The sequence below is a fragment of the Desulfobacula phenolica genome (assembly GCF_900105645.1).
GTDB classification, from domain to species: domain Bacteria; phylum Desulfobacterota; class Desulfobacteria; order Desulfobacterales; family Desulfobacteraceae; genus Desulfobacula; species Desulfobacula toluolica.
In genome coordinates this window covers 115344-173014 of record NZ_FNLL01000011.1, presented here as the reverse complement: position 1 = coordinate 173014, position 57671 = coordinate 115344, and the positions used below count along the sequence as shown (strand labels likewise).

Annotated in this window: 55 protein-coding genes (2 of these 55 cut by a window edge); 41 read left to right on the top strand and 14 right to left on the bottom strand. The window is 42.0% G+C overall.

The features are described 5' to 3' along the window. Window positions 1-12: the start of a hypothetical protein gene (locus BLT94_RS17445; RefSeq protein ID WP_092236879.1), read on the bottom strand. Its footprint begins 189 nt before the window's first position; only the first 12 of its 201 coding nucleotides appear in the window; its start codon is at window positions 10-12; its stop codon lies beyond the left edge, outside the window. Window positions 13-303: 291 nt separating this feature from the next. Here BLT94_RS17445 and BLT94_RS17435 point away from each other — a divergent pair, with 291 nt between their 5' ends. The 14 genes from BLT94_RS17435 to BLT94_RS17370 all read left to right on the top strand — a co-directional run bounded on the left by BLT94_RS17435 (window position 304) and on the right by BLT94_RS17370 (window position 14175). After that, the gene (locus BLT94_RS17435; protein WP_014955752.1) at window positions 304-1062 is read left to right on the top strand and encodes an endonuclease/exonuclease/phosphatase family protein; all 759 of its coding nucleotides are present in this window, start codon (window positions 304-306) and stop codon (window positions 1060-1062) included. Between the two features lie 129 nt (window positions 1063-1191). Next, entirely contained in the window at window positions 1192-1647 is a 456-nt protein-coding gene (locus tag BLT94_RS17430; RefSeq protein ID WP_014955753.1) for a universal stress protein, read from the top strand. Window positions 1648-1928: 281 nt separating this feature from the next. Further along, window positions 1929-2273: a hypothetical protein gene (locus BLT94_RS17425; protein WP_232508027.1), complete on the top strand. Its 345-nt coding sequence runs from the start codon at window positions 1929-1931 to the stop codon at window positions 2271-2273. Between the two features lie 121 nt (window positions 2274-2394). Next, a complete protein-coding gene (locus tag BLT94_RS17420; protein ID WP_092236874.1) occupies window positions 2395-3852 on the top strand; it encodes a catalase in 1458 nt (485 codons plus the stop codon). A 594-nt stretch (window positions 3853-4446) separates the two neighbouring features. Then, window positions 4447-4734, top strand: a complete 288-nt coding sequence (locus tag BLT94_RS17415) for a 4Fe-4S binding protein (protein WP_014955756.1) — start codon at window positions 4447-4449, stop codon at window positions 4732-4734. Then, on the top strand, window positions 4731-5957 hold the full coding sequence (locus BLT94_RS17410) for a pyruvate synthase subunit PorA (RefSeq protein ID WP_232508028.1): 1227 nt from the start codon (window positions 4731-4733) through the stop codon (window positions 5955-5957). The genes BLT94_RS17415 and BLT94_RS17410 overlap by 4 nt, the downstream gene beginning before the upstream one ends. A 1-nt stretch (window position 5958) precedes the next feature. Then, window positions 5959-6918 carry a thiamine pyrophosphate-dependent enzyme gene (locus BLT94_RS17405; protein WP_014955758.1) on the top strand — a complete coding sequence of 320 codons (960 nt, stop codon included), beginning with the start codon at window positions 5959-5961 and terminating at the stop codon, window positions 6916-6918. A gap of 15 nt (window positions 6919-6933) precedes the next feature. Next, the gene (locus BLT94_RS17400; RefSeq protein ID WP_092236871.1) at window positions 6934-7482 is read left to right on the top strand and encodes a 2-oxoacid:acceptor oxidoreductase family protein; all 549 of its coding nucleotides are present in this window, start codon (window positions 6934-6936) and stop codon (window positions 7480-7482) included. Window positions 7483-7544: 62 nt separating this feature from the next. Then, window positions 7545-8201 (top strand): 4Fe-4S dicluster domain-containing protein, encoded by a 657-nt coding sequence (locus tag BLT94_RS17395; protein ID WP_014955760.1) that lies wholly within the window; start codon window positions 7545-7547, stop codon window positions 8199-8201. A 15-nt stretch (window positions 8202-8216) separates the two neighbouring features. Continuing rightward, window positions 8217-10823: a molybdopterin-dependent oxidoreductase gene (locus BLT94_RS17390; protein ID WP_092236869.1), complete on the top strand. Its 2607-nt coding sequence runs from the start codon at window positions 8217-8219 to the stop codon at window positions 10821-10823. A 14-nt stretch (window positions 10824-10837) separates the two neighbouring features. After that, the gene (locus tag BLT94_RS17385; protein ID WP_092236866.1) at window positions 10838-11740 is read left to right on the top strand and encodes a DMSO reductase; all 903 of its coding nucleotides are present in this window, start codon (window positions 10838-10840) and stop codon (window positions 11738-11740) included. 394 nt (window positions 11741-12134) lie between these two features. After that, entirely contained in the window at window positions 12135-12320 is a 186-nt protein-coding gene (locus tag BLT94_RS17380) for a DUF2080 family transposase-associated protein (protein WP_014955763.1), read from the top strand. Window positions 12321-12334: 14 nt separating this feature from the next. Further along, window positions 12335-12775 carry a GNAT family N-acetyltransferase gene (locus BLT94_RS17375; RefSeq protein ID WP_139169059.1) on the top strand — a complete coding sequence of 147 codons (441 nt, stop codon included), beginning with the start codon at window positions 12335-12337 and terminating at the stop codon, window positions 12773-12775. 173 nt (window positions 12776-12948) lie between these two features. Then, window positions 12949-14175, top strand: coding sequence for an isocitrate dehydrogenase (NADP(+)) (locus tag BLT94_RS17370; protein ID WP_092236863.1), 1227 nt, complete (start codon window positions 12949-12951; stop codon window positions 14173-14175). Between the two features lie 157 nt (window positions 14176-14332). Here the strand turns inward: BLT94_RS17370 and BLT94_RS17365 are convergent, their stop codons facing one another. The 6 genes from BLT94_RS17365 to BLT94_RS17340 form a co-directional block, all read right to left on the bottom strand. Next, entirely contained in the window at window positions 14333-15040 is a 708-nt protein-coding gene (locus BLT94_RS17365) for an ABC transporter ATP-binding protein (RefSeq protein WP_092236860.1), read from the bottom strand. Then, window positions 15033-15821, bottom strand: coding sequence for an ABC transporter ATP-binding protein (locus BLT94_RS17360; protein ID WP_092236857.1), 789 nt, complete (start codon window positions 15819-15821; stop codon window positions 15033-15035). The genes BLT94_RS17365 and BLT94_RS17360 overlap by 8 nt, the downstream gene beginning before the upstream one ends. A 26-nt stretch (window positions 15822-15847) precedes the next feature. Beyond that, a complete protein-coding gene (locus tag BLT94_RS17355; protein WP_092236854.1) occupies window positions 15848-17044 on the bottom strand; it encodes an ABC transporter permease subunit in 1197 nt (398 codons plus the stop codon). A gap of 3 nt (window positions 17045-17047) precedes the next feature. Continuing rightward, a complete protein-coding gene (locus tag BLT94_RS17350; RefSeq protein WP_014955769.1) occupies window positions 17048-17962 on the bottom strand; it encodes a branched-chain amino acid ABC transporter permease in 915 nt (304 codons plus the stop codon). A gap of 40 nt (window positions 17963-18002) precedes the next feature. Then, a complete protein-coding gene (locus BLT94_RS17345) occupies window positions 18003-19193 on the bottom strand; it encodes a branched-chain amino acid ABC transporter substrate-binding protein (RefSeq protein WP_092236852.1) in 1191 nt (396 codons plus the stop codon). A 151-nt stretch (window positions 19194-19344) separates the two neighbouring features. Beyond that, window positions 19345-20487, bottom strand: a complete 1143-nt coding sequence (locus BLT94_RS17340) for a MalY/PatB family protein (RefSeq protein WP_092236849.1) — start codon at window positions 20485-20487, stop codon at window positions 19345-19347. A gap of 254 nt (window positions 20488-20741) precedes the next feature. Here BLT94_RS17340 and BLT94_RS17335 point away from each other — a divergent pair, with 254 nt between their 5' ends. From BLT94_RS17335 to BLT94_RS17295, 10 genes are all read left to right on the top strand, one after another. Further along, a complete protein-coding gene (locus BLT94_RS17335) occupies window positions 20742-22520 on the top strand; it encodes an aminopeptidase P family protein (RefSeq protein ID WP_092236846.1) in 1779 nt (592 codons plus the stop codon). A 344-nt stretch (window positions 22521-22864) separates the two neighbouring features. After that, the gene (locus BLT94_RS22070; RefSeq protein WP_014955773.1) at window positions 22865-23029 is read left to right on the top strand and encodes a rubredoxin-like domain-containing protein; all 165 of its coding nucleotides are present in this window, start codon (window positions 22865-22867) and stop codon (window positions 23027-23029) included. A 35-nt stretch (window positions 23030-23064) separates the two neighbouring features. Beyond that, complete coding sequence (locus BLT94_RS17330; RefSeq protein ID WP_014955774.1) at window positions 23065-23247, top strand: hypothetical protein; 183 nt, start codon at window positions 23065-23067, stop codon at window positions 23245-23247. A gap of 358 nt (window positions 23248-23605) precedes the next feature. After that, window positions 23606-23785 carry a rubredoxin gene (locus BLT94_RS17325; protein WP_014955775.1) on the top strand — a complete coding sequence of 60 codons (180 nt, stop codon included), beginning with the start codon at window positions 23606-23608 and terminating at the stop codon, window positions 23783-23785. Window positions 23786-23847: 62 nt separating this feature from the next. Then, window positions 23848-24678, top strand: coding sequence for a rhodanese-like domain-containing protein (locus BLT94_RS17320; protein ID WP_092236844.1), 831 nt, complete (start codon window positions 23848-23850; stop codon window positions 24676-24678). 63 nt (window positions 24679-24741) lie between these two features. Further along, window positions 24742-25863, top strand: coding sequence for an NAD(P)/FAD-dependent oxidoreductase (locus BLT94_RS17315; RefSeq protein ID WP_092236841.1), 1122 nt, complete (start codon window positions 24742-24744; stop codon window positions 25861-25863). A 45-nt stretch (window positions 25864-25908) separates the two neighbouring features. Next, on the top strand, window positions 25909-28053 hold the full coding sequence (locus tag BLT94_RS17310; RefSeq protein ID WP_092236838.1) for an FAD-dependent oxidoreductase: 2145 nt from the start codon (window positions 25909-25911) through the stop codon (window positions 28051-28053). 61 nt (window positions 28054-28114) lie between these two features. Continuing rightward, window positions 28115-28306, top strand: coding sequence for a ferredoxin (locus BLT94_RS17305; RefSeq protein ID WP_092236834.1), 192 nt, complete (start codon window positions 28115-28117; stop codon window positions 28304-28306). A gap of 14 nt (window positions 28307-28320) precedes the next feature. After that, entirely contained in the window at window positions 28321-28896 is a 576-nt protein-coding gene (rbr, locus tag BLT94_RS17300) for a rubrerythrin (RefSeq protein ID WP_014955780.1), read from the top strand. Between the two features lie 279 nt (window positions 28897-29175). Beyond that, entirely contained in the window at window positions 29176-29529 is a 354-nt protein-coding gene (locus tag BLT94_RS17295) for a DVU0772 family protein (RefSeq protein WP_014955781.1), read from the top strand. 94 nt (window positions 29530-29623) lie between these two features. Here BLT94_RS17295 and proC read toward each other — a convergent pair whose 3' ends face one another. Further along, complete coding sequence (gene proC, locus BLT94_RS17290; RefSeq protein ID WP_014955782.1) at window positions 29624-30481, bottom strand: pyrroline-5-carboxylate reductase; 858 nt, start codon at window positions 30479-30481, stop codon at window positions 29624-29626. Window positions 30482-30818: 337 nt separating this feature from the next. On the opposite strand from proC, the gene BLT94_RS17285 reads away from it, so the two are divergent. The 4 genes from BLT94_RS17285 to BLT94_RS17270 all read left to right on the top strand — a co-directional run bounded on the left by BLT94_RS17285 (window position 30819) and on the right by BLT94_RS17270 (window position 35662). Further along, a complete protein-coding gene (locus BLT94_RS17285; protein ID WP_014955783.1) occupies window positions 30819-32120 on the top strand; it encodes a KamA family radical SAM protein in 1302 nt (433 codons plus the stop codon). A gap of 181 nt (window positions 32121-32301) precedes the next feature. Next, window positions 32302-32790 (top strand): MarR family winged helix-turn-helix transcriptional regulator, encoded by a 489-nt coding sequence (locus BLT94_RS17280; protein ID WP_232508030.1) that lies wholly within the window; start codon window positions 32302-32304, stop codon window positions 32788-32790. A gap of 7 nt (window positions 32791-32797) precedes the next feature. Continuing rightward, on the top strand, window positions 32798-33295 hold the full coding sequence (locus BLT94_RS17275) for a YaiI/YqxD family protein (RefSeq protein ID WP_245743165.1): 498 nt from the start codon (window positions 32798-32800) through the stop codon (window positions 33293-33295). Between the two features lie 201 nt (window positions 33296-33496). Further along, window positions 33497-35662 carry a methyl-accepting chemotaxis protein gene (locus BLT94_RS17270; RefSeq protein WP_245743164.1) on the top strand — a complete coding sequence of 722 codons (2166 nt, stop codon included), beginning with the start codon at window positions 33497-33499 and terminating at the stop codon, window positions 35660-35662. Between the two features lie 96 nt (window positions 35663-35758). Here BLT94_RS17270 and BLT94_RS17265 read toward each other — a convergent pair whose 3' ends face one another. Together BLT94_RS17265 and BLT94_RS17260 are read right to left on the bottom strand one after the other, a co-directional pair. Next, entirely contained in the window at window positions 35759-36496 is a 738-nt protein-coding gene (locus tag BLT94_RS17265) for a basic amino acid ABC transporter substrate-binding protein (protein WP_092236830.1), read from the bottom strand. 216 nt (window positions 36497-36712) lie between these two features. Further along, complete coding sequence (locus BLT94_RS17260; protein ID WP_092236828.1) at window positions 36713-37291, bottom strand: class I SAM-dependent methyltransferase; 579 nt, start codon at window positions 37289-37291, stop codon at window positions 36713-36715. 862 nt (window positions 37292-38153) lie between these two features. Between BLT94_RS17260 and BLT94_RS17250 the strand changes: the two genes are divergently transcribed. Next, window positions 38154-39449 (top strand): ammonium transporter, encoded by a 1296-nt coding sequence (locus BLT94_RS17250; RefSeq protein WP_014955786.1) that lies wholly within the window; start codon window positions 38154-38156, stop codon window positions 39447-39449. Window positions 39450-39619: 170 nt separating this feature from the next. On the opposite strand, the gene BLT94_RS17245 is transcribed toward BLT94_RS17250, so the two are convergent. Continuing rightward, window positions 39620-40054, bottom strand: a complete 435-nt coding sequence (locus BLT94_RS17245; RefSeq protein ID WP_092236825.1) for a sensor histidine kinase — start codon at window positions 40052-40054, stop codon at window positions 39620-39622. 279 nt (window positions 40055-40333) lie between these two features. On the opposite strand from BLT94_RS17245, the gene BLT94_RS22555 reads away from it, so the two are divergent. The 6 genes from BLT94_RS22555 to BLT94_RS17220 all read left to right on the top strand — a co-directional run bounded on the left by BLT94_RS22555 (window position 40334) and on the right by BLT94_RS17220 (window position 45008). Further along, window positions 40334-40456, top strand: a complete 123-nt coding sequence (locus BLT94_RS22555; protein ID WP_281243406.1) for a hypothetical protein — start codon at window positions 40334-40336, stop codon at window positions 40454-40456. Window positions 40457-40934: 478 nt separating this feature from the next. Beyond that, complete coding sequence (locus BLT94_RS17240) at window positions 40935-41660, top strand: TIGR02757 family protein (RefSeq protein ID WP_014955787.1); 726 nt, start codon at window positions 40935-40937, stop codon at window positions 41658-41660. Between the two features lie 191 nt (window positions 41661-41851). Then, window positions 41852-42415 (top strand): Fe-S cluster assembly protein NifU, encoded by a 564-nt coding sequence (nifU, locus tag BLT94_RS17235; protein WP_014955788.1) that lies wholly within the window; start codon window positions 41852-41854, stop codon window positions 42413-42415. 10 nt (window positions 42416-42425) lie between these two features. Continuing rightward, window positions 42426-43598: a cysteine desulfurase NifS gene (gene nifS, locus BLT94_RS17230; RefSeq protein ID WP_014955789.1), complete on the top strand. Its 1173-nt coding sequence runs from the start codon at window positions 42426-42428 to the stop codon at window positions 43596-43598. After that, window positions 43595-44149 carry a 4Fe-4S dicluster domain-containing protein gene (locus BLT94_RS17225; protein WP_092236824.1) on the top strand — a complete coding sequence of 185 codons (555 nt, stop codon included), beginning with the start codon at window positions 43595-43597 and terminating at the stop codon, window positions 44147-44149. The genes nifS and BLT94_RS17225 overlap by 4 nt, the downstream gene beginning before the upstream one ends. A 16-nt stretch (window positions 44150-44165) precedes the next feature. Continuing rightward, window positions 44166-45008 (top strand): CoB--CoM heterodisulfide reductase iron-sulfur subunit B family protein, encoded by an 843-nt coding sequence (locus BLT94_RS17220; RefSeq protein WP_139169058.1) that lies wholly within the window; start codon window positions 44166-44168, stop codon window positions 45006-45008. A gap of 9 nt (window positions 45009-45017) precedes the next feature. Here BLT94_RS17220 and cysK read toward each other — a convergent pair whose 3' ends face one another. Genes cysK through BLT94_RS17205 form a run of 3 tightly spaced genes read right to left on the bottom strand, consistent with a single transcriptional unit; the run spans window position 45018 to window position 47315 of the window. Then, complete coding sequence (cysK, locus tag BLT94_RS17215) at window positions 45018-45944, bottom strand: cysteine synthase A (RefSeq protein ID WP_092236822.1); 927 nt, start codon at window positions 45942-45944, stop codon at window positions 45018-45020. Further along, on the bottom strand, window positions 45928-46914 hold the full coding sequence (locus BLT94_RS17210; protein ID WP_014955792.1) for a serine O-acetyltransferase: 987 nt from the start codon (window positions 46912-46914) through the stop codon (window positions 45928-45930). The genes cysK and BLT94_RS17210 overlap by 17 nt, the downstream gene beginning before the upstream one ends. 5 nt (window positions 46915-46919) lie before the next feature. Next, complete coding sequence (locus BLT94_RS17205) at window positions 46920-47315, bottom strand: helix-turn-helix domain-containing protein (RefSeq protein WP_014955793.1); 396 nt, start codon at window positions 47313-47315, stop codon at window positions 46920-46922. Window positions 47316-47534: 219 nt separating this feature from the next. Here BLT94_RS17205 and clpB point away from each other — a divergent pair, with 219 nt between their 5' ends. The 6 genes from clpB to BLT94_RS17175 all read left to right on the top strand — a co-directional run. Further along, the gene (gene clpB / locus BLT94_RS17200) at window positions 47535-50123 is read left to right on the top strand and encodes an ATP-dependent chaperone ClpB (protein WP_092236821.1); all 2589 of its coding nucleotides are present in this window, start codon (window positions 47535-47537) and stop codon (window positions 50121-50123) included. Between the two features lie 118 nt (window positions 50124-50241). After that, window positions 50242-52797 (top strand): ATP-dependent helicase HrpB, encoded by a 2556-nt coding sequence (gene hrpB, locus BLT94_RS17195; RefSeq protein WP_092236820.1) that lies wholly within the window; start codon window positions 50242-50244, stop codon window positions 52795-52797. A gap of 148 nt (window positions 52798-52945) precedes the next feature. Then, on the top strand, window positions 52946-53479 hold the full coding sequence (locus BLT94_RS17190) for an NUDIX hydrolase (RefSeq protein ID WP_175530396.1): 534 nt from the start codon (window positions 52946-52948) through the stop codon (window positions 53477-53479). A gap of 513 nt (window positions 53480-53992) precedes the next feature. Next, complete coding sequence (locus BLT94_RS17185; RefSeq protein WP_245743163.1) at window positions 53993-55891, top strand: TonB-dependent receptor plug domain-containing protein; 1899 nt, start codon at window positions 53993-53995, stop codon at window positions 55889-55891. 9 nt (window positions 55892-55900) lie between these two features. Continuing rightward, window positions 55901-56482: a YfiR family protein gene (locus BLT94_RS17180; RefSeq protein WP_092236815.1), complete on the top strand. Its 582-nt coding sequence runs from the start codon at window positions 55901-55903 to the stop codon at window positions 56480-56482. After that, window positions 56479-57671, top strand: partial view of a response regulator gene (locus tag BLT94_RS17175; protein ID WP_092236812.1) — the start only. It continues 1723 nt past the right edge of the window; the window shows 1193 of its 2916 coding nt (coding positions 1-1193); its start codon is at window positions 56479-56481; its stop codon lies beyond the right edge, outside the window. The genes BLT94_RS17180 and BLT94_RS17175 overlap by 4 nt, the downstream gene beginning before the upstream one ends.

The window sequence follows — 57671 nt, the reverse complement described above, 5'->3', positions numbered from 1 at the left end:
TGTTGCTTTCATGACGTCCTCCTTATTTTATATGTTTAAACATATGACAGCCTTTTTAAATTTGCTTGGTGCAAACCATGCAGTTCATACTTTCAAAGATAAGAATGACTTTGAAAAATGCAACAACAAAAAATAAAGGAGTTTTGTTTGATCTTCCAAGTAAACCAAAATTCTGGTATGAATAATAGTGGGCCTTGAAGATTGAATTTAAAAATAAAGAAGCCATACCATGATTCAAAAAAGGCATCACCTGTTTTGTGATAAAATGGAGCAGGGCTGCCGGGTAAGGGTGCAAGGAGAAGAATGGCGGCAGAAAAATCCGATTTTACAGCTATGACAATGAATCTCAGGTTCGGCCTTGCCGATGATGGCGACAATTCATGGCCAAACCGGAAACAATTGTGTGCAGAACTGCTCAACCGGTATCCTTCAACTTTTTTGGGCATCCAGGAGTCCAATCACTTTCAAACCCGGTTTTTAATCCAAAATTTAAGGGATCATCATTTTATAGGCTGGCACAATCCTTCCAAAGAGAGATGGCAAAGCAATCTTATTTTTTATCACAAATCCTGGGAATGCCTTAGAAACAAACATTATTTTTTAACGGATACACCTGGCATTGAGTCCAAAATGCCGGGCAGCAAATGGCCACGGCAATGTGTCATCGGGTTGTTTCGCAAGGCATCTTACAAGGTGATTGTTGCAAATACCCATTTTGATTTTGAAGAATCCGTTCAAAAGAAAAGCGTTGCACTGGTGATCCGGTTTTTATCTGAATTTCCAGGGGACTGCCCGGTTATCGTAACCGGGGATTTTAATTCAAATCCGGATGGAAAAGCACATGCATTGTTCCGGGCCAAGGGTTTTTGTGAAGTGTTTGATAACCAGCACTCAACAACATTTCACAATTTCACCGGCGAAAAAACCCTGGATCATATAGATTGGATTTTGTATAGAGGCCATTTAAAGGTTATTCAAAAAAAAATAATCACCGATTCCATTTCAGGCCGTTATCCGTCAGACCATTACCCGGTCATGGCATTTTTTTCAATGACGAACTGATCAGAATTATTAGAAGAATTAAACATATAATAACCCGTATAGTAATTCTTTTGTTTACAATAATAATATCGGATTTATTTTAAGGTTTCAAAGACATCACCCCAATGAATTTTATAAAAAGGAGTTGTCATGAAAATAGAAAAAATACTTTGGCCGACTGATTTTTCAGCCAATGCTGAAAAAGCTCTTCCCTATGTTCAATCTTTAACCCGTCAATATGGCGCTGAAATATATGTGCTTTATGTTATTCGGGATATTGCTCATCATGAATCATGGTATGGGGAATTTGGAAAGACCCATATAAATGAACTCATGGAATGGGCTCATAAGTCTGCAATAAAAAGGCTGGATCAAATCTGCGACAAATACATGGACGGATGTCCTCTCTATGTCAAGCATGTTGCTGTGGGTGATCCTGCAGAGGAAATTTTAAAATTTATCGACACTGAGCAAGTGGATATGGTTGTCATGGCAAGTCACGGCGAAAAAGGAAAATTTCGTTTTGGATCCGTAACTGAAAAAGTTTTGAAAAATTCTCCTGTACCAGTAACTGCTATCCCTATTGTTCCTGATATTCCGGCCTGATAATGACCTGTGTGTTGTTTTTGTTTGCTTGAGTAAATTTTATGAAACCTGTATGTATTATGCCTTAATTCAATAACTTCTTGACGCTGAAACCTGAAAGGCATATGGTTTGTAAAATTTTACTTGTATATTAAGGATGCCGTATAATGGTTTTGCCGATACCAGGGCATATGGAGTCTCATTTTTTGATGATGCATATGCCTGTTTTGCTGAAAAGATTTTCACTATCGTATGAGAGAGACTGTTCATGTGTTGAGTATTTTTTGCACAGCAAAGAGAAAATGAAGCAAATTTCAAGAACCCTGATTTTTTCCCATGAGACATTTTCAAACAGTTTATATGTATCGAAATTTTATCCTGAAATATACAAAGAACTTCACTGTAAATATTTGTCGGCAGCCTGCTTTTATATGATGGCACACCATGCCGTAAAATTGTTTGATTTGTGTGATAATTGCTGTGTCAACCTGGAAACGGATGTCACGGTTTACGACAAATTTTATTCACGTCTGAATGAATTTGATTTTAAGATTAATTACAACAGGCCGTCTGAGCGGGTGTGTCTAAAGGGGCGGTATCGTGATCTTTTCTTTAATACGGACATGATTACAGACCACCTTAATTGACCGCTTGTTTGTATTTTGATTTACCCCTGCCGGCATTACTGCTGCCGGTAACCGTAAGGGTTTTTTATAAAATATCAAATGAAATATCTTTTGGTGTCTAATTTTTTAAAGGAGGTTTATCATGTCTGAAAAGAAAAAATTAACCAATAATGCAGGAGCTCCTGTTGCAGATAATCAGAACGTAATGACGGCAGGGCCTCGGGGGCCTCAATTGTTGCAGGATGTCTGGTTCCTGGAAAAACTGGCACACTTTGACCGTGAAGTGATCCCGGAAAGACGGATGCATGCCAAAGGTTCAGGTGCCTATGGAACCTTTACGGTTACCCACGATATTACAGCATACACCAAGGCAAAAATATTTTCTGAAATCGGTAAAAAGACTGAATTGTTTATGCGGTTTTCCACCGTGGCCGGCGAGCGGGGTGCTGCCGATGCTGAGCGGGATATCCGTGGATTTGCCGTTAAATTTTATACTGAGCAGGGCAACTGGGATCTTGTGGGAAACAATACCCCGGTTTTTTTTCTGCGTGATCCCTTAAAATTTCCCGATCTCAACCATGCCGTCAAAAGAGATCCCAGAACCAATATGAGAAGCGCATTAAACAATTGGGATTTTTGGACATCATTACCGGAAGCCCTTCATCAGGTGACCATTGTGATGAGTGACAGGGGGATTCCTGCTTCCTACCGCCACATGCATGGATTCGGCAGCCACACCTTCAGTTTGATCAGCGCTGATAACAAACGTTATTGGGTAAAATTCCATTTTCGTACCCAACAGGGAATTAAAAATCTGACCGACCAGGAAGCTGAAGCTGCCATTGGCAAATGCCGTGAAACCCACCAAAGAGATCTGTATGAGAGCATTGAAAAAGGGGATTTCCCCAAATGGACACTGTTTATCCAGGTGATGCCGGAGCAAGATGCAGCAACTTGTCCTTACAATCCGTTTGATTTAACAAAGGTCTGGTATCATAAGGATTACCCTCTTATTGAAGTGGGTGAGATGGAATTGAATAAGAATCCGGAAAATTATTTTGCCGAAGTTGAACAATCTGCTTTTAATCCGGCAAACATCGTTCCCGGAATCGGGTTTTCTCCTGACAAGATGCTCCAGGGGCGTCTTTTCTCCTATGCCGATGCCCAGCGGTATCGACTGGGTGTAAATCATCATCTGATTCCTGTTAATAAGGCCCGGTGTCCATTTCACAGTTATCATAGGGACGGTCAAATGAGGGTTGACGAAAATCACGGCTCCACTCTTGGTTATGAACCCAATAGTTTTGGACAATGGCAGGATCAGCCGGACTTCAGGGAGCCGCCGCTAAGCCTTGAAGGAGCAGCCGATCATTGGGATCACCGGGCTGATGAGGATTACTATAGCCAACCCGGCCGATTGTTTAAAATGATGAGTGACGAACAAAAAAAAGTTTTGTTTGAAAATACAGCTCGTTCCATTGCAGATGCTCCCAAACAGATTCAAATTCGCCATATTGAAAATTGTATGAAAGCAGATCCGGATTATGGTAAAGGCGTTGCAGATGCCATTGGTATCGGTCCGGATGAGATTTTAGGATAAATTTAAAATTCTGGATAGATTCCGGAATAAATGAGATTCCGGCATAAACGCCGGTTGTTCAATTCATAAACAATCGGGAAAACAAACGCCCCCTGTTTTCCCGATTGATCTTTTTTTTTGTTTTTTTGCAGCTTCATGATATCTTTATTACGCAATGATTCTTTTTGTTGATCCGGAATTGTATATGTCTCCTTTGGTTGTCTGGATGATGTTCCAAGAATAATTTAAAAGTTCCTGAAGTCCGGGGCGAATTAAACTTTTGCGAAATTTTGGTTTTAACCGGAATTAGTCGAGGGTGTTTGAGTGCCTTATGAAAAAAAAAATTGGTTGAGGATTATCCTAATAAAATAATAATAAGCAGAGCAAATGGTCATAAATAGTTGATAGATCAACCATTCGTATAATTTTAAAGTCTTGTTGGATTTCATAACTATCACTTCTTATTGTTCAATTTCAATTTTTTTTTAGTTGAAAAATTATTTTTTGCTTGACAATGCAATCGAACTGTCGCTATGTATTAATCATGAAATAGAAAGAATGACAGGGTTATATTTCATAACGGGTTATCTTATTTTCTAAAGAGGAGAGGGTTGTATGTCACCAAACAAATTTTTTAAGCATGAAGGGCCGTGGTCGGATGCAAATGATCCCCTGATGTGTTCTGATACCGGGGATTGGCGAAGCAAACGCCCGGTCGTTGATAAGGACAAATGCATCTTTTGTGGCTTTTGTGCGATTTATTGTCCGATTCAGGTAATGGAGATGGTTGAAAATTCGTATTTTTCGCCTGACCTGGCATTTTGTAAAGGCTGTGGGATCTGTGCCAAAGAGTGTCCCAAAGATGCAATTTCCATGGAGCCGGAGGGGGATTTTAAAAAATGATTACAAAAGTAATGGAAAAATCACAGATTAAGGTTATAACAGGAAATGCCGCAGCCGCAATTGCTGCGAAACTTGCCCGTCCGGACGTGGTGGCAGCATACCCGATTACACCCCAGACAGAAATTATCGAGCAGATTTCCAAATTTCATGCAAACGAAGAAATGGATTGTGAACTGATTACCGTTGAGGGCGAAAACTCCGCCATGAACGCTGTTATGGCCGCCTCCCTTGCCGGCGGGCGGGTATTTACGGCTACGTCTTCATGGGGGCTTGCATTCATGTATGATGCTGTTCTGGCAACAGCCGGAGCAAGGGCTCCCGTGGTCATGGTCAATGTAAACCGTGAAACACCCGGTATTATTGCCGTATCTTCAGGCCAGCAGGACATGATCTCCACAAGGGATTGCGGATGGATTTTCCTGATTGCCGAGGATTGTCAGGAAGTTCTTGACATGGTTCTCCAGGCCTATCGCCTGGCTGAAGATTATGACATCCAGGTGCCGGTTATGGTTCATTATGACGGGTTTTACCTGTCGTATCTGTCTGAAGGCGTGGATGTGCCTTTTCAGGAAGATGTGGATAAATTTTTAGCTGTTTTAAAAGATCAGCCGGAAAGAACAAAACTTACTCCCGGAGAAAAACTGGGCTGCGGTTCTCATGGAATCCTTGGCGGATATCTTGAGCTTCGGCACAAACATGTGTCTGCAATGGAGAGGTCCAAAGAGAAATTCAAGCAGATTGATAAGGAGTTTGAAGATATTTTCGGTCGCAGCTACGGTGGCCTTATTGAAGAATATCGAATGGATGATGCAGATGTGGTTCTGGTGGGTTCAGGTTCAATGTGCGGCACAATTAAAACCGTTATTGATACGAAAAGAGATGCAGGTGTCAAAGTCGGTCTTTTGAAGATGAGAATGTACAGGCCCTTCCCAAGCGAAGCAATGGTTAAAGCGCTCAAAGGCAAAAAAGCCATTGGCGTTGTGGACAGAAGCCTTTGTTTCGGATTCAAGGGCGGTCCCATATATACTGAACTCAAAGCTTTTGAAACAAAGCTTAACGGTTCAAAAATGATCAGTTTTATTGATGGTATTGCCAACACGGATATCACAACCGCCAATGTCGGGCAAATGATTGATACAACTTGTGATCTTGCTGCGGGCAAGGATGTTCGTGAAGTCACATGGGTTTCATATCCTGAAGCCCAGGAAGATGGAGGGCTTTAAGATGACGGAAAAAAAGAAAGGCAAACTGACAAAGGTTCTGGATCACCTCAAGCATGAGGACCCTTTTTCAAAAGGAGTGGCATTCTGCCCTGGCTGCGGTCTTGAGTTATTGATACGACTGATCCCAAGAATTTTGGGCAATGATATCGTCATTACCGGTACGCCATCGTGTTCAGCGCCAGTTCTGCTTGGGCAGAACAACCAGTCATGGCATAAACTGTCTTATTTCGGAACCTTGATGACAGGTGCTGCCGCCAATGCCACAGGTCTTGCCAGATATTACAGAAAAGCGGGCATTGATAACACGGTTGTCTGTTTCAACGGTGATGGAACAGCCGCAGATATCGGGTTTGGAAACCTGTCCGGTGCTGCGGAAAGAAACGAACCTTTTATTTATATTTGTTATGACAATGAAGGTTACATGAATACCGGTATCCAGAAAAGCGGCACCACCCCCTTTGGTGCGACCACAACAACAACGCCGTTTGGATCGGCTTCCAAAGGGAAGAATCTTAGAAGAATGAGTCTTGCCCTGAAAATGGCCATGCACAAAATTCCCTATGCCGCCACCGCCACCTTAAGCGACCTGGACGATCTTGCGAAAAAATTATTAAAAGCCAAAGAAGCCAAAAAAAGAGGTTTTGCATTCCTTCATATTCTTGCTCCCTGCACAACCGGCTGGGGTTTCGCACCTGAAAATACCATTGAAGTGTGCCGAAGGGCTGTAAAAACAAATTATTTTCCCCTTTGGGAAGCAGAAAATGGCAAAATCAGGATGACCAAAACCGTTAAAAAACCCAAACCTATATCCAACTATACCCAGTTGAGTAAAAAATTCGCTCATTTGAATGAAGCAGATCTTCAGATCCTTCAGGATGATGTGGATTACGAATACTGTATGTTGGGCGGGTTGAGCCAGCTGGAAGCAGAATGTCAGCTTCCGGTATCTGCGGAAGATTAGAGGAGGAAATACAAAATGAGTGAAGTCAGATTTCATGGTAGAGGGGGGCAGGGTGTTGTAACCACATCAAAAATCCTTGCAAATGCTTTTGCCAGGACCGGACAATTCGGTGCCAGTTTTCCAATGTTTGGGTTTGAAAGACGGGGAGCCCCTGTCACAGCTTTTGGAAGATTTTCAGACAAACCTGTACGGGAAAAAACACAGATTTATAATCCTGATATTATCGTGGTGCTTGATCCCAGCCAGAGAAATTCCGAAGCTGTTTTTCAAGGTTTGCTGCCAGGCGGAATGATGCTGTTGAATGATCCGGATAACACGGTAACTTTTTCCAATGACAATCTTAAAAAACTGGCAATTATTGATGCCAATAAAATTGCCTTGGAAGAGATCGGTCTTGCCATACCCAATACGGTAATCGTAGGTGCATTTGCCAGGATGTCGGGTCTGCTGGATATTGAACCGTGTTGTGACGCCCTGGAAGATTATTTTTCAGGTAAAAAGCTTGCGGCCAATATCGTGTGTGCCAAAAGAGGGTTTAACGAAGTGGAATTATTTGACCTTTAAATGATCAATAGTTGTGAAGGGTCAATCATAGGGATAACTTTAATATCTATAAAGGAGCCGTTATGCCAAGATGGGGAATGGTAATTGACGTAAAAAGATGTATCGCCTGCTGGGGTTGTACAATCGCATGTAAAGAGGAACATTTTCTTCCTCCGGGAGTATTCTTTAACAGGGTACTTATTGGAGAAACCGGGAAATTCCCGTCATCCAGCAAGTTGATCTATCCGATTCTCTGCAATCATTGTACTGATGCGGCATGTGTGGAAGCGTGTCCTACCGGAGCGACCTACATAAGAGAGGACGGGATTGTTGCGGTTGATGATGAAAAATGCGTCGGCTGCAGAGCGTGTCTTGTCAGCTGCCCGTATCAGCAGAGAACATATTATGATCAAAAAGTAAAAGACAAGGAATATTTTCCCGGACAGGGTAAAACCGAGATGGAACTGATCGGGGAAAAATTATATCCTTTTAAAGTGGGAACCGTTATTAAGTGCAATTTCTGCTCAGAACGTATTGACGAAGGGCTTAAAAAAGGCCTGACACCTGGCAAAGACGAAGATGCTTCGCCTGCCTGCGTTAATATCTGTCCGGTCGGAGCAAGAATTTTCGGTGATCTGGATGATCCCAACAGTGAGATCAGCCGTTTGATCATGGAGAAAAAAGGTAAACAGCTCCGGAAAGAATTTGGAACAGAACCGGCAGTTTATTACATTGATTAGGAAACAGGAGGAATTATGACCTATAAAACAGATGAAATTTGGGAAGACAAATGGGTAAATACCACCTGTGGCGTATGCTACTCCGGTTGTGCAGCAAGAGTTCGGGTGGTGAACGGTGTCCCTGTAAAAGTTGAAGGAATAAAAGACAGCACCATGGGCGGTGAAGGCTCTGGCCTTTGCGGTAAGGGTACGGCAGGGTTGATGTATTATCATGATCCCAACAGGATCAAAAAGCCTATGTTGAGAACCAATCCTGAAAAAGGGCTTGGTGTGGATCCGAAATGGAAAGAAATTGAATGGGATGAAGCACTTGATATTATTTCCACCAAGATGAAAAAAATCATGGAAGATGATCCCAACAAGATTCTTTTTACCAACCAGACAATGAGAGCTTCTGACGGCCCCCATAATCATGCGTATTTTTATGCCCAGGCATTTGGCGTGAAAAACAATGGTAACTTTATTATTGGCGGCGGAAGTCTTCATTGTGGAAATGCCTGCCATATGCTGGGTGGTTTGATTCATGGTGCATGGTCCATTGCTCCTGATTGGAGATATACAAAATATGTTTTAAAATGGGGTTCCAGTAAAGGCACCGGCTCCGGACATTCAGCCATGACCATGGCCCGGTTGAGAGCCGATGCAGTCAGACGCGGTATCAAGGAAACGGTTTTTGATCCAATGGGTAACTTTGCCGGCGGCAAGGCAACCGAATGGGTTGCAATTCTTCCGGGTACGGATGCTGCAGTTGGTCTGGCAATTGCCAACTATATTGTTAACACACGCGGTGAAATGGACATACTTTATCTTAAAGCCAAAACCAATTTCCCGTATCTGATTAAAGCCGACGGCGCATACATACGTCATGAAGACAGTAACAAACCAATGATATATGATGAGAAAGACGGTACGATCAAGGAGTATGACGACAAGACTCTTGCCTTTGAAAATTGCGCCCTTGATGGTGAATATGAATACAATGGTGAAAAAGTCAGACCCTGTTTTGTTCCTTTTAAAGAACATTTGAAACAATTTACACCGCAATGGGCCTCTGACATATCAACTGTTCCAGTTGCCAAGATTCTGGAAGTGGCCAAGGCCTGGGTGGATAATGCCCAGATCGGCTCCACCATTACCCTTGAAGGAAAAACTTTTCCGTACAGACCTGTTTCTTCCGTTACTTTCCGTGGCTCACAGGGTCATACAAACGGCATACATCAGGTGGCTGCCATTGACTTGATGGCCCAGCTTGTGGGTGCGGAAGACGTGCCCGGCGGTACACTTGGATGGCCTGCTATAAGACGTGCCTATCCGGGCGGCAATTACGAGCAGACCTGCAGCGTTGGTACGGACGGGGTTATTGTTCCTTCCGTATTCTATTCTCATGACCCCTGGCCGGTACATTCAGCCAGTCTGCCCGCCACCAACATGGGATGTGTCGATGTATGGACACACTGCACTCTTTCTCATATCCCCTATGTTGATGAAATGGAATACATTCATGAAAAATTCGGCATGAAATCCAAACCTGAAATGATTTTCGGGATTTCAGCCAACTTTATTATCAGTAATTCCGACTGGGATGTTGCTGTTAGAAATTTTAAAGACTGCTTTGTTGTTCAAAACGATTTGTGGATCAATGAAACAGACCAGGCCATTGGTGATCTTATTTTGCCGGATGTATCCTATCTTGAAAAAGATTGCTGGTCTTCTGAAATTGATGCGTTCTTCTTCTCCGGCAGTCCATCTCATGAAGACTGGTATGTACACCTTCAGCAGCCGGTTGCCGAACCTGTTGGCGAATCTCGTTTCTTCATGGATGTATATATTGATGTGGCCAAACGTGTGGGAGTCCTGGATAAGTTCAACCAGAAAATGAACGAGTACTACGGCGTTGAAGATCCTGAACTTCAGATCAAACCAGGTGAAGTTTTAACCTGGAAGCAGATCGGAGAAAGATTCCTGAAATGGGTCTATGGCAAAGACAAGGAAAAAATTGAAAAAAAGGGATATGCCACCTGGCCTAAAAAAATTGAAGATGTCTACTGGAGATGGGATATTGATTCCAGGTGCCCGGTTTATATGGAATACCTGATTCATGACAGAAAAGCCATGGAAGATATCTTTGAAAAAACCGGTTTTGATCTGGAAATGGAAATGGATCAGTATACGCCGCTTCCATCCTGGTTCTGGCCGGAATCCCATAAGGATCTGGATGATGAATATGACCTTCTGGCATTTTCTTACAGGGATATTTTGCACACCAACAATACAACCTTCCAGAATCCGTATGTGGATGAAGTATCAAAAATGTGTCCGTATACATTTACAATCACATTGAATACGACAATGGCAAAGAAAAGAGGGTTAAAAGACGGAGATATCATCTGGATTGAAACCAAAGCCGGGGTCAAGGAAAACGGTATTGTTAAAACCATGGAAGCACAGAGCCCTAAGGTTATCGGTATTGCCGGGCAGGGTGGTCTGTGGGCTGACGGACGACCCATTGCCAAAGGTAAAGGTGCCAACTTCTGCAAGTTGTTGCCGTCAAAACTGAAATATTTTGATCCTGTTGCAGGTAACATGGAAACCGCTGTTGCCGTTAAGATTTATAAAGACTAAAGGAGGAATATAACATGAGTAAGCAAATTCACGAACTTGAACAAATAATGTTTCCTCCTGACGGCAGCGGACTCAAGCCTTATGAGTGGATGGTAAACCCTACCCGCCAGCAGCAATGGATTGATGATAAAGGTATTTTTCTCTGGCTGGCTTTCTTTTTCTCAGAGATCGGAGCAGGCCTTTATTTTGTCTCTCTGTTTTATGAGAATACTGCAGGATTGATCATAGGCTGGCTGATTACCCTGATTCTTGGCGGCATTATTCATGTCCTCTACCTGGGAAATCCCTTTAGGGCCTGGCGAATGCTCATGAAACCCAATACGTCCGAGTTGTCCCGTGGAATTTGGGTTATAGGAGTCTTTGCAGTATTAGGGTTTCTACAGATGCTGACCGGCAGTTTTAATATTGTTTTTAACTTTATTATGGGAATTGTGTGCCTTTTAATTATTTCCCATGGATTTGCCACCATGAATGTCATCAGGGCTTTGCCGGCCTGGAGTTCAAATATGGTGCTGCCTTTATCCATCATATCCGGGGTATGGATTGGTCAGCAACTCTTGCAGTTCATGTTTGCCATTTCCGGATCTGCTGCGCTTGCATCTGGAATGGAAGTCTGGGCTGAGGTGTTTTTCTTTGCTTATTTCTTGTGCATACTGCTGTATGTCTGGGGAACCTATCACAGCAATGAAATCGGTAAGGCATCCGTTAAAATGCAGGTGAGCGGCGAAATGCTAAAGATCTCTCTTGTTGGTGTGGTTGGGCTTGGCATTGTTCTTCCGCTTATTTTCACCCTGATCATGTGGGGTGGGGATACCAATGGAGTTTTGATTTTCTTGAGGTTGGCCTGTGTTTTTGCAGGCGACCTTGCCATGCGGTATGTTATAATGAAAAGTGCAGTTTATAAGCCTTTGATTTAGGACTCAGGATTTAATAGCCTGAATTCTGCTTAAGACTTGTTATTATAATACACATAATAAACTTAAAGTCTTGTCTGTTCGGGTGATAAGCCAATCCTCAGTTCTAAATATAATGGTTCAAAAAGGGGTGGGAAAGAACATGATTTTTTCCTGCCCTTTTTTTTTGTTTTTAAGGACGAATAGTAGAAAATGTCACTTTGATGTTGAAAAATTCGTAAAATATTTATAATATGGCTATATAACAGTTGAAATTAAGCTATTCATGATTAAACTCAGGAATAATTCGTGTGGGAACGATATAAAACCGTATAAATATAAGGTGCTTTACACAAAAAAAATTGACTCTGAATCAAAAAACCGGTATCAAACCTTTTTTTGCAAAATAGGAAGTTATATGGCTGATAAAGAAAAAAAAGACAAAGCTGAAGAAAGTCAATTCCCATCACAGACCAAGGTGAAATTTGAGGTTTATGGAGAGGAAATGATTGAGAAAGAAGTGAAATCCAGCGGTAACAGCGGTAGAATTTATCTTCCGCCGAACTGGGTAGGGCATACTGTGAAGATCATAAAAGTAGAATAATAATGGAGGATCTTGTGGAAAACACAGTCAAAATAAGACAAATAACCTTTAATGATTCAGAGGCAATTCAATATATACGCAAGGCTATCTCTGATGATGATACACAAGTAAATTATAAAAAAACTATTGAGAGACAGATATCGGAAGGAGCCAGTAAATTTAGTCTGGTAGCTGAAATTAACGGGAATGTGGTGGGATATATTCTAAGTACCGCCCTTTACGCTGGGTTTGGGATTAAAAAGAGTGCCTGGATTATGGATGTTGGCGTTCATCCTGATTATATGGGGCAGGGCATTGGGTTAAAACTTGCAGGAAAAATTTGTGATATATGCAAAGATAAGGGGATTAAAGCTATATACTCCTCTGTCCTCTGGGATTCTACAGATGTGCTTTCTTTTTTTAAAAAGCTTGGATTTGAGAGAAGTAATTTTATCAACCTCAAAAAGAAAATGTAAAAAAAAGAATTATTTGAAGACCAGATCAGGCCATGAAAGTTTTTATATGAAAGTCTTAAAAAATTCATACAGAGGTTTTCAATTTTTGTTGTGGCAGTTCAATCTGTCATGGGCGTTATTCCGGATGTGAAACTTTGCGTTTCATGGAAAATATATTTAATAAGGATATGACAATGGAAAAAATAATTGTAGAAAATCCAGTCGTTGATTTGGACGGGGATGAAATGACACGGATCATCTGGAAAGAAATCAAGGATAAGCTTATTTTCCCCTATCTGGAATTGGAAACCGTTTATTATGATCTGGGTATTGTGAACCGGGATGATACCCTTGATCAGGTGACGGTTGATGCTGCCAATGCCGTAAAAAAGGTTGGAGTGGGGATTAAATGCGCGACCATTACACCTGATGAAGCCCGTGTTGAAGAATTTGGCCTCAAAGAGATGTACCGTTCTCCCAATGGCACTATCCGGAATATCCTGGGCGGAACGGTTTTCAGGGAACCCATTGTGGTAAAAAACATTCCAAGACTTGTTACCACCTGGAAATATCCTATTTGTATCGGCCGCCATGCTTTTGGAGATCAATACAGGGCCACGGATTTTGTTGTGAAAAAAAAAGGCAAACTTGAGCTGACATTCACTCCTGCGGACGGTTCAGACCCAGAAGTGTTTGAGGTTTATGACTTTGACGGCGGCGGGGTTGCCATGGGCATGTACAATACTGATGAATCTATTTTTGGTTTTGCCCATTCATGTTTTAATCAGGCCATCAATAAAAAATGGCCCCTGTATCTTTCCACAAAAAATACCATTCTAAAAAAATACGATGGCAGGTTTAAAGATATTTTTGAGCAGGTTTACCAGGAACACTATAAACAAAAAATGGATGAACTGTCCATTGGCTATGAACACAGGTTGATTGATGATATGGTGGCTGCCGCTTTGAAATGGGAAGGAGCCTTTGTATGGGCATGTAAAAATTATGACGGGGATGTTCAGTCAGATACCCTGGCTCAGGGATTTGGCTCTCTGGGGCTTATGACCTCCTGCCTGGTTACCCCGGACGGAAATACAATGGAAGCCGAGGCTGCCCATGGTACGGTTACACGCCATTTCAGGGAACACCAGAAAGGAAACCCAACGTCGACCAATCCCATTGCTTCGATTTTTGCATGGACAAGAGGTCTTGCTTTCCGGGGAAAACTGGATAAAAATCAGGCATTGATTGATTTTTGCAACACCCTTGAGCAGGTCTGTATAGATACTGTTGAAAGCGGTAAGATGACCAAGGATCTGGCACTGACTATTCATGGTAAAAATCTTGATAAAAGCCACTATCTCAACACCCGGGAATTTCTGGACGCAATCGCCGATAATTTATCAAAAAAACAGGAATAACAGGTTTTATAAATTAATAATTCAGACCAGCCTGACAAACGCTTTAATGCTTGGGAGTGCGGGTCGAAAGCGGAATACTTTTTGCCGTTGCATATAAAATGGCTGCTTGAACCTCTTGGTTTGGGGATTCAGCAGCCTTAAACATATGTTTACACATCTATATGCCCAGATATGCCTTTTTAACATCTTCGTTGGCAAGAAGATTTGTTCCCGTATCGGTTAATGTAATCACACCGTTTTCCATTACATACCCCCGGTTGGCTGTTTTCAGAGCAAGGTTTGCATTTTGTTCAACAATAAAAATAGTGGTATTCTGTTCTTCATTTATTTTTTTAATAATACTAAAAATCTGTTTGACGATCAGGGGGGCCAGACCAAGGGAAGGTTCATCCAACAGGAGTACTGTGGGCCGTGACATCAATGCCCTTGATATGGCAAGCATTTGCTGTTCGCCTCCGCTTAAGGTTCCGCCTGCCTGGTTTTTTCTTTCAGCCAGGATGGGAAACAGCGTGTAAACATAGTCCAGATCTTTTGTGATGTTGTTTGTGTCATTGCGTAAAAAAGCACCCATGTCAAGATTTTCAGCAACCGTGAGGTAAGGAAAAATTCTTCGGCCTTCGGGAACCTGACAGATTCCCATTTTGACAATTTCTTCGGGCGGCATTGCTGTGATATCAAGGCCTTTAAACTCTATGCTGCCGCGTTTGGCCGGAACAATGCCGCTGGTTGTCATCAAGGCGGTGGATTTTCCCGCTCCATTGGCTCCTATAAGGGATATTATTTCCCCTTCTTTTACCTCAAGATCAATCCCTTTGAGGGCATGAATATTTCCATAATATGTATGGATATTGCTGAGTTTAAGCATCGTAGGATTCATCTCCAAGATAGGCTTTGATTACTTCCGGGTTCGACTTTATCTCTTCAGGGGTGCCTTCGGCAATTTTTTTGCCGTAATCCACCACATGAATATTGTCAGACAGGCTCATGACAAGTTTCATGTCATGTTCAATAAGGAGGATTGAGATGTTCTCCTCATCCCGGAGCTTTATGATAAGATCATCCAGGCTTTTTGTCTCCTGGGGATTCATGCCGGCTGCAGGTTCATCAAGGAGCAGAAGAAAGGGGTTTGTAGCCATTGCCCTGGCAATTTCAAGGCGACGCTGGGCACCATAGGGAAGATTTGTGGCCAGTTCATTCACATACATTTCAATGCCTATTTTTTCAAGTATGGAATAGGCTTTTTCAACAATGAATTTTTCTTCCGCTTTTGTAGCTTTGCCCCGGAATATTGCACCCAGTACACCTGTTTTTGTAATGGGGTGGCATCCGATCATGACATTTTCAAGAACCGTCATGGACTCAAAGAGACGAATATTCTGAAAGGTTCTGGCCAGCCCTTTTTGGGTAACAATATTGGGTTTAAGCCCGTTTATCCTCTCTTGCTTTCCTTTGGGAAAGATAAGAATATCCCCCTTTGTGGGTTTGTAAATACCTGTAATACAGTTAAAAAATGTTGTTTTACCTGCACCATTGGGACCGATAAGAGCTGCAATCTGCCCTGCGTGAATACAAATATCAAGGCTGTCAAGGGCCCGTAAGCCGCCAAAGGCCATGGTCATGTTTTTTACTTCAAGAATAGGTTTCATTTAAACACTTTAATGGGTGAAAAGAGTTATGTTTTTTGAAATTTGTATGTTTTGCGCACATTTTTTATGATTCCTTCGGGCCTGAAAACCATCATGAGAACAAGAACCGCACCAAATATGATCATTCTGAATTCTGCAAATGCCCTTAAATATTCAGGTAGCAAAATGAGAAGAAGCGCTCCTGAAATCACACCGGTGATGGAACCCATGCCGCCAAGCACAACCGTACACAGTATAATTACCGACTCCCATATGGTAAAACTGGCAGGATTGATAAAAGTTGTTTTTGCGGCAAAAATTACACCTCCCATCCCGGCCCACATGGCCCCTAGTCCAAACGCTCTTAGTTTTGTTTTTGCCTTGTCGATTCCCATTGCCTGGCAAGCTATTTCATCGTCTTTAAGGGCAATCCAGGCTCTTCCGATTCGTGAATTTTCAAGTCGGTTGATCACAAATATGGTAAAGATGACCAGCCCCACAATGATGTAGTATAAATAAATGATTGATCCTGAAAGGGAAAGGTCAACGCCGAAAAGAGGGGGCTTTGGAATATTTGAAATGCCGCTGGGGCCAAAGGAGAAATCATTCCAGTTTTCAAGAACAAGGCGAATGATTTCTCCAAATCCCAGGGTTACAATGGCAAGGTAGTCCCCCCTGAGTCTTAATACAGGGTAACCCAGTATTACGCCAAAGATCAGAGCAAGAATTCCGCCTAAGGGCAGGGCAATCCAGAATATAAGGCCGTAGTGATAGTTGAGCAGGGCATAGGAGTATGCTCCCACAGCAAAAAAAGCGACATATCCAAGGTCTAAAAGTCCTGCAAGACCGATAACAATGTTAAGGCCTAGTCCAAGCATCACATAGATCAAGGCTGAAATCATGATATTGGTCTGGTACATGGAGAACAGATGGGGGAAGGCAAGGATGAAACATCCCAGCAGTATCATCAAGGGAATAAAGATCTTTTTTTTCTGGGAAATTTTTTGAACAAAAGAGAGTTTATCAATAGCATCTTTTTTTGCTTTCATGGATTTTTGTTTGATCATATATCGCCAGAGCATGCTGAAAAAAAAAGAGCCCGCCCCAACAAAGGCCATATTTATCCAGCGCCACTGAACAATATTTTCAACCGTATTGACCCGGATCACCATGATTGGAAATGTCAGAAACATGAACCACAGTGCTGCCAGAATTGATTTTTTTATTTCACTTTTTATTGTCATAATCTATACTTTCTGTGTCTCGGATTTGCCCAGGATTCCCGAAGGTCTCAGTATCAGGATGCCGACAAGAAACAAAAACGCAAACACATCCTCGTAATCACTTGAGATATAGCCTGTAAAAAAGCTTTCCGTCCATCCTAAAACCAATGAGCCAAGAACAGCTCCCGGTATGGAGCCGATGCCTCCGAGAACTGCTGCAACAAATGCCTTGATGCCTGCAATAAATCCCATGTAAAAATTGATCTGTCCGATGTGGGACGCAATTAAAAGACCTCCGATTGCGGCAGTGGCAGAACCCACAACAAATGTGAAGGTGATCACTTTGTTTACATTTATTCCAAGAAGCGATGCCATTGTTTTGTCCTGGGATGTGGCACGCATGGCTTTACCGATTTTCGTGAATTTGATGAGAAAGGTGAGAAAGATCATTACAATAACCGTTGTAATAAAAATAACAAGTTCAGCCGATGTCCAGATATGTGAATAAGGTTCCCAGAATTTAAAATCGGGAATCAGGCTTGGAAACGGCAGAAAGTCTGATGTCTGGGCCAAAAGGACATAGTTCTGGAGGAAAAGCGACATTCCAATGGCACTGATCAGTGCGGAAAGACGCGGCGCATTTGCATCCCTCAGTGGTTTATAAGCAATTTTTTCAATGGTGAAACCGTAGGCACTGGCATATATGATGGATGCTGCGGCAGCAACGATAATAACAGCCAGGCTTGGCATTCCCATCATTGTCAGGACGCTTGCCACAATCAGGCCCGTAAAGGCACCGATCATGTAGATTTCACCATGGGCAAAATTGATAAGCTGTATGATGCCGTATACCATGGTATAGCCCAGGGCGATCAGGGCATAGATGCTGCCTCTGGTCAGTCCGCCAAAAAAAAGGTATGAAAAATAGTCAAAATCCATATTACCTGCTTTGCTTGTTCGACATTATTTTTGCTCACCATTATTTTTGTTCGACAAATGCACCGTCTTGTATCCGGTAGACAGAAAAGCCTATGCCTGTTGCATCACCATTTTTATCAAAGCTGATTTTTCCAAGGGGTGTTTCAACATACTCTGATTTAAGGGCTTTCATGACGGCATCGTAATCTGTGTCTCCTGCTTTTTCAATAGCGTTGAGCAAGGCAAGGGTTGCTGCATATGCGGCATCAAAAAATGCGCCGGGATCGGTTCCATAAACGTTTTGATGTTCTTTTTTTGCCGCAATGGCAAGTTCATTGCCGGAAACATCCATGGGGCCTGTGGCAAAAACGCCTTCGGCATATTTGCCTGCAACTTTGATAAAGGTATCGTCTTTTATACCATCTGAACCCATGAAAAGAGTGTCCATTTTTTTCTTGCGCATAAGTGTTACTATTTTGGATGCTTCAGGATGATAACCGCCCCATACAACAAGTTCGGGTTTGATCCGCCTGACTTTCATGACAATGGCTGAATAGTCCACAGCACCTGGTGTTACGCCTTCGAAAAGAGCCACTTCAATACCTGCTGCTGTAAAATATTTTTGTGCAAGCTCGGCCTGTCCTTTTCCATAATCTCCCTTGTCATGGAGTATGACAATTTTTTTAACCTTAAGAACCTCGGTTGCAAACTTTACCTGAAGTTTTGCCTGAACAGCATCGTGGGCAATGGTTCTTAAAAAATTGGGGTATTCACCTGACAAGGTTAAATCAGGATTTGTGGCGGAAGGGGACATGGCAATAATGCCGGCATCTTTGTAAATTCCCATGGCGGATTTGGTTGCGCCGCTGCAGATATGGCCAAGCACAACGTCAACTCCGTCTGAAATAAGTTTTGTGGCCGTATTGCCGGCAACTTCAGGCTTACACACGTCATCTTCCACTAAAAGTTCAACCTGTTTGCCAAGAACTCCGCCATTTTGATTTATTTTGTTTACAACCAGCCTTGCGGCATTTACCGTAGGCAGCCCATAGGATGCAAGATCTCCGCTGTGTGCGCCTGCAACACCCAGCTTGATTGATTCATCAGATTGTTTTTCAGCTTTTTGTATGGGCGTTTTATTTTCCTGTTTGAGTTTTGGAATGGTTTCTGATTCATCCGTGGGTTTTTCGCCACAAGAAAAAAGCAGAAAAATGCATGATAATATTACTAAGCTTAAAGAATGTTTTTTCATCGTTAATTCCCCTTTAGTATGAAATGTTTGTTTCGGACAGCATAGTTACAATTTAACCCCATTCTTTTGACTATAAAAAGAAGGCTTTTCATAGTCAAGGAATTTTATGCCGTAATGTTTGGAGCGGCTAACGGTTTTTTGATTTTTGCCGTCACAGTTTATTTAAGGCGGTTTCCATTCTGTTTAACCCTTTTTCAAGCACAGATTTCGGACATCCGAAATTGAGGCGTACAAACCCTTTTTGTCCAAAAAAACGGCCGTCGGACAGTCCCACACCTGCCTGTTCAAAAAAACGGACAGGATCTTCAAGCCCTGTCTGCCTGACATCAATCCAGGCAAGGTAGGTGGATTCAATGGGGTTGAGTTTGCACCCTTTCATTTTATTGATCCTGGTTTGAACAATGTCCCGGTTTTTTCTCAGGTAGGCAATCAATTGAAAGAGCCAGTCATCACAATCTTTATACGCGGCTGTTGCCGCGAAAAGGCCCAATAGATTTACATGGGGAATCAGGCCTTGTAATCCTGATGTGAATTTTTGTCTTAACCGTTCATCCGGGATGATGGCAAAAGAACAGCCAAGACCCGGAATATTATAGGTTTTGGAAGGTGCCATCAAGGTGATGGTTTGTTGGGCGGCGGTTTGTGATATTGATGCAGTGGGCAGATGGTGCTTGTCATTGTCCAGAACAAAATCACTGTGGATTTCATCTGAACAGATGACAACATCATTTGCAGTGCAAAGCTCCACAAGCTTGTTGATTTCCTGTCGTGTAAAAACAGTTCCGCATGGGTTATACGGGCTACAGAACATAAACAGGCTGGTGTTTTTTTTGAATTTGTTTTCAAGGGCATCAAAATCAAGGGTTGCCCGCTGTTTTATCTCCACCATTGGAACAGTGACAAGTTTTTTTTCGCAGTTTCCAGGGGCATCTAAAAACGGCGGGTATATAGGTGTTGTGGTGACAATCTGATCTTGTGGTTTGCCAATGGTTTTGCAAGAATTGTTCAATGCGCTGACAACACCTGGAATCCATATGATCCACTCTTTTTCAACTTTCCAGTCATAGAGGGATTTTAATCGTTTTATAACTGCACAGTTGAGTTCGTCGGGAACAATCGTATATCCCAAAATTCCATGTTCAATGCTTTGTTGAAGGGTTTTTAAAACAGGGGTCGGGACTTTAAAATCCATGTCCGCCACCCACATGGGCAGGATATCCGTGTCTTTGTATTTTTCATATTTCAAAGAAGACGTACAGGTTCGGTCAATTATTTCATCAAAATTGCAGTTCATCTATTTATCAGGCTCCTTTAAATTCAGTGATTGAAACAGTTCATATTAACACGAAAAAATGGAAATAAAAGGAACGGTTTGTAAGAATTGCCTGAGTTTTTTTTGAGGGTGTAAAAAACAATTGGGAGAAAAATTTAAACTATTGTATGCTGACCTGGAGTTTGCTTTATGGATTTGTTGTTGATCAAGCTCAACAAATTGCCATTTCCCTATTTTTTTGTTGCGATAAACCAATGTTAAATAAAGGTTAAATAATGAATACAAATGAAAAATTAGATATGATCCGGCAATGGATGAAAGATAAAAATTTTGCCGCAATTGTTGTTCCAAGCGATGATCCACATCAGAGTGAATATGTTGCCGAACACTGGCAGGCAAGACAGTGGCTTACCGGATTTTCAGGCTCTGCCGGAACGGCTGTCATAACACTTGATCATGCTGGTTTGTGGACGGATTTCAGATACTATATCCAGGCTGAACAACAGATCGCAGGATCACGGTTCAAGCTGTATAAAGCGGGAGAGCCGGATGTTCCGACCTTTCAAAACTGGCTGATTGATACGCTCAAGCCAAAAGATACCATTGGTATGGATGGGAACGTTTTCAGCACAGCTAATGTGAAAAAGTATGAAAAAAAATTTAAAGCCAAAGGCCTTTTGCTGGATACAAAAATGGATATTATAAGGGAACTATGGACTAACAGGCCTGCCATGCCAATGTCACAGGCCTTTTGTCTTTCGGAAAAATATGCCGGAGAAAACAGACAGGATAAAATCAGGCAAATTCGGAACCGGATGGATACCCTGGGTGCAGGCTACCATTTGACGGCAACCCTTGATGATATTGCCTGGACCTTGAATCTTAGGGGAAAAGATGTTCATACAAATCCTGTAAATATTGCGTTTTTATTGATTGGATCTGACAAGGTGTCTTTGTTTGTCAACAAGAAAAAAATAAGTGCTGCGCTTGAACAGGAGTTGAAACATGATGGTGTTCACCTTGCTGAATATGAAAGCATTACCATTGCATTATCGCAAATTCAAGATCAGCAAACAATTTTAATTGATCCTGAAAATACCAATTACAGACTGTATAAGTCTATTAATAAAAATTGCAGGATTATTGAAAAGCCCAATCCGGCCATTGCGCTCAAGGCTGTTAAAAATGAGACACAAATTGCTCATTTGAGACACACTGCAGTAAAAGACGGGGTGGCGGTTGTCAATTTTCTTTTCTGGCTTGCCCAGCAGGGTGAGAATGCACAAATAACCGAACAATCTGTTGCAGATATATTGTATGGGTTTCGAAAAGACCAGCATTTGTTTGTGGATAACAGTTTTGATCCGATCATTGCTTACCGGGACCATTCAGCCATGTGCCATTATTCGGCAACAAAAGAATCTGATGTTGTCATTGGCAGCAATGGTATGTTTTTATTTGATTCAGGTGGTAATTATTTTACCGGTACAACCGATATTACCCGGACTGTTTTTCGGGGTGAACCGTCAAAAAAGGAAATAACAGATTACACCCTGGTTCTCAAAGGCCATATTGCCGTGGCAACAGCACTTTTTCCCAAAGGAACCAGAGGGTTCCAGATTGATACGCTGGCAAGGCAGTATTTATGGAAACAGGGAATGGATTTTGGTCATGGTACAGGGCATGGCGTGGGGTTCTTTTTGTGTGTTCATGAAGGCCCGGCAAGGATCAGTCCCCATCCGGTTGATGTGAAACTTGAAAAAGGTATGGTGCTGACCAATGAACCGGGTGTCTACAGGGAGGGCGGTTATGGTATCCGTTTGGAAAACATGATTCTTGTGGATCAGGCCTTTGAAAATGAGTTTGGAACATTTATGAAATTTGAAAACCTGACATATTGTCATTTTGAAAATAATTTGATTGACACAGATATGCTGTCAGGCGAGGAAAAAGACTGGATCAATTCATATCACACCATGATATATGAAAAGCTGTCCCCTGAACTGGATAAGGATGTGGCATCATGGTTCAAGGAAAAAACCCGGCTGATTTAAATGAAAAAAAGATCAGGCCCGGAGTAATTTATTGTAGCTGAGGGAATTTTTGTGGTATAAAAAGTATTATCTTCTTTGCTTTTCATGTTCATTTTCATTATGCAGTCACCTGTATTCGTTTCCTTTGTGGCTGGTCTTGCTATGGAATCAAATGATTTGATGAAATTTTTTGTGCAGAAACCCGTTTTTGATTTTTGATTGATTTGGCACGTTTTTTGGTTGTCTATATGTTTGATCGTTTATCTGATTGTCTGATAGAAAAGTTTTGATAAGAATAACATCAGAACAGATGTGAAAATTATCAATCAGTCAAAAATAGTTTGTTTAAAAAAAGGAGAAAAATAATGGTCAGCTGGTTATGTAGTAAATGTGGGTATACACTTGAAGCAGATACCCCTCCCGAAGAGTGCCCGTCCTGCAAGAGCGATTGTTCCTTTGTTGATAATTCCTGCTATACGCCGGATTGCGAAGGAAAGCCAAATGATCCTCAAATCAAGGGAGAGGATTGAAAAAAACAGAATAAATCGAATGCCGGGAGGTTGTTATGACAAAAAAATACAGAATAAAAACGTCTTGTCCCCAGTGCGGATGTTCAGGGGTGTCTCACCTGTCTGAAGAGGAAATTAAAAAACGGTATGGAGATGTGCCCAATATCGAACTTGAATGTCATGAGTGCATGATGATTATGGATGCGGATGTTCAAGAAGATACAAATGCGGATGAGTGAACAGATCACCAATACCAAAGCGTATCACTGGGCAATAAAACATATGCGGCATGGGATAACATCCCATGCCTTTGATTTTAATGATTGTTTTGTGCCGGTTAAATCGTATGCTTTCGCAAGAAAAAATTGAATCACTCCTTTGACCTGGGTATTGTATTGCTCCAATCTTTATTATGATGTCTGGTGTGTGGATGGCTTTGAGACAGGTTTGTATTGTTGTGGCATGATACAAGAGTTTCTCTTGATTGATACAAAGAGGGCAATATTCGTGAGGAAGTTAAATGTGAAAAGTATTGAAGCTGAAATGGTTTTCAAAAAGAAATGACTTTAAATATGTGAAGGAAGAAAGGAATTCAAAGTGGCTGAACCCAAGGATATATACCAATGTCAAACAGTGAATTGCGGTTATCTTTATAATCCTGATAAAGGAGACAGAAAAGGAAAGATTGCAAAGGGAACAAAATTTGAGGATCTTCCGGATAGCTGGAGATGTCCTGTGTGCGGTGCAAGTACCAAGTCATTAAAATCGCTTGGTTAAGTTAAGGGTATAAAGAATAGACGGTTTTAATATTGATATGAAATTTAAAAAGAGGATTTGATATGAAATGGATGCAGTTTTTTACACCTGCTAAATCGTTAGACTTTAAAGAGACGGAAAATTATATTTCTCAACATCCGGGAGAACAGATGACCATACTGGATGTAAGGCAGCCATCGGAATACCAGGATAGCCATATTCCGGGTGCCGTCCTTATTCCTTTGCCCCAGCTGTCGGACCGGCTGGGTGAGCTTGACCCCGAGCGTCCCACCCTGGTTTATTGAGCAGTAGGAGGGCGCAGCCGTGTTGCTGCGCAGATGCTTGCCGGAAAGGGGTTTAAAAGCGTATTTAATGTGTCAGGCGGGATAAAGGCCTGGCAGGCGAAAACCGCAATTGGCCACCAGGATCTTGGAATGGATCTTTTCAGTGGCAAAGAAGAGCCTCTGGATGTGTTAAAAGTGGCATATTCTCTTGAGCAGGGGTTATGCGAATTTTATAATACCATGGAAAAACAAGCAAAAAAGAAACAGGTGAAAGATCTTTTTGGCAAATTATCTGAAATCGAAGTGAAACATCAGCTGTCTATTTATAAGGCATATAATGAGATCAGTGCAGAGAAAGTGAGTAAGGATAAGTTTGAAACAATGGTTGAAGCCAAGGCTTTGGAAGGTGGTATGACGACAAAAGAATATCTTGATCTTTTCAAGCCTGATCTTGATTCTGAAATTGAAGTAATTTCCCTTGCCATGTCAATCGAGGCCCAGGCCCTGGATCTGTATCAGAGAGTTGCTTTAAAAATTGAAAACAAGGAATCAAAAGCAATTGTTAATAAAATTGCCAATGAAGAAAAAGTTCATCTGGCAAGCCTGGGTAAACTCATGGATGCTCTTTAACCTGAAGGTCACACGTAACCTGAAGGTCACATGTAATCTGAAATTCATAAAAGGAGAATTAATTTGAGCAAAAATCTTGTGCTTGTCGGAGGAGGTCATGCGCACATGATGATCCTTGAAAATATCGGCAAATTTGTTGAAAAGGGGGTGAACGTAACCGTTATAGGGCCTTCGATTTATCACTATTATTCGGGTATGGGGCCTGGGATGCTGGGCGGAACTTATAGCCCTGAGGATATCCGGTTTGCCACCAAAGAGGTGGTTCAAAAACAGGGGGGTGTTTTTGTAAAAGATAAAGTTGTCCGGATTGATCCTGAAAAAAAACAGGTTTACACACATACAGGGCAGAAAGTTGCCTATGACGTAATCTCCTTTAATGCGGGCAGTTATGTTCCCATGCCGGAAGCGTTTGAAAATAATGATCATATCTACCCGGTTAAGCCCATTGAAAAATTGATGGAGGCGGCAGATAATCTCAAAGCCCTGTTTGCACAAAAAAAAATAAATATCAGCATTGTCGGTGGCGGCCCTTCATCTGCCGAAGTTGCAGGCAATGTATGGCAGCTGGCAAAAAAAACAAACCGGCATATGCCTGATATTCATATTTTTGCCGGTAAAAAATTCATGTCACGGTTTCCCGGGAACGTGAGATTGAAAATTATTTCCTCGCTTGAAAAAAGAGGGGTTCAAATTCATGAAACAGGGTATGTAAAACAGATTCAACCAGATACAATTTATTTTGAATCCGGAGACACACTTTCAACAGATTTTCTTTTTATAGCGATGGGGGTTAAGCCTTCAACTATATTTGAGGCATCTGGTCTGCCTGTGGGGCCGGATAAAGGACTTCTGGTGAATCAATATCTTCAGTCAACAGATTATCCTGAAATATTTGGAGGCGGAGATTGTATCTATTTTGAGGATCAGCCTTTGGATAAGGTCGGGGTTTATGCGGTTCGGCAGAATCCTATCCTGATGCACAATCTGATGGCTGCCCTGGAAGGCGATGAACTTAAGGCTTTTGATCCGGGGCCTGATTATCTGTTGATTTTCAACATCGGTGGAGGCCAGGGTGTATTAAAGAAAAATAAGTTCGTGTTTGGCGGGAAAATTGCATTCATAATTAAAGACTATATTGACCGCAAATTCATGAAGAAATTTCAAGCCATTGAAAAGGTGGCATAGATATTTTGATTGTTGCCGTTAAACGCTGAAAAGGGAAGATGACGGATGAAAAAAAGTTTGGGAGTGAAAATTATACTGTTGATGGTCATCGCAGGTGTAATTGTCCTGTTTTTTTTGTTTGATTTGGACCGGTATTTTTCGTTCGTCAACCTGAAAAGTCAATTGGATTTCTTTGAGGGCTATTACCGTCAGCATAAAGCTTTAACCATGGTTATGTACATGGCAGTCTATATTCTAATGGCGGCATTGTCCCTTCCGGGTGCTGCCGTTATGACCCTTGCAGGAGGTGCTTTATTCGGTCTGGTTTACGGAACTGTTCTGGTCTCTTTTGCCAGCACCACAGGTGCAACCCTGGCATTTTTATTTTCCAGGTATATGTTCAAAGACTGGGTTCAGCATCGATTTTCATCAAACCTTGATGCCATTAACAAGGGGATGGAAAAAGAGGGTGGATTTTACCTGTTTGCCTTAAGGCTTGTGCCGGTGTTTCCTTTTTTTGTGATCAACCTGGTCATGGGATTAACGGCTCTTCGCACCAGTGTGTTTTATATTGTGTCCCAGGTGGGAATGCTGGCAGGAACCATTGTCTATGTGAATGCCGGAACCCATTTGGCAAAAATAGAATCAGCTGGTGGAATTTTATCGTTAAAACTTATTTTTTCCTTTGTTTTGTTGGGTATTTTTCCGATTATTGCCAGACGCTTTATATCGGCAGTTAGGCAGAGGAAAGTTTTTTCAAAATTTATAAAGCCAAAAAAATATGAGTATAACCTGGTTGTCATAGGTGCAGGCTCTGCCGGGCTTGTGGCCTCCTATATCGCAGCAGCTGTCAAGGCAAAGGTAGCCTTGATTGAAGCCCATCAAATGGGGGGAGATTGTCTCAATACCGGGTGTGTCCCCAGCAAGGCTTTGCTTGCCGGTGCAAAACTTCTTTCCCGTGTCAAAAGAGCAGAAGAGTACGGGTTTGACAAGGCCTCGGTAGAGTTTGATTTTGCAAGGGTCATGGAGCGGGTTCAATCTGTTATTAAAAAAGTGGAACCTCATGATTCGGTTGAGCGGTATACCGGGCTGGGTGTGGATTGTATTCATGGTAAAGCAAAAATCATATCCCCGTTTGAAGTTTGTGTGAATGATAAAATATTCACCACGAAAAATATTATTGTCGCAACCGGTGCAAACCCTATGGTGCCGGACCTGCCGGGCCTGGAAAAGATAAACTATCTGACTTCGGATACAATCTGGGATATCAGGACCCTGCCGAAAAAACTGCTGGTGCTGGGTGCCGGACCTATTGGGTGTGAGCTGGCCCAGGGTTTTTCAAGACTGGGATCAAATGTGACACTTGTACAGAGAAGCGGCCGGATAATGAAAAAGGAAGACCCGGACGCGGCTCAGATTATTTTGGACCGGTTTCAGGCAGAGGGTATAACACTTTTTTTGAATCATTCAGCCAGAGCTATTGATGTTTTGGGGGAGGAGAAAAAACTTGTCTGTGACCATGATGGAAAAGAGATAAAAATACCATTTGACGAAATATTGATCGCTCTTGGAAGGGTTCCTGATGTTAAGGGGGTTGGCCTTGAAGAGCTGGGGATTGAGTTGAAAGGCAATCAATCAATTAAAACCAATGAATTTTTGCAGACCAATTTTCCCAATATTTATTGCTGTGGAGATGTTCATGGTCGGTATCAGTTTACCCACACAGCAGCTCATGAATCATGGTATGCTTCTGTGAACGCCCTGTTTGGCGGATTTAAAAAATTCAGAGTGGATTACAGTATCATCCCCTGGGCTACTTTCACTGATCCTGAAGTGGCAAGGGTGGGAATAAATGAGACAGATGCAAACCTTGCCGGCATTGATTATGAAATGGCCAAATACGGCCTTGGTGATCTTGACCGGGCCATTGCAGATTCTGAAGACCATGGGTTTGTAAAGGTTTTGACCGTGCCGGGAAAGGACAGAATATTGGGGGTCACCATTGTGGGGCATCATGCAGCAGACGTGATTTCCGAGTTTGTATTGGCAATGAAGCATGGAATAGGATTGAATAAAATTCTTGGGACCATCCATATTTATCCTACCATGGCAGAAGCCAACAAGTATGCAGCAGGTTTATGGAAGAAAACCCATGCACCTAAAAAATTACTTGCATGGGTCGCAAAATACCACGCCTGGGTGCGCAAGTAAGGTGTGGGTTGTTAAGTTAAGGTTAAGTTAAATTAATTTTTTAAAAGGAGGAAAATTTAAGATGAAAGTAACCATTACAAAACAGTGCATGGGTGACAGAAACTGCAACAATCTTTGTCCTGAAGTTTTTGAATATGATGAAGATCAATTAAAATCTACGATTAAAATAGATGATATTCCAAAACATCTTGAAGAGATCGTTCGCCGTGCAGCAGATGAATGCGGTGCAGATGCCATTATTATTGAAGAATAAAAAAGAAGGTGCCCATGGTTAAATTCAGGGAAAGTCAGACAGCAATTAATCTTCATACCTCTTTTGCAGCAGAGACCCAGGCAAGAACAAGGTATGATTTTTTTGCAAACAAAGCCCGGGATGAAGGGTATATCCAGATAGCAAAGATATTTGATGAAACAGCGAATCAGGAATTTGAACATGCCCTGCGGTTTTTTAAATTTTTTAACGGGGGTGAGCTTGAGATCAAATGGACCTTTCCCACCGGTGTTATCAAGGATACATATGCCAATCTTCTTTCAGCGGCAGCATTGGAAAAGTATGTCAGTGAGGATATGTATGCCAAATTTGCTAAAATTGCTGAAGATGAAGGCTTTGAAAGGGCAAAAGATACGTTTGTTAATATTATTGTTGCTGAAAAGCATCATGAAAAGCTCTACCTTGAACTGGCCGGGAATATTGCAACGGACAGGGTGATTAAAAAAGACGACGAAAGAGTCTGGCGTTGCCTGAGCTGTGGATATATTCACACTGGAAAAGCAGCACCCAGAAAATGCCCTGCCTGTGTAAAACCGGCAGGCTTTTTTGAGTTGCTGTGTGAAAACTGGTAAACTGCTAAGCTGTAACCAACACACTTGGTGATACGTTTTTGTATCGCCAGGTGTGTCTCATTTTTTGTGCCAATTATTTTATATCTTTGATTTTCTATTCTTGCCAATGGTTATAATTCCTGTGTTTAAAGCCGTCTTATGATTCTGTCGTGTGCAGGCACGAAATTTGCTATTAACTATATTATGTTGTTGTAGTATGTCGAATTGGTTTTATAAAAGTGATTTTATAAAAGTAGTCCTGAAACAGTGGATTAACTAAAACACTAATTGGAGGCGACGATGAGTCTTAATGATATAAAAAAAAATTATGATCTGATCAATTCCGTAGACTGGGACATGACACCGGAAGAGGCCATTGCGCTTCATCTTGAGTGGGGGCCGTTAAGATCACAGGCCTATTATAATTCACGGGACAATAGTAATGAAACCGTCTATTTCGTCATTAATACATGGAAAAAAATACCGATTTTAACCTTGGTCAGACGGCGGGGGTTTGATTCCGAAGAACTGGGAACTTTCAAGCTGCCCCAAAATCTTGAAAAAGAATTTATGAATGGAATCGGCAAGTATAAGGGGGTATATGCGGTTGATGGAAATGTAAGGGATTGGCTCAAAAAGGAGCTTGACGTTTAGGCAGTTATTATAATACTTGTCTTGGAGTTTTTAATTGCAAAAAAAGTTCGGGACAAAAACACCATATAAGATGTGTTTTTGTCCCGAATGATTTTCAGCAGTCTTTTTTATTGTTTTTTATAAATTCTTTTACCATCATATCTCCCAGCTCTTTTGACCTTTTTGCAGCAGCTTCCACAGCATTGATCATGGTGGTTCTAAGCCCTCCCTGCTCCAGGGTGTGTATGCCCACAACGGCTGTGCCGCCGGGAGATAAAACCCTGTCTTTGAGTTGCCCCGGGTGTTCTTTGGATTCAAGCAGGAGCTTTGCAGCCCCAAGCACTGTCTGAGTTGATAAGAACAGGGAATCTTTTCTTGATAATCCCATTTTGACACCAGCGTCTGCCATGGCATCAACAATTGTAAAAATATAGGCAGGGCCGCTGCCGCTTAATCCTGTAAAAGCATCCATGAGGATGTTTTCCTGGATAAAGACGGTTTTTCCGACAGAATCAAAAATAGCCCGTGCAAGTGCTATGTCTTCTTTTGTGGCGTATTCACCGGCGGCAATTGCAGTGGCGCTCTCTTTGACAAAGGCGCAGATATTGGGCATGACCCGGATCAGCCGAAGTTCCTTTTTAAGCCCTGATGCAATGGCGGCCAATGGAACACCGGCGGCAATGGAAATGATCAGTTTTGATGTGTCAAGAGCGGATGCGGTCTCTTTTAAGACCAATCCTAAAATCTGAGGTTTTGTGGCATAGACGATGATTTCAGACTTTTTTACCACTTCAATATTGTCCGTGGTTGTTACGACCTTGTATTTTGTTTGGAGTTCTTTTAAACGGTCTTCTGCAACGTCTGAACATATAATATTTTCAGGTTTTGCTGCCTTGGAAAGAACTAAGCCGCTGATTAATGCTTCGCCCATATTCCCGCTTCCGATAAATCCTATTTTTTTTTCCTGCAGCATAATGACTGTACTCCTTCATATGATTGATTAAAAATGAAACTTTTATAATAAGATGTTAAAAACAATATAGTCAAGATAAATTGTGTTGATTTTCAATTCGCAATGCAATTGGAAAAGTTAAATTTTTTTGCCATTTAAGAATTGAATCGTGAATGTGTGTGTTAAAGAATGATTTGTGTAGGAATGATAATTTGCCGTTAAAATTTTTATATCAGCTTATAATGCTTTTAATTAAAGATAAGATGTTTTTTGAAAAGCATTGACTCCAAATTAATTTGTTGGCATAATAGTTTAAATTACTTTGGATACAATCTAAATAATAGGGAGATTTTCTTTTATGCAATATAGGCCCTATACACTCAAGAATTATCAAAAGATTTCAAAATTGAAATCTTTGCCTGAAACGGCTTCATTTGATATGAATGTCGTTGGCAGGGTTTTGCCCTTTAAAACGAATAATTATGTGGTTGATGAACTCATTGATTGGGATAACTATGACAAGGACCCATTGTTTGCCATTAATTTTCCTCAAAAAAGGCTGCTGGAGCCGGAACATTTCGAACTTGTCTCAGGATTGTTAGAATCCGGTGCAGACACGGGTACAATTGATAGGACAGTCGATGAAATCCGGCAGGGACTTAATCCCCACCCGGCAGGTCAGCTTGATTTTAACGTACCGGTGCTTGCCGGAAATAAAGTCAGTGGAATCCAGCACAAATACAAGGAAACCATGCTTGTGTTTCCGGCCCAGGGTCAGACATGTCATGCTTATTGTACCTTTTGTTTCAGGTGGCCACAGTTTACCGGAATGAGTGGGCATAAAATAGCATTGAAACAGTCGGACATTTTTATTGAATACCTGAAACATCATCCTGAAATCACGGATGTCCTTTTCACCGGAGGTGACCCCATGACTATGAGTGCAGGCAGGCTGGAGGTTTATATTAATGCTTTGCTTGAATCAGGGCCTTCCAATCTCAGAACAATCCGGATCGGGACCAAATCGCTTTCTTACTGGCCTTACCGGTATCTGACGGATAATGATTCTGAAAAAATACTGGAACTTTTCAGAAAAATTACTGATTCCGGTCTTCATCTTTCCATAATGGCGCATATTAATCATTACAGGGAGATGTCCACCGATGCTTTTCGTGAGGCGGTAAAACGCATCCAACAGACAGGTGCCGTTATCAGATCCCAGTCGCCGGTTCTAAAAAATGTAAATGACTCATCTGATATCTGGGAAAAAATGTGGATTGATCAGGTGAATCTTGGAATCATCCCCTATTATATGTTTATTCCCAGGGATACCGGATCTCACATATTTTTTTCCATCCCTTTGATCAAGGCATATGACATTTTCAGAAAGGCGTTCAGTCGTGTGAGCGGTCTTGCAAGAACTGTAAGGGGGCCTAGTATGTCAGCACTTCCCGGAAAGATTAAAATCGATGGCATACCTGATATTAACGGTAAAAAGTACATTGCAATGTCTTTGATACAGGGCAGGTCTCCTGACTGGGTGAAAAAACCGTTTTTTGCTGAATATGATGAAAATGCCTGCTGGATTAATGAATTAAAACCGGCTTTTGGAGAAACATCTTTCTTTTTTGAGCGTGATGAATTCAAATCAGTTGATTAGGGTGATTTGAATAACTGCCTGCAGAAGTTTGTATGAGGAGTAATCATCCTCAATGATTGCATTAAGCTGAGCTGAGCTGAGCTCCTTGAAGTATAAAAAGTTGTTGCTTTTAAGATGATTATCAATCAAATAAGAGAAAAAGTGTCAATTTAAAAGGATGGAAAAAAATAAGGATATAAAATTGGATCAGCTTAAAAATATACGTTGCAGGGAACTTCTGGTTTTATTAAGAAAAATTACACAGGCAATTGACATGCATTCAAAACGCCTGGACAAAAATTTTGGTTTGACTGGTCCTCAGCTGATCATTCTTCAAGAATTGTTAAACGGAGAAATGGCTGTTTCCGAACTGGCACGAAAGGTCAGTTTGAGTCAGGGAACCGTAACCGATATCATACACAGACTGGAAAAAAAGTCTTTGATCATCAAAAGGCGCAGTGATCTGGATAAACGTTGTGTTATGATTACGCTCTCTGAAAAATGTCGACATATCCTTGATCTTGCACCTCCACCTCTTCAGGAAACATTTGCGGATTCTTTTACACATTTGGAGGAGTGGGAACAATTGATGATCTTAAGTTCCATGAACAGAATTGTGGACATGATGTCTGCTGAAAAAATCAAATCCTCTTCTATTATTGCCTCTGTTCCTGTAAAGATTTCTTCATGAAAATTTTATGTCAACCCCATTCATTTCAGCTTGGGGTGAATTGATGGGGCATAGAAGGATATGGGTTGATGCAGATGCATGCCCTGTGGTGATAAAAAATATTTTGTTTAAAGCCGCCCAGCGGGTTGGAATTTTTTTGACACTTGTCGCAAATCAGCAGATGTATATTCCACGTTCAAAATGGATTACACTGATTCAAGTGGTGCCGGGATTTGATGAAGCAGACAATGAAATCGTAAACAGGGTACGCCCTGACGACATTGTAATTACAAGTGATATCCCTTTGGCAGCCAAGGTATTGGAAAAAAGAGGGCACGCACTTAATCCACGGGGAGAGTTGTATTCCAAGGATACCATTCGTGGAGTTCTTTTGATGAGAGATTTCAAAGAGACTCTTCGATCAAGTGGTATTGAAACTGGTGGCCCACCAGCACTCACACAGAAAAATCGGAACCTGTTTGCTGCAAACCTGGATAAACTATTGCTAAAAACAGTCGGCTCCTGAGCCAAATGATACATCTCAACCAGCCTGTATGGGTTTATCGCCTGAAGTTTTTTTCATACTTTTCTTGACAAAAAACAAGCTCCTTTCTTTTATCTATTAATAATTTTGCTGGATATCGACACAGCATTAAGCTACAAAGATATCTCATTGATAAAAAAAATAATTGAGGAATTAATTCTTGATGATACGAGGAGATAATGAATGTTTCAAAATATGAAGCTTGGTTTAAAAATCAGTGGTGGCTTTGGCCTTGTTTTGGGGCTGCTATTAATTGTAATGGGGCTTTATCAGTTTGTAGTGTCAACCACATCTTCCAAATTTCAAAATCTTTTGCATCAGGAAATGGCAATTAAAGGTCTTTCAGGTGAGATAGAGGCATTGATGCTGGAATGTCGGCGAAATGAAAAAGATTTTTTAATCCGGTTAGATAAAAAATATGTTGAAAGGCTGGCTGAAAACATTCATCAAATAACCCGGAAAGCCGCAGAAATAAAAAAATTGGGTGAAGATCAGAATAAGCCGAAAATAGCCGATCAGGCTTTGTTGATTATCGATAATGCAAAGGCTTATCATGATCATTTTAAAAATCTGGTCGCCTCATGGGAAATTCAGGGCCTTAATCATACATCAGGCCTGCAGGGGCAATTCACAGAAGCCGCCCAGATCCTTGCCGAAGACGTCAGAGAATATCAGATTGATGATCTTAATATCGCTTTTCTTCGTATGAGAGAATCTGAAAAAGACTATATCCGTGCAAAGAATGATCGATATAAGCAAAAATTGATTATAAGCATGAACACCTATAAAAAGTTGTTGAAAGAAAGCTCCTGCGAAAAAAATTCAAAGCAAACGCAATTAGATGCACTCGCTTCATATGAGGAAAATTTTAACCAATTTCTTGCTGATCAGGGCTCACAGCGCTTATACTATAGGGTGATGAAATCTCAAGCAGCGCTGATGGAAAGTGCCATAGAAGATGTCTTTTTCCCCGACGCAAAGGCACTTGTCTTAGATATACGCAAAAATGAAAAGGATTATTTGCTTCGTGAAGATGAACAATATTTTAAAAATACGATTGCTTCCATAAACAACTTGCTGAATGCCATGGCAAATTCCAAAATCTTACAAAAACACGCTGATGCTGTAAAAACTAGTTTAGACCAATACAAAATAGCCTTTGAGGGTCTGGTTGCAGAAAAACGAGAAAATATTGTGTTGACAGCAAAAATGCTTGAAGCGATTCAAAAGGTTGAACCCATAGTAGAATCTTTGCATACTGCAATGATAAAAGAGAGCAATGAAAAGGAATCGGCAACAATAAGTCAAGCAAGCAATATGGCAAAGCTTGCTATTTCCATTGGGTCAGGTGCAGTTCTCATAGGAATTTTATTATCGTTTTTCATTACCCGCGCCGTCACAAAACCGATCAACCGTATTATTGAAGGCCTTAGCGATGGAGCAAATCAGGTTGCATCTGCATCAGATCAGGTATCATCAGCAAGCCAGTCCCTGGCATCCGGATCATCTCAGCAGGCGGCAGCTATAGAAGAGACATCTTCTTCAATGGAAGAGATGTCATCCATGACCAGCAAAAATGCTGATAACGCCGGTCATGCAGACAAGTTAATGAAAGAAGCAAATCTTGTGGTAACGACTGCAAATGATTCAATGGCTAAGCTTATTCAGTCCATGGAAGATATTTCAAAAGCAAGTAAAGAAACGTCTAAAATCATAAAAACAATAGATGAAATCGCTTTTCAGACCAATCTGCTTGCGCTAAATGCTGCTGTGGAAGCTGCTCGTGCAGGAGAAGCAGGGGCAGGGTTTGCTGTGGTGGCCGATGAAGTCAGAAATCTTGCCATGAGATCTGCCGCTGCTGCAAGGAATACGGCTGAATTAATCGAAGGAACCGTTAAAAAGGTTGAAGATGGTTCGCAGCTTGTTTTTATGACCAATGAGGCATTCGGAGAAGTGGCCGGAAGTACTGCAAAGGTAGGAGATCTGGTTGCAGAAATTTCTGAAGCCTCCAGGGAACAGTCAGGCGGTATTGAGCAAGTAAATAAGGCTGTTTCCGAGATGGATAAAATTGTTCAGCAAAATGCTGCAAATGCTGAAGAGACAGCTTCAGGATCTGAAGAGATGAGTGCCCAGGCTGAGCAGCTGAACGATTATGTAGATGAGCTTATTGTTCTTGTTACCGGACAAAAAAATCAAAGGCCGTCAAGAAAAGAAGCAGGAAAACCTGTTTATACTCAGCCGACATCTCATGATCCAAGAGGCAATAAACGGCGGATAGATTCTAATAATGAAATTAAACCCGACCAGGTAATTCCTTTTGATGATGACCAGGATTTTAAAGATTTTTAATTGACGGGAATCTCAACACGGACAGAGATATACTGTCCGTGTTGAAAATTACAAAACTATTATTTAAATTCTCATATTGATCAAACTTAAATAATATTAGAACCAATTTTCAAAAATATTATCATATTCACCAGATTCTTTTACCTTTTTCAGGGCATCGTTCACCAGTTTTTGTTTGTCCCGGGATGCTCCTTTTTTAAAAGCAAAACCCAAGTATTCGGGTTTATCTGACTTTAGCAAAAAGGCAAGTGTCAAGTCTTTGGAATATTGTTCATTTGTCAAAGCGTAATCTGCTGCAACAGCATCATCACATACGACGACATCAATACTTCCCTTATTTAAATCTTGCACTGCAGGACCAATTTCATCGTAGGCTTTCATGATCACACCTTTAATTTTTTGTATCAACAGAAAGCCCGTGGTTCCGCTTTGAGCACCAACTCTTTTGCCTTTTAAGTCTTCTTCAGATTTGATGTTCAAAGATTTTTTGGTGATAACGCCCTGCTTAACTTCAAAATACGGGTCACTAAAACTCATGACTTTCTTACGTTCCCCGGTAATGGAAATAGAGGATGCAATCATGTCATATTTACCAGCATCAAGACCTTCAAAAATAACATCCCAGCCAGTGGTCCGGATGTCAAATTTAATATCGCTTACTTTTTCCATGGCAGCCAGTAATTCGGGAGTAAAACCTGTGATGACGTTATCTTTGTTGACATACTCCATTGGGGGCCATGTGGTGTCAGCCGCTACTGTAATAATGGTTTGAGAAAAGGCACTGGGTATGAAGATGAGCAAGGGCAAGGCAATCATTAAAATTTTTTTCAACATAACAAATAATCTCCTATCATTAGGTATAGTTTTTTTTGTTTTTACTCTTACGCCTTATACATAAGTGGTATTGTTACCACATTTTTTACTAAAATAGCAATAAATTCAACCAGGCAGCCAGGCTGCAGGATAAAATCTTAGTATTTATTCTTTTTCGTATAAATGATCAACCCATGCCTTTTTTGTATTTATTGTGTTTTTCTAATATTTTTTGGCTCATCGTGACCGGAACGTCATTAAATAGTTGTAGTCACCAATATCAGCAGTTTTGTCTTTTTTAAATCCATATCCAGTGACCATTTTTTCAACGTCATCTTCTGACAGCCTTATTTTTATAGGTGGGCCGGGGGGGGCTTCGATTTTCTTGAATTCTACAATGGCTAGGCATCCACCGGGCTTGAGTATGGTATTGATTTGATTTAAAACAGCACCTGCTTTTTTGATTTCTTCAAAATCGTGCAGGACAGTGGCCATTAAGCATATATCCACACTGTAATCATCAATGTCGAGCTGTTCGGTTGCATCCAGCAGAAGGGTTTTGATATTGGTAATATTCCTGGTTTCAATTTGTTCCTCTAAAAGCTCAAGACCTTCTTTCCATAGATCTACAGCATAAATCAAGCCTTGATCACCGGCAATATCGGACAGGAATATGGAATAAATGCCTTTGCCACAGGCTAAATCAAGAACAACAGATCCTGGTTTTACCGGCAAAATGTCCGTTAATATATTTTGATTGATTAATTCAAAGCTACTTTTGCCGGCTCCCTTGGGTTTTTTATGGGCATTATTCATATTGAAGATCTCCATTCAGGTCGTTCAAGACCTTTGTCTGTTTTGTGTCAATCTGTAATTATTTCAGTCATAAACACTGCCGTTGTTATATCATGGATTTTGGACGATTGGTACATCATCAAGCATATTTGTATTTACCGACCACCTGTAATTTTTAAACCTAAAATACCAGACTGATATAAACAATCTGGGGTATTGACAAAAGAAACAACTCATATCGATCTTATGCAGAATGTTGGACATAATAATGAAATAATACAATATGGGAATATTTCTGGATGCTGCATGATACAGCAAAAATATATGAATAATTTTAAGATATTGTATTCTCATCTATTTGCCATATTTGTGGATGATAATTCTTTAAATCCACTTAAAAAACTTATGACTCACGAGAGATCAAACAGGATACGGAACTGTTTGCCAAACATTGGTTTTTCTATGTTACAAATCCATCAGGCTGGATATCCTGATTCCCTGTCCTGATATCATTCCCGGTGATATTCCTTGTACCATCAAAGGTTAGCTCTTGCAGTTTTCTACAAATATGTTGTTTTTCATCCCGCCATAAGCCAGGCAAGGTTTTTTTGTTCTTAATTATCAAATTTAAAATAGAGTCAAAAAGAAATATAACATTTTTGTATGTATATTTGAGTATGAAAAATTCAAATTCGTAATAAATTTGATAATTAACTGAGAGCTTTTGCTCTTCTTAAATATAAAACATCAAATTTATCGTATGGTTTCAGAATGTTATAAACTATGTCATATTCTTTGAACGCTTCCTGGCACAGGGTTTGCTCTATGCAATAAAAGACACAAGCTGAAAAGAAAATATGATTTTAAAGAGAGGATCGTTATCATGTTGGGAAAAAAAATACTGATGTCTTCAGGGGGAGTACTTTTAACAGCGACTCGTGCCTTTGCAGAAGCAGGAGTCATTGATACGGGAGATACTGCCTGGGTCACCATATCAACCGCCCTGGTCATGATGATGACTCCGGCAGGCCTGGCTTTGTTTTATGGCGGTATGTCACGGTATAAAAACATGCTGAATACCATTGCCATGATTCTGGTTGCCTATTGTCTTGCCAGTATTGTCTGGGTTGGGTGGGGATACTCCCTTGCTTTTGGTGAGGGCTCAACCCTTTTTATCGGCAATCTGCAATATTTTTTTTTGAGCGGTATTGATATTCATTCCGTATCCGGGACCATCCCCACTCTTATTTTTGTGTTGTTCCAGATGACTTTTGCCTGTATTGGTGTTGCCATTATCCTGGGATCCGTGGTCGACAGGATGAAATTTTCTTCATGGATTGTATTTACTATTTTATGGGTGACCTTTGTATATACACCGGTTTGCAACTGGGCCTGGGGTGGCGGATGGATGCATAAGATCGGTGCCCTTGATTTTGCCGGCGGCAATGTTGTCCACATCAACGCGGGTGTTTCAGGGCTGGTGCTGGCCATGTTTCTCGGGAAGCGAAACGGGTATGGAAAAGAATCCATGATTCCGTCCAGCGTCAGTTTTACTGCCCTTGGCGCTGGCTTGTTATGGTTTGGATGGTTTGGATTTAATGCCGGCAGCGCACTGGCAGCAGACGGCATTGCTGCTTCTGCATTCCTGGTCACCAATACCGCTGCTGCCATGGGTGGGCTGGCCTGGTTGTTTGTTGAATGGAAACACAGCAAAAAACCAACCCTTCTGGGGCTTGCATCCGGTGCCATCGCGGGTCTTGTGGGTATCACCCCTGCTGCAGGCTTTGTCACTTTGGCAGGGGCCCTGGTAATCGGGGCTGTTGCCGGCATCATCGGTTTTTTCGGCGTTGCCGTACTCAAGCAGAAGTTGGGATATGATGATTCTCTTGACGCCTTTGGCATACACGGCCTGTGCGGGATGTGGGGAGCTATGGCCACGGGGCTTTTTGCATCCCCTTCCATCACTGAAGGGGCGGCAGGCCTGTTTTACGGCAATCCGGGACAGGTTTGGATTCAGTTTTTGTCCATTGTAGGCACCATTGCTTTCAGTGCAACGGCCACTCTTATCGTGGTGCTGGTAACCCGGATGCTGACCAACGGACTGAGGGTGGACAGGGAGGAAGAATTTGCCGGACTTGACAATGCCCTTCACGGCGAACGTGCATTTGAAATAGAATAGATACAAAATTTCAGGCATCCCGCCTCTTGTATTACTCCCTTTTTATCTTACATAGGCGGTTCCGGCTTTGTTAATAAGTCGGAACCGCTGCAAAAAAAAATTACGGTCTCGCCTGTGAACTAAACATTCATTCTTAAGAAAGTGTCCTTGCAGTTACCAGCCTGGGTGATCTATACCCTGCCGCGCCAGGTATGCTGAAATGCATTCCGAATAAGGTTGCCCGTCACAATTCGGGCCGGTGAACCTGGGAACTGAATAATGAAGGATTCCGTATCAAGATCAACCTCAACATTTTTATCTCTGAGAAGATAGTCAGCTTCAGTTGTCAGTTCTCGGACAAGAGACTCCAGGTCCAGATCTTTTTTTGGAAGATGGCTTTTATTGTTCAGGCTCAGCCAGAGTAATGTTTCCGTCAGGTGTTTTATGGTCAGGCTGGCCCGGTCAATGCGGTTGATTACTTTTTTCTGCTGGTGTTTCCAGCAGGCTTCTTTTTCAGTTGCAGCAAGCATCCCGGTGCCGTAAGTTTCCTTTGGTTTTTGTAACAGTTCGATATTGTTCCGGATTACACTGATGGGAGTACGCAGTTCATGACTGCTGTGGTGCAAAAAACACCTTTTGGGGCGGAGAAAATCATTTGCAGATCTCCATTCAGGTCGTTCAAGATTTTTGTTTGTTTTATATCAATCTGTAATTATTTCAGTCATAAACACTGCCGTTTTTATATTATGAATTTTGAATGATTTGTACATGCAGAAAACATATTTTTATCTATGCTTGACCCTCCAGTAACTGTATCCCTTAAACTCATAATCAAACAAATTCAAATTATTCCATGGATCTGTTTTTAAGTGCAAATGTTTTTGAATAGACCAGGAGGCCATCATATGAGAAAAATAGTCAGCTTAATAAAGAAATATTTAAAAAAATTGTTTGATCATTTGGCAAAAGAATCATTGAAGAAAAACCTTACGATTCTGGATGATATAAAAAAAGGAAGATATATATAAATTTTGCGATCTTTAGATTCTTATCTCTGATTTTTGTTGTTTCAAGCTTATCCATGTTATGGGGGTAAGGAGCCGGCAGATAAACTTTTTTTGAAATCAAAAGCTCATAATTAAAAAGATTGATTGATTTAATAAACCAAAGACGTATGATGATGTTTGGTTAAAAAATATTTTTATATGAAAGTTTTCAAAGATTCATACAGAGATTTTCGATCTTTGTTGTGGGCAAAAATGGATGAAAGACCAAGTCTGCTCGTGGCGGTTTATATGAAAGAACTTTTAACCTGCTGAAATTAAGTGTCTTTCATTATTTGTTGTGGCAGAGTGATCTGCCATGGCCGTTATTGCGGTCGTCAAGCACGAAAAAAAACAGTGGATCATGTTGTATTTCGGGTACTCTTGATGCGGTAAAAGGAGAGTTTATATTTTAAAGGACAGACTTGAATGTATTTATTCTCAATATAATAAAAGGCAATATGTGGACCCTGATCCGCTTTTGTTTTTGTATGATTATCCTGAAAAGAAAAACCGGGAAATAGCGGGGTTCATTGCCGCCTGTTTTGCCTATGGCCGGGTTGATCAGATCATGAAAACCGTGGGCCATATTCTTGGAAAGCTTGGGCCTGATCCTTTTACATACCTGATGACCCGGACAAAAAAAGATATGGCGAATGAGTTTAAAGGGTTTCGATACAGATTTGCAAATGAGTCCCATCTGGTTCACCTGTTATGGGGGATCAGGACGGTTTTAAAGAAGTTTTCATCTCTTGAAAATTGTTTTTATGAGGGAACTGAATCTACTGATGAAAACGTTTTACCAGGGCTTGTCTTTTTGTTTGAGCAGATGAATCAGCATAATAAAACGGGTCATCTCCTGGCAGATCCGAAAAAGAAAAGTGCATGCAAACGAAGCAATCTGTTTTTGAGGTGGATGGTCAGAAAAGATCAGGTTGATCCTGGCGGATGGGATAAAATAAGCCCTTCTATCTTGATTGTACCTCTGGATACCCATATGTATAAGACAGGGCTTATGCTTGAGTTTACACAAAGAAAGAGTATGGATTTGAAAACAGCCCTTGAAATCACACAGGGGTTTAGAACTGTTTTAAGGCAAGATCCGGTTAAATATGATTTTTGCCTGACCCGGTTTGGTATCAGGAAAGGGATGAGCATGGAACATTTGAAAAAGGCTGTCTGCGGGTGAAAGATAAAAGAGCTGCAATGTGTGGTATAAGGTGTTGCTCCATCTGATTTGACAACCTGTGGCTGCCGGGTGGAATGGTAGATAAAAAAGATTTTCACTTTATTGACATTCTACCACTTTGTAGTATTTTAAACCTTAGATATTTAAATGACAAATTTAATCCGGTTAAAATTCGATGAAGGAGACGGTTTATGTGGGATTATACAGATAAGGTTAAGGATCATTTTTTAAAGCCCAGGAATGTGGGTGAACTGGAAGGGGCCAATGCCGTTGGTGAAACAGGGTCCTTGAGTTGCGGTGATGCATTGAAGCTGTTTTTAAAAGTTGATGAGAATGAGAAAATTGTTGATGCAACTTTTATGACTTTCGGATGTGCAAGCGCTGTTGCTTCTTCCTCGGCTTTGACCGAGATCATTAAGGGAATGACCCTTGATGAGGCTTCAAAAATTACCAATGACGATATTTCAGATTATCTTGGCGGTCTGCCAAAGGAAAAAATGCATTGTTCGGTCATGGGACAGTCAGCTTTGAAAAAAGCCATTGCCGATTACAGGGGAATTCAGATTCTGGAGAAACCGGGTGAGATGGTTTGTGAATGCTTTGATGTTACGGATCTGGAGATTATTGAGGCTGTCAAGGCAAACAGCCTTGAAACCACCGAAGATGTGACCGACTACCTGAAAGCCGGAGGCGGATGCGGCCAGTGCCTGGAAAGGATTGAAGAAATTATTGAATCTGTTAAAGCCAAAGGATAATTTATCGAAAATGAGAATTGTATATACGGATAACAATGCCACAACAAAAGTTGCAGATGAAGTTATAGAAGAAATGCTTCCCTATTTTGGGCAATTTTATGGCAACCCGTCTTCCATGCATACCTTTGGGGACCAGGTTGATAAAAAAATAAAACAGGCAAGGCAGCGTGTGGCAAATTTTATCAATGCCGATCCAAATGAAATTATTTTTACAAGCTGCGGAACAGAGAGTGATAATTGTGCTATTTATTCAGCCCTTAATGCTTTTCCTGAAAAAAAGCATATCATTACCTCCAATGTGGAGCATCCCGCTATTAATAAGCTTTATCAGCATCTTCAAAAGAAAAAAGGGTATGAAGTTACTTTTGTTCCGGTGGATAAAAAAGGCCTCCTGAATCTGGATCTTTTGTACGACAGCCTGTCCGACAACACAGCAATTGTTTCGTTAATGTGGGCAAATAATGAAACAGGGGTGTTGTTCCCCATTGAGGATATCGCTAAAAAAGTCAATAAAAAGGGTATTTTGTTTCATACGGATGCGGTTCAGGCAGGCGGCAAGGTTCCCATTGATGTGAAACAGGTGGGTGTGGATATGTTGTCTCTTTCCGGGCATAAAATTCATGCACCCAAAGGGATCGGCGTGCTGTATGTGAAAAAGGGAGTAAAGTTTTCACCTTTTTTGATCGGCGGACACCAGGAAGAGGGACGCCGGGGAGGCACGGAAAATACAGTATCCATTATCGGGCTTGGAAGGGCTTGTGAACTTGCCACAGAGCATTTGCCTGTTATGAATACAAGGGTCAGGGAACTGCGCGATTATCTTCAGACCCGGCTGCTTGAAAAAATTCCCTGTTCATCGGTTAACGGGGATCTGGATCTCAGACTGCCCAACACCTTGTCCATAGGATTTGATGCAGTGGAAGGAGAATCCATTCTGCTTTTGCTGGACCGGGAGGGCATCTGTGCCTCGTCAGGATCAGCCTGCACCTCTGGATCTTTAGACCCTTCCCATGTACTCATGGCCATGGAAGTGCCGTTTAAGTCTGCCCACGGGTCCATTAGATTTTCTTTGTCCCATTATAATACAAAGGATGAAATGGATATAATTGTTTCAGCTCTTGTCCCTGCAATTGAGAAACTCAGAGAAATGTCACCCTTCTGGAAGGATGGCAAAGTGGTATGATACCCTTTGAAAAAGGGCAAGATGAGTTTGCCAATGACATCAGGGAATATGCAGGGATTAATTTTAATACCTGCCTGCATTGCAAATCCTGTACAAACGGCTGCCCTTTTTTAGAAGGAATGGATTATGCGCCCAATGCGGTCATTCGTCTTGTTCAGCTTGGACAAGAAGAGGCCGCATTAAACAGTTCCACCATCTGGGTGTGTGTGGGATGCAACACCTGCAGCAGTTGCTGTCCCATGGCAATTGACATACCTGCCGTAATGGACGGCCTTCGTAAAAAGGCTCTTGAAAAAAAGATTAAAGTGCCGGAGCCTGATATTTTAAATTTTCATACCCAGGTATTGAACACCATAAAAAAATATGGCAGAACCCATAAGCTTGAAATCATGATGCGGTATAAGTTGAAAAAAATGGATTTTCTCAGCGATATGGGGTTGGGTCTTAAAATGCTGAAAAAAAGAAAGCTGGATTTAACACCATCCAAAATTCAGGATAAGAGCGCCATTGAAAAACTTTTCAGGAAAAAAAAACAGTTCCCGAAAAAATAACTCCAGGTCAAAGCGATTGCAATTTACTTTTTTTCCGGGATGTTCGCTCAAGGCATCAGGGCATGAAAACACCCTGTCGCTGTTAAAATTTTGTGAGCTTGTGAATATCGAGCTTACAGAGCTTGAAGACTGGAATTGCTGCGGGTCGTCCTCAGCCCACAGCATTGACCTTGATCTGGCTGAAAAACTTCCCATGAGAAATATATCCCTGGCACCAAAGGGTGTTTCTTTGCTGATCGCCTGTCCAAGCTGCTTTGTCCGTATGAAATCCATGTATCTGAAACTCAAATCAGACAAACAGCTCAGGCAAAAATATGAAGATCTGTGGGGAAAGTCTTTTGATGAAACACTTGAAATCATTCCTTTTTTTGAGATTTTTAACCGGATTGATATAAAAGACAATATTGAACGGCCCAAAGAAAAATTAAAACAGTTGAAGGTGGCTCCTTATTACGGCTGCATGCTTGCCATGCCGCCGGACTTGAGGTTTGAAAAAAGTTATGCAGGGGTGTTGGAAAAAACTCTTGGAGCGCTGGGGGCTGATGTCATCTGTTTCGGATATGGAACACGGTGCTGCGGAACCTACCTGTCGGTTGCAAAACCACGGGTTGCCCAAAAGGTTGTCAATGAAATTATTTTCAAGGCCATGGAAGCAGGTGCGGAATGCATGGTGACCGCTTGTGCAATGTGCCATTTGAATCTTGAAATCCGGTGCAGTCTTGAAAACCCGATCCCGATCCTCCATTTTTCCGAATTGCTGTCAATGGCACTGGGTGAAGCAGATCGGAAAAAATGGTTTCCCCGGCACATTGTAAATCCTGTGCCTTTGTTGAAAAAAAGAGGTTTGATATCTTCCTGACGTTTTGGCTCAGGATGTCTTGAACAGGTCTGTACTCAGATATCTTTCTCCTGTATCACAGATAATAAACACAATGGTCCTGTCTTTGTTTTCAGGGCGGGAAGCAAGAATTTTGGCTGCATGAAAAGCAGCTCCCGATGAAATACCGCAAAGAATGCCTTCATCCCGGGCAAGATCTTTTGCACCCTGAAAGGCCTCCTGGTTTGTGATGGTGAGAACTTCATCAAGGATATCAATGTTCAGATTCTCAGGGATAAAACCGGCACCAATACCCTGGATTTTATGGGGTCCGGGCTTGCCGCCGGAAATAACAGGCGAATCAGCTGGTTCAACAGCCACACATTGTATGCTGCGATTTTTTTCTTTCAAAACTTCCGACCCCCCGGTAATGGTCCCGCCGGTGCCCACACCTGCAACAAATATATCAATTTTTCCATTGGTATCCTCCCAGATTTCCACAGCCGTGGTTTTTCGATGGATTTCAGGGTTGGCAGGGTTGGAAAACTGGTCGGGCATAAAGGCATTGGCTGTTTCTTCAACAATTTTTTTTGCCTTTTCAATGGCCCCTTTCATGCCCTTGGGGCCTTCTGTCAGGATAAGGGTGGCCCCCAGGTGTTTTAAAAGCTGCCGGCGTTCATTGCTCATGGTTTCAGGCATGGTTAAAATCAGTTTTAATCCTTTGACCCGTGCCGCAAATGCAAGAGCAATTCCGGTATTCCCGCTTGTGGGTTCGACAATTGTGGAGTTTGAATTGATTTTCCCGGTTTCAAGGGCATCTTCGATCATGGCAATACCGATTCTGTCCTTAACGCTTCCGGCCGGGTTGAAAAATTCAGTTTTTCCATAAATATTTGCCCCGGTTTTTCTGCTTGCGGTTTTAATATGGATTAAAGGGGTGTTGCCGCAGGTTTTTGTGATATCAGATTTGGTATTCATGGTTTTGCTCCTCCCGATCTTCCTGGTATTTGTAAATAAGGCTGGGAGATTCAATAAACACTTTGGTATCCGCTGGAATAGAACGGGTCAGCCAGACGTTTCCTCCTACAACGGACCGTTCTCCAATGATGGTTTCTCCTCCCAGTATGGTGGCCCCGGAATAGATGATAACATCATCTTTAATGGTGGGGTGTCGTTTTGATCCCCTGAGCTTTTCACCTGCGTTTGGGGGCAAAGATAAGGCACCAATTGTTACATTTTGATAGATCCTGACATTGTTTCCGATGACACTTGTTTCTCCTACCACAACACCTGTTCCGTGGTCAATGACAAATCGTTTGCCTATTTTTGCACCCGGATGAATATCGATTCCGGTCTGGTTGTGGGCATATTCCGTCATTATTCTAGGCAGTTGCGGAACTTCCAGTTTGAACAGGAGATTGGCAATCCTGTAAACGGTGATTGCATACAGTCCGGGATAAGAAAAAATTACCTCGTCATGGCTTTTTGCAGCAGGGTCTCCATCGTAGGCACCTTTTACATCTTCAGCCAGGGAAATGCGAAGATCCGGGACAGCCTGGATTACTTTTAAAGCAATTTCATTGCCCCTGTTTTCACATTCCGAACATGTCTGACCATAACGCAGACAATCGTGTCTCAGGACATGAATGATCTGTTCGGACAGGATCTCATAGAGCTGGGATAACACTTGTCCTAAGTTGTAGGCAAGATTTACTCCGTCTATTTTTTCACTTGAAAAATAACCCGGGAAAAGAATTTCCCGGAATTTATCAATCATTTCCTTTACGGATGTGGAAAAATGGATCGGCTCATCCCCAATATGTGCAAAACACCTGTCATCTTCCATGGATGACAGAATGGTGGTAATAATTTTTGATAATTCTTTGCGATGCTCAGAATCATTCTCTCTTACGGTCTGGCATAAATTGTTTTTAAAAAAATTATCCATTGTTTTTAAATTCCTTTTTGGGTTTCAAAAAATCCTTTAAACACTTTGCATTTTCTGCATTCTTCCATTTTGTCTTCCCATGAATTGTGTGCTTCACCACTGCATTTGGTTCCATTGATGAACCAACACATATCACCGGCTTTAAATTCCCATGCCGGGCATTTTTTAAGGGTTTTATCGGGACATTTCAGTATTTCCCAGCATTTGTCCGAAGAATTCCCATTGTTCAGTATTATTCGGGAAAGCAGGAAAAGCAGTTGCCGTTCAACGTGGTGGGGGATTTTGCGCCATCCTTGTTCATAACTGTGAATTGCCTTGATGGAAACTCCAAGAAGCTGTGCCAGCTCTTTTTGTGTTTTTTTCAGTCTGGCTCTGATAGTTTTAAAATTATTGCTTTCCATTAATGGCTCTTTTTAAATTTAAAGGATTATTTGTGTTTATTGCTTATTTTTTCAAACATATACCACATAGTGGGAGCTGTCAATGGTGAAACCGCATATCCGGAGGATGGCTGTTATATGTTTGGATTTTTCAAGATTTTTATATAAAATGATGCTTGACCTTACATTTTCTTGTATTACTTTATGCAACAGATTATTAAAAATAATGAAAGGGGCGTCATGAAACTTGATAAATTAACTGTAAAATCACAGGAATTGTTGCAATCCGCCCATGAAATGGCGGAACGGTATGGTAACCAGGCCATTGAACCGGTTCATTTTTTAAAGGCCATGGTAGAGGATGATCAAGGGATTGTGTTGTCCATATTAAAAAAGATCGGTGTTCAGGTGGATGTCCTGAAAAGAAATATTCAGGCAGGTGTTGAAAAACTTGTCAAGGTGTCGGGTGCAGGCAATGTTTATTTTTCCCGGGAGGGTAAGGCAATACTGGATAAATCGTTTTCAGAAGCTGAAAAAATGAAGGATCAATATGTGAGCCTGGAGCATATTCTTTTGTCTCTTGCCACAATAAAAGGGACGGTATTTGATATTCTGAAAGAAAACGGGGTCACACGGGACGCCATTTTAACTGTATTAAGGGATATTCGTGGCAACCAGACCGTGACCGACCAGAATCCTGAAGAAAAATACCAGGCCCTTGAAAAATTCGGGCGGGATTTAACGGCCCTGGCCCGGGACGGAAAACTTGATCCGGTCATTGGAAGGGACGAGGAAATACGGCGTATCGTCCAGGTGCTGTCACGTCGGCGTAAAAACAATCCCGTGCTGATCGGTGAGCCAGGTGTCGGCAAAACCGCCATCGTGGAAGGCCTGGCCCAGAGAATTGTGGAAGGGGACGTGTCTGACACCTTGAAAGACAGGCGGGTGATTGCCCTTGACATGGGTGCATTGCTTGCCGGGGCCAAGTTCAGGGGGGAATTTGAAGAGCGGCTCAAGGCGGTATTAAAAGAGGTGGAAGCTGCAGAAGGTGAAGTGGTGTTGTTTATTGATGAACTGCACACCGTTGTCGGGGCAGGGGCTGCAGAAGGATCTGTGGATGCCTCCAATATGCTCAAGCCTGCCCTGGCCCGAGGCACCTTAAGATGTGTCGGTGCCACCACGCTGAACGAATATCGAAAGTACATTGAAAAAGATGCAGCTCTTGAACGCAGGTTTCAGCCGGTTTATGCCAAAGAACCCACGGTGGAGGATACCATTTCAATCTTAAGAGGATTAAAGGAAAAATATGAGGTCCACCATGGCATACGGATAAAGGATTCCGCCATTGTGGCGGCAGCCACCCTGTCCAACAGGTATATTGCAGACAGGTTTTTGCCGGACAAGGCAGTGGATTTGATTGACGAATGTGCCTCCCGTCTGAGGATAGAAATTGACTCCATGCCACGGGCCATTGATGAAATCCAGAGAAAAATTACCCAGGCTCAGATTGAACGGCAGGCCCTGATCAAGGAAAAAGACAAGGCATCTAAAGAGCGGCTTGAAAAACTTGAAATGGACATTGCCGTCATGAAAGAGGAAGTCGGTCCTTTAAGGCTGCACTGGGATAATGAAAAGCAGTTGATCCAGGATATCAGTGCTATCCGGGAGAATATGGACAGGTTCCAGACTCAGGCTCATGTGGCAGAGCGCAATGGAGACCTGGAAACGGTTGCCAAGATCAGGTACGGCACCATTGAACAGCTGCAACGTGATCTTGAGTCGAAAAAACATGCTCTCAACGACCTTCAGCAGGACAAGAGAATGCTCAAAGAGGATGTGGAAGAGTCGGATGTGGCCGAAGTGGTCTCCACCTGGACAGGCATTCCTGTGTCCAAAATGTTGAAAGGAGAGCAGGAAAAACTGGTCCAAATGGAAGGCTATATCAAAAAACGGGTCATAGGCCAGAAAAAAGCCATTGATGCGGTATCCAATGCGGTCAGGCGTGCCAGATCAGGGCTGCAGCCCGAAGACCGTCCAATCGGGACTTTTATTTTTATGGGGCCGACAGGGGTGGGAAAGACCGAGCTTGCCAAATCTCTGGCCGAGTTTATTTTTGACAGCGACCAGGCCATGGTGAGAGTGGACATGTCCGAATACATGGAAAAGCATTCCGTGGCAAGGCTGATCGGGGCACCTCCGGGATATGTGGGGTATGATGAAGGCGGGTATCTGACCGAAGCGGTCCGGCGTCGTCCCTATTCGGTGATCCTGTTTGACGAGATTGAAAAAGCTCATCAGGATGTGTTCAATGTGCTGCTCCAGGTTCTGGACGACGGCCGGATGACGGACGGACACGGCAGGACCGTGGATTTCCGGAACACTATTATCATCATGACGTCGAATGTGGGCTCGCGCTTCCTTCAGGAGGCGGGTATCAGCGGTCTTGACGAGAACAAAACGCAGCAGAGCATCGCCCATGCCTTAAAAGAGGTGTTCAGGCCGGAGTTTTTGAACCGGATCGATGAGATCATCACCTTCCATGCCTTGACAATGGAGGATATCAAGCAGATTGCCGCCATACAGATCGAAAAACTCAATGGTCGGCTGAAATCGCGCAACCTTGCAATCAGTCTGGATGACGGTGCCATGGCGCTTCTGGCTCAAAAGGGGTATGATCCCACCTTTGGTGCCAGGCCGCTAAAACGGGTGATCCAGCAGGAGATTGAAAATCCTTTGTCCATGGCGATCCTTAAAGGGGAATTTACAGAAGGGGATACAGTGAATTTTATTCAAAAAAACGGCGGACTGGTGTTGGATCTGGTGAGTTAAAACCTGCATTGCTCCACAGGCTTCTGATCCGTAAGTCAAAACTTTGAATCGCAATTTTTAAATAACTGCTGTGGGCAGACCGGGTATTTCATTCGGGTTTGCCCACAATAAATAATAAATGACCCTCATACCCATACAACAGCATATTGCCGATATCAAAAAAGCCCTTGAAACGTCAGGGCGGGCTGTGGTTCAAGCACCGCCCGGAGCAGGCAAAACCACTCATGTCCCCCTTGCCCTTCTGGATGAGCCATGGCTGAAAAATAAAAAAATTCTGCTCCTTGAGCCAAGACGTCTGGCAGCCAGATCCTGTGCCGCCTATATGGCTGATCGTCTGCACGAGAATGTGGGGCAAACCATTGGGTATCAGATTCGGCTGGACAGGAAAATCGGCCCGGATACCCGAATTGAAGTGGTTACCGAAGGTGTGTTTACCCGGCAAATTCAGGCGGACCCGTCCCTGGAAGAGGTGGGACTGGTGATATTTGATGAATTCCATGAAAGAAATATCCACAGTGATCTTGGGCTTGCCCTCTGCCTGGAGTCGGTTGAAGCCTTGCGGGATGATTTGCGCATTCTTGTCATGTCTGCCACAATGGATGTGGCGGCAGTGTCAACCATCATGGACGCTGCACCGGTGATTGTTTCACAAGGAAAAAGCTTTCCCGTAAAAACAACATATCTTCCTCCTTTAAACAAACAAAACAGAACTGTTCCCATTGAAACCACCTGCGCCTTGGCCATAGGGCGTGCGATGTCAAAAAATTCCGGGGATATATTGGTTTTTTTGCCCGGTGTCGGGGAAATCAAGCGGGTGGCGTCACTTCTTGAGGATACCCTGGATTCAGGGACTCATGTTTTTCCATTATACGGCAATTTATCTCAAGAAGAGCAGGCCATGGTTTTTTGGCCATTAACATCAGGCAAACGAAAAATTGTACTGGCCACATCTATTGCCGAAACCTCCATCACCATTGAAGGCATTTGTATTGTCATTGATTCGGGACTTATGCGGGTGCAAAGGTTCTCCCCCCAAACAGGGATGAGCCGTCTTGTGACAATACCGGTTTCAAAAGCCTCTGCCGACCAGAGAAGGGGGAGGGCAGGCAGGACCGCACCTGGAAAGTGTTACCGGTTGTGGTCTGAGCATGACCATCAATTGCTTAAAGCCTTTACAAAACCTGAAATTTTAAGTGTTGATCTGACCGGATTTGCTTTGGAACTGGCCGCCTGGGGGGTGTCAGAGCCCGGACAATTAAAATGGCTTGACCAGCCTGAAAAAGCTTCTTTTGACCAGGCAAAAAATCTGCTTAAAATTCTGGGGGCCATTGATGAAAAAGGACAAATCACACCCCATGGAAAAAAAATAGTGGCCGCCGGCCTGCATCCACGGCTTGCCCATATGATCATCAAAGCAGATGAAAAAGGTCAGGGCCTCCTGGCCTGCAGGATAGCTGCATTTCTCAATGAGCGGGATTTTATCCGGTTTGATCAAAACGCAGTTGATCCGGACATCCGCCTTCGCCTGGAATTGATTGAAGCAATAATCAACAAACAAAAGATCCTGCAACAAGGAATCAAGACAAATAAAAGGATCATTCACAGGATCATCAAATCCGAAAAAAATACGGCAAAAAAGTTAGGGATCAAACTTAAGAAAACAGACCCGGAAATGGCAGGAAGGCTACTTGCCCATGCCTATCCTGATCGGATTGCCCAAAAAAGAAACAACCGGGACAACACGTTTTTAACGGCATCTGGAAAAGGCACATTTTTTACTCAAACAAACACGGTCTCCATCAATGAATATATTGTTGCCCTTCATCTTGACGGTAATCCCAGGAATGCAAAAATTTTTCTTGCAGCACCCTATTCCAAAAAGGAGCTTGAGCTGGATTTCAGCAAGGATTTTAAAACCGGACAGATCATAAAATGGAATAAAAAAACCGGTATGATACAGGCAACAAAAGACACCTTTTTTGGTGCCCTGTTAATTGGGCAACAGGCCATATCTGACATTGATCATGAGAAAGCCTGTGACATCCTGATTCGGGAGATAAAAAAAACAGGACTTGCCCTGCTGCCCTGGACCAAACGCTTAATAAGCCTGAAGCAGCGCGGGATTTTTCTTAAACATACCGGTCGGTTTGCTGATCTGCCGGATATGTCGGATACAGCTCTTGAAAAACAGATGGAAACATGGCTTAAACCTTTTCTTACAGGAATTTTTTCTTTAAAACAGCTTGAAAAAATTGATCTTGAATCTGCATTTTTATCCCGCCTGACCTGGAAGCAGCAGCAGGCCATAGAAAAAAATGCGCCAACACATATCACGGTTCCCAGCGGGTCTAAAAAACCATTAACCTACTGTCGTGAAAACGGTTTTCTTAACGCGACAATCCTTGATGCACCGATTCTTGAAGTCCGGCTTCAGGAAATGTTTGGCCTGACCGAAACGCCGAAAATCGCAGGTCATGCCATTCCGGTTGCCCTTCATCTATTGTCCCCTGCCGGACGACCTGTCCAGATCACAACGGATCTTAAAAGCTTCTGGAAAAACACCTATAAAGATGTAAAAAAAGACCTGATGGGACGGTATCCGAAACATTTCTGGCCCGAAGATCCCCTTTGTGCCATGCCGACCAATCGAGTAAAACCAAAGAAACGGTCATAAAAAGAACCGGGCATAATTTGATTCTCTCCTTGCGCTCATCTTCCAAACAGGCTAATAATAACACAAAAATCGGGCATAAAAGGATTGATGAAAGCCTGTCTTTTTAAGATTGGAAAATAAATTTTAACGAATGGAAAGATATTGTTTTATGGATATTAAATTTTGCACTGCCTGCGGCTCTCCCACTGAATTGAAAATTCCGGTTGATGATGATCATGCCCGGTCCGTGTGTACCAACTGCGGCCTGGTTCATTATAACAATCCCAAAGTGGTGGTGGGATGCATCCCTGAGTTTAACGGACAGGTGTTGCTGTGCAAAAGAAATATTGAACCCAGAAAAGGCAAATGGACACTTCCGGCCGGGTATCTTGAAAACGGGGAGTCGGTTCAGGACGGTGCCCTGCGCGAAACCCTCGAGGAAACAAGGGCAAAGGTCAGTATCATAGACGCCTACCGCCTGTTTAATATTGTTTTTGTTGATCAAATCTATTTCATGTTCAGGGCAAATCTGATGTCTGATGAATTCGGCCCCACAAATGAAAGCATTGATGTCCGGTTGTTTGACGAAAACGATATCCCGTGGGACGATATTGCCTTTGAAGTAATCAAACAAACCTTGGAACATTATTTCCAAGACAGAAAAAAAGGGAATTTCCCCTTTAAAATTTTTGATCTTCGTTGATTTAAAAAACTCTGTTTATCGAGTGATGCTGACGTGCAAAATTATTGCAAGAGTTTAATTTATTTTCATATTTCCTTGACAAAAAGCATGTTTTTGTTTTACTTTTAAAACCAATTGCTAATATAAAATATTCGCGAAAAAATACACAAGCACGATTACAATTCGGCGAACCAAAGAAAAAAAATGCAGATTTAATGCAGATTTATTGATTGCTTTGATAAGGACTACAGATTTAATCAATTCTTAAATTGAGGCGTTAAACGGTTTGATGACCGGTCTTAATCCGAGCAGTTTTAGATGGATTAAATTTTGGATCCTGAGCGCATGGTTTTAAACCGTATCAATCTGAAAAGCGGAAAACCTCATATGAATCGTACCAAGGAATTACCAAAATTTTTTTGGGAAAAACTTAACTTCATTTTTTTAATAGTGTTCATAATGAATTTTTGCTTTTATTTCAATTGTCTGTCAGCTTCTGAACTTGATCTAATACACTTAAGTCTTGAGGAACTGATGAATATTAAAGTAACGTCTGTGAGTAAAAAAAGCCAGCATCTTTCAGAAAGTGCGGCCGCTATTTTCGTTATCACGGGTGACGATTTAAAACGTTCCGGGGTCACGAATATTCCGGATGCTTTACGAATGGTTCCAGGTGTTACGGTTGCCCGCATTGATTCAAATAAATGGGCTGTAAACGTCAGGGGATTTAACAGCCGGTTTGCTGCGCAATTACTGGTACTCATTGATGGTAGAAGCGTTTATACGCCGACATATTCAGGTGTTTACTGGGAGGTCAACGATATTTTATTGGAAGATGTTGACCGCATTGAGGTGATTCGCGGACCCGGGGCGACCCTCTGGGGTGCCAATGCCGTGAACGGTGTCATCAACATTATCACCAAGCACACAAAGGAGACCCACGGGGGACTTGTAAGTGCCGGCAACGGTAATGTGGAAAAAAACATGGCCTCTGCCAGGTATGGCAATTGTTTTGGAGAAGATTCCCATTGGCGGATCTATACCAAACACCAAGAACGGGATGAATTCAAATATCTGACAGGAGGCAAGGCCGATGACAACTGGAAAATAACCCAATTTGGTTTCAGGATGGATTCAACCCTTACCCCCAAGGACAACCTTACCGTTCAAGGCGATATTTACGAGGGAGATATCAATCAGGAGCTTAACCTGGTCGACAAGAAAAACTTTCCATACATGGGTGTGTTTCCAGTTGAAACTTCCGTGTCTGGAAAAAATCTTCTGACCCGATGGCAGCACACGTTATCCTCAAGTTCAGATTTTTCCCTGCAGGTATACTATGACACCACCAAACGCATTGAAGACATTATCGACGAAAAACGGGACAATTTTGATATGGATTTCCAACACCGCTTTGCTGCTGGAACCCGTCATGACATCGTATGGGGTGTAAGATACCGATATACTGATGACGATTATGCCAATTCAATCATTTCTGACATAGACCCGACCAGCCGGCAGGACAATCTTTACAGTGCCTTTGTCCAGGATGAAATATCTTTTTTACGGGACCGGGTCCGCCTGACCATTGGTTCAAAATTTGAACATAATGATTACAGCGGTTACGAGGTGCAGCCCAGTGCCAGACTAATGTGGGCAGCAAATTCCAGGCACAAAATCTGGGGAGCCGTTTCCAAAGCCGTTCGAACCCCCTCCAGGGCGGAATTCGATGGCAAATTGTCCTATGTTGCCACACCTGTTTCAGTTGCGTTTCCTCCGTCTTTTGTTCCGAAAGTTGTTCCTTTGGTGATTGATATGAAGGGAAATGAACATTTTGACGCTGAAGAATTGATGGCCTATGAACTGGGCTACCGCTTCATACCAACCCACAAATTTTCAGTGGACCTGACCTTTTTCTATAATGATTATGAGAACCTCAGAATGTTTGAAAACGGGGAGACTGTTTCTACAGGAACAGCCATTATCATGGAAAGTAACCTTGTAAACGGTTACAGCGAAACCTCCTGTGGCGGGGGGGTCGCAATAATTTTCAAGCCTTCTGATTTTTTTAAATGCAATCTTGCTTACAGTTTTATTAATACCGATAATAACGGGATTTGGGGATTCCCCCGGCACCAGGTATCTGCCCGGGGACAGTTTAATCTTACCAAAACCCTTGAACTGGATGCCTGGCTCCGATATGTGGATGACACATCTGCCTCTTATATTTTTACGGATAATTTTCAGTATGATATTGATGATTATCTGACAATGGATTTAAGACTGGGGTGGAAAATCACCCCGCAACTTGAACTGTCTCTGGTTGGTCAAAATCTGCTGGATAAAACCCATATGGAATTTGTACAGGAAGCCTTTAGCCGGGCCACTGAGGTGGAACGCAGTTTTTATGGTAAATTGACCTATCAATTTTAGGAATTATCCATGACACTTCTGCACAATTTTGTAATTTATGTGTTAAAAAAGATGATTATTTCTTTGATTGTTCTATTAATCATCTATGTTCATGCAGAGAAAACAGTCATGGCCGATGAAATAGACGAGTATGCAGTCAAAGCAGCATTTACATTTAATTTTACCAGTTTTATCCAATGGCCTGAAACCTCATTTGCCGGCAATACTGCCCCCCCATACAGGATCGGCTTTATGGGAGACATCTTGGTTGCAAAACGGTTTAATGCTCTTAACAAAAAAAATAACGGGGCAAGAACAATTCATGTTCGTCGTTTGTCCACGGCAGAAGACTGCTGTGAATTTGATATTGTTTTTATCAGCCGGGATATCGATCGCAAAATTTTAGAAAAACTCCTGTTAAAACTAAAGGGAAAACCTGTTTTAACCATAGGAGAAACAAAGGAATTTATAAAACTTGGCGGCGTGATAAATTTTTTTTCAAAAAATGACCGCCTGCAATTTGAAATCAACCCTGGCGCGGCAAAAAAACAGGGACTTAAACTGAGTTCCCGTTTATTAAACCTTGCTGTTATTGTGGGAGAACAAAAATGAAAACCGGTTCAAAATTATCCATACAAAATTTTTCAATCCGGATCAAACTCATATGCCTTCTGGGAGTTACAGCCTTACTGACATTATTCATGGTTTCTACAGCGCTGATTATTAATGAAAAATACAATACCAGGAAAACACTTGTCGGAGAACTGCAATCCATGGCGGATTTTGTTGCGTTGAACAGCGGCCCTGCACTGGTGTTTGATGATGAGCAGGCTGCTCTGGAAAATCTGGCTTCCCTGGCGGCCAAACCGGAAATTATTGTTGCCGTTTTGTATGATAAAACCGGAAGCATTTATAGCAAATACAGCCGGAAATCCATTGATGCAGAAACCATTATTTCCGAATTTAGAAAAGTTTACCCCAGTCCTAAAGACACCCTGAATCAATTAAAAGACCAGGGAATACTGAGCTTTTTATTAAAGGATCATATCCATTTGATACGACCGGTGATTGTGAAAGGAAGCTTTTTGGGAGGAATACATCTGATTGATAATATGCAGCAGGTCAAAAAACGGTTAAATGCCTATTATCTGGTCGTGGGCGGTATTGTCTTCATCACATTGATTGTGGTGTTGCTTTTATCTGCCAGAATGCAGTCTTTTATTACAGGGCCGATGTTTGAGGTTATTGATTCCATGCATAAAGTATCGGAACAAAAAAACTATCAGGTTCGCGTCAAAAAGCAACGCAAAGATGAATTCGGGCTATTGGTGGACCATTTCAATGAAATGATTGAAGAAATTCAAGCCAGGGATGAAGAGCTGAAAAAATACAGTTCAGGTCTTGAAAAAATGGTTGAGCTGAGGACAGAAGATCTTTCTCAGGCAAAAAAAGATCTTGAAATCATGGTAAAGAACCTTGAAAAAGCCAAAGAACAGGCAGAAGAAGTCAGCAGAGTCAAATCTCAATTTTTGGCCAATATGAGCCATGAAATAAGAACCCCCATGAATGGTGTTCTGGGAATGACAGAGCTTTTGCTTACCACAAGGCTGTCTGAAAATCAGCATCGATATGCTGAAACCATCCAGAACTCAGGCGAATCACTCTTGGAAATCATCAATGATATTCTTGATTTTTCTAAAATAGAAGCTGGAAAACTTGAACTGGAGATGATTGATTTTAATTTGGAGCAGCTGATTGAAGATGTTTCCCAGCTTCTTGCATCCCAGGCCCACAGTAAAAG

Excerpts from the sequence above, each read along its gene's own strand:
- BLT94_RS17435 (WP_014955752.1), top strand. The coding sequence starts at position 304 with ATGGCGGCAGAAAAATCCGATTTTACAGCTATGACAATGAATCTCAGG.
- BLT94_RS17430 (WP_014955753.1), top strand. The coding sequence starts at position 1,192 with ATGAAAATAGAAAAAATACTTTGGCCGACTGATTTTTCAGCCAATGCT.
- BLT94_RS17425 (WP_232508027.1), top strand. The coding sequence starts at position 1,929 with ATGAAGCAAATTTCAAGAACCCTGATTTTTTCCCATGAGACATTTTCA.
- BLT94_RS17420 (WP_092236874.1), top strand. The coding sequence starts at position 2,395 with ATGTCTGAAAAGAAAAAATTAACCAATAATGCAGGAGCTCCTGTTGCA.
- BLT94_RS17415 (WP_014955756.1), top strand. The coding sequence starts at position 4,447 with ATGTCACCAAACAAATTTTTTAAGCATGAAGGGCCGTGGTCGGATGCA.
- BLT94_RS17410 (WP_232508028.1), top strand. The coding sequence starts at position 4,731 with ATGATTACAAAAGTAATGGAAAAATCACAGATTAAGGTTATAACAGGA.
- BLT94_RS17405 (WP_014955758.1), top strand. The coding sequence starts at position 5,959 with ATGACGGAAAAAAAGAAAGGCAAACTGACAAAGGTTCTGGATCACCTC.
- BLT94_RS17400 (WP_092236871.1), top strand. The coding sequence starts at position 6,934 with ATGAGTGAAGTCAGATTTCATGGTAGAGGGGGGCAGGGTGTTGTAACC.
- BLT94_RS17395 (WP_014955760.1), top strand. The coding sequence starts at position 7,545 with ATGCCAAGATGGGGAATGGTAATTGACGTAAAAAGATGTATCGCCTGC.
- BLT94_RS17390 (WP_092236869.1), top strand. The coding sequence starts at position 8,217 with ATGACCTATAAAACAGATGAAATTTGGGAAGACAAATGGGTAAATACC.
- BLT94_RS17385 (WP_092236866.1), top strand. The coding sequence starts at position 10,838 with ATGAGTAAGCAAATTCACGAACTTGAACAAATAATGTTTCCTCCTGAC.
- BLT94_RS17380 (WP_014955763.1), top strand. The coding sequence starts at position 12,135 with ATGGCTGATAAAGAAAAAAAAGACAAAGCTGAAGAAAGTCAATTCCCA.
- BLT94_RS17370 (WP_092236863.1), top strand. The coding sequence starts at position 12,949 with ATGGAAAAAATAATTGTAGAAAATCCAGTCGTTGATTTGGACGGGGAT.
- BLT94_RS17365 (WP_092236860.1), bottom strand. The coding sequence starts at position 15,040 with ATGCTTAAACTCAGCAATATCCATACATATTATGGAAATATTCATGCC.
- BLT94_RS17360 (WP_092236857.1), bottom strand. The coding sequence starts at position 15,821 with ATGAAACCTATTCTTGAAGTAAAAAACATGACCATGGCCTTTGGCGGC.
- BLT94_RS17355 (WP_092236854.1), bottom strand. The coding sequence starts at position 17,044 with ATGACAATAAAAAGTGAAATAAAAAAATCAATTCTGGCAGCACTGTGG.
- BLT94_RS17350 (WP_014955769.1), bottom strand. The coding sequence starts at position 17,962 with ATGGATTTTGACTATTTTTCATACCTTTTTTTTGGCGGACTGACCAGA.
- BLT94_RS17345 (WP_092236852.1), bottom strand. The coding sequence starts at position 19,193 with ATGAAAAAACATTCTTTAAGCTTAGTAATATTATCATGCATTTTTCTG.
- BLT94_RS17340 (WP_092236849.1), bottom strand. The coding sequence starts at position 20,487 with ATGAACTGCAATTTTGATGAAATAATTGACCGAACCTGTACGTCTTCT.
- BLT94_RS17335 (WP_092236846.1), top strand. The coding sequence starts at position 20,742 with ATGAATACAAATGAAAAATTAGATATGATCCGGCAATGGATGAAAGAT.
- BLT94_RS22070 (WP_014955773.1), top strand. The coding sequence starts at position 22,865 with ATGGTCAGCTGGTTATGTAGTAAATGTGGGTATACACTTGAAGCAGAT.
- BLT94_RS17330 (WP_014955774.1), top strand. The coding sequence starts at position 23,065 with ATGACAAAAAAATACAGAATAAAAACGTCTTGTCCCCAGTGCGGATGT.
- BLT94_RS17310 (WP_092236838.1), top strand. The coding sequence starts at position 25,909 with ATGAAAAAAAGTTTGGGAGTGAAAATTATACTGTTGATGGTCATCGCA.
- BLT94_RS17305 (WP_092236834.1), top strand. The coding sequence starts at position 28,115 with ATGAAAGTAACCATTACAAAACAGTGCATGGGTGACAGAAACTGCAAC.
- rbr (WP_014955780.1), top strand. The coding sequence starts at position 28,321 with ATGGTTAAATTCAGGGAAAGTCAGACAGCAATTAATCTTCATACCTCT.
- BLT94_RS17295 (WP_014955781.1), top strand. The coding sequence starts at position 29,176 with ATGAGTCTTAATGATATAAAAAAAAATTATGATCTGATCAATTCCGTA.
- proC (WP_014955782.1), bottom strand. The coding sequence starts at position 30,481 with ATGCTGCAGGAAAAAAAAATAGGATTTATCGGAAGCGGGAATATGGGC.
- BLT94_RS17285 (WP_014955783.1), top strand. The coding sequence starts at position 30,819 with ATGCAATATAGGCCCTATACACTCAAGAATTATCAAAAGATTTCAAAA.
- BLT94_RS17275 (WP_245743165.1), top strand. The coding sequence starts at position 32,798 with ATGTCAACCCCATTCATTTCAGCTTGGGGTGAATTGATGGGGCATAGA.
- BLT94_RS17270 (WP_245743164.1), top strand. The coding sequence starts at position 33,497 with ATGTTTCAAAATATGAAGCTTGGTTTAAAAATCAGTGGTGGCTTTGGC.
- BLT94_RS17265 (WP_092236830.1), bottom strand. The coding sequence starts at position 36,496 with ATGTTGAAAAAAATTTTAATGATTGCCTTGCCCTTGCTCATCTTCATA.
- BLT94_RS17260 (WP_092236828.1), bottom strand. The coding sequence starts at position 37,291 with ATGAATAATGCCCATAAAAAACCCAAGGGAGCCGGCAAAAGTAGCTTT.
- BLT94_RS17250 (WP_014955786.1), top strand. The coding sequence starts at position 38,154 with ATGTTGGGAAAAAAAATACTGATGTCTTCAGGGGGAGTACTTTTAACA.
- BLT94_RS22555 (WP_281243406.1), top strand. The coding sequence starts at position 40,334 with ATGAGAAAAATAGTCAGCTTAATAAAGAAATATTTAAAAAAATTGTTT.
- nifU (WP_014955788.1), top strand. The coding sequence starts at position 41,852 with ATGTGGGATTATACAGATAAGGTTAAGGATCATTTTTTAAAGCCCAGG.
- nifS (WP_014955789.1), top strand. The coding sequence starts at position 42,426 with ATGAGAATTGTATATACGGATAACAATGCCACAACAAAAGTTGCAGAT.
- BLT94_RS17225 (WP_092236824.1), top strand. The coding sequence starts at position 43,595 with ATGATACCCTTTGAAAAAGGGCAAGATGAGTTTGCCAATGACATCAGG.
- cysK (WP_092236822.1), bottom strand. The coding sequence starts at position 45,944 with ATGAATACCAAATCTGATATCACAAAAACCTGCGGCAACACCCCTTTA.
- BLT94_RS17210 (WP_014955792.1), bottom strand. The coding sequence starts at position 46,914 with ATGGATAATTTTTTTAAAAACAATTTATGCCAGACCGTAAGAGAGAAT.
- BLT94_RS17205 (WP_014955793.1), bottom strand. The coding sequence starts at position 47,315 with ATGGAAAGCAATAATTTTAAAACTATCAGAGCCAGACTGAAAAAAACA.
- clpB (WP_092236821.1), top strand. The coding sequence starts at position 47,535 with ATGAAACTTGATAAATTAACTGTAAAATCACAGGAATTGTTGCAATCC.
- hrpB (WP_092236820.1), top strand. The coding sequence starts at position 50,242 with ATGACCCTCATACCCATACAACAGCATATTGCCGATATCAAAAAAGCC.
- BLT94_RS17190 (WP_175530396.1), top strand. The coding sequence starts at position 52,946 with ATGGATATTAAATTTTGCACTGCCTGCGGCTCTCCCACTGAATTGAAA.
- BLT94_RS17185 (WP_245743163.1), top strand. The coding sequence starts at position 53,993 with ATGAATATTAAAGTAACGTCTGTGAGTAAAAAAAGCCAGCATCTTTCA.
- BLT94_RS17180 (WP_092236815.1), top strand. The coding sequence starts at position 55,901 with ATGACACTTCTGCACAATTTTGTAATTTATGTGTTAAAAAAGATGATT.